The sequence below is a fragment of the Methylobacterium sp. SyP6R genome, from assembly GCF_019216885.1.
Classification (GTDB): Bacteria; Pseudomonadota; Alphaproteobacteria; order Rhizobiales; family Beijerinckiaceae; genus Methylobacterium.
Map to the genome: position 1 here is coordinate 3940001 of NZ_JAAQRC020000001.1, position 57143 is coordinate 3997143.

The window sequence follows — 57143 nt, forward strand, 5'->3', positions numbered from 1 at the left end:
GCCGAGCCGCCTCCCGCTTCAATATCCTTGCCGCAACACGAGACAGGAGGAGCCCCCATGTGCCGGATCTTCGCCGAGCAGACGCCGGAGCGCTACGCCTACGAGACGCGCTCGCTGCGGATCGGCGGGCACTGCACCTCCCTGCGCCTCGAGACCGCGTTCTGGACCATCCTGGAGGAGATCGCCCGCCAGGAGGGCCTCAGCGTCGCGAAATTCGCCACCAAGCTCCACGACGAGGTGCTGGAACGGCATGGCGAGGTGCGCAACTTCGCCTCGCTCCTGCGCTGCTCCTGCCTGATCTACCTGTCCGAGGGGAGCCGTGCCCCCACGCTGATGGCGGCGGAATAGACTATCTCACCTCTTCCAGGATCATCGCCGCTCCCTTCTCGGCCAGCATGATCGTCGGCGAGTTGGTGTTGCCCGAGGTGATGCGCGGCATCGCCGAGGCGTCGGCGACCCGTAAGCCCCGGATCCCGCGCACCCGCAGGCGCGCATCGAGCACCGCGCCGGCATCGTGGTCGGCCCCCATCCGGGCGGTGCCGACGGGATGGAAGATCGTGGTGCCGAGGTCGCCCGCGGCCTTGAGCAGGTCGGCGTCGCTGGTGAGGCCCGGCCCCGGCAGGTGCTCCTCCGGCCGGTAGCGGGCGAGCGGCGCCTGGGCGACGATGCGGCGGGTCAGCTTCAGGGAATCGACCGCGACGCGCCGGTCCTCCTCGGTCGAGAGGTAGTTCGGGCGGATCTCCGGGGGGCTGAGCGGGTCGGGGCTCGCGGCGTGCACGCTGCCGCGGCTCGACGGACGCAGGTTGCACACGCTCGCCGTGAAGGCACCGAACGGGTGCAAGCCCTCGCCCCACTTGTCGAGGGAGAGCGGCTGGAAATGGTATTCGAGGTTGGCGGTGGCGTAATCGGGCGATGAGCGGGTGAACACCCCGACCTGGCTCGGCGCCATGGTCAGCGGCCCGGTGCGGAACAGCGCGTATTCGACGCCCATCCAGCCGCGCTTCACCAGATTGGCATAGGTGAGGTTGAGGGTGGGCACGCCCGTCACCTTGTAGACCGGCCGGATCTGCAGGTGATCCTGCAGATTCTCGCCGACGCCCGGTGCGTGATGGGCGACGTCGATGCCGAGGCCCCGGAGCCGCGCCCCGTCGCCGATGCCGGAGAGTTCGAGAAGTTTCGGCGTCGCGACGGCGCCGGCCGAGAGTACCACCTCGCCGTTCGCCCGGGCGAGGTAGCGCTGCCCGCTGCGCTCGAACACCACGCCGACGGCGCGGCCGTCCTCGATCAGCACCCGCTCGACATGCACGCCGGTCTCGAGCCGCAGGTTCGGGCGGGTCAGGGCCGGCTTCAGGAAGCCGCGGGCCGCGCTCCAGCGCCGGCCGCGGCGCTGGTTGACCTGGAAGTAGGACGAGCCCTCGTTGTCGCCGGTATTGAAGTCCGGGATCTTCGGGATGCCGGCGGCCGCCGCGGCGTCCCGGATCGCGTCGAGGATCGCCCAGCGGATCCGCGGCGGCTCGACCCGCCACTCGCCGCCGGAGCGGTGGAAGCCGTTCGGCGGCGCGATGTGGTCCTCGTGCTTGAGGAAGTACGGCAGCACGTCGTCCCAGCCCCAGCCGTCGAGGCCGAGCTGGCGCCAGCCGTCGTAATCGGCGGCCTGGCCGCGCATGTAGATCATCGCGTTGATGGCCGAGGAACCGCCGATGACCTTGCCGCGGGGATAGGCGAGGGCGCGCCCGTTCAGGCCGGCCTCGGCCTGGGTGGTGAACAGCCAGTCCGCCCGCTTGTTGCCGATGGCGAAGAGGTAGCCGGCCGGGATGTGGAACCAGATCCAGTTGTCGCGCCCGCCCGCCTCCAGCACCAGCACGCGCCGGTGCGAATCGGCCGAGAGGCGGTTGGCGAGCACGCAGCCCGCCGAGCCCGCCCCGACCACGATGAAGTCGTAGGTGCCGAAATCCTCGAAAGCCCCGCCGGCCGTGCTGCCCGCCATCGCGTTTCCTGCCCTGATCTCTCGTTCCGGCCGGTTTAGCGCATTCCGCTGGCGACGGCGCAAGGGGTTGCGGTTAAGCTCTCCGAAAAGCCGGGGAGGGGACGATGGGGCGCAAGGTGGGGATCGCGGTCGGGGTGGCGGTCGGCCTGTTGTCGGCACCGGCCCTCGCCGGGGAATGCGGCGCGCTCGCCAACCTCAGGATCGAGGCGGTGAACCTCCACTCGGCCGCCGAGGTGCCGGCCGCCGGGGACCTGCCGGCCTATTGCCGGGTGCTCGGCACGGTGCGGCCGGCGATCAGCTTCGAGGTGCGGCTGCCGCTGCAGAACTGGAACGGCAAGTATTACGGCACCGGCTGCGGCGGCTTCTGCGGCACCCTGCTGTCGGATGCGCCGGGCTTCACCAACGCGATGAATTACGGCCTGCGCCGGGGCTACGCCGCCTCGACGATGGATGGGGGCCATTGGGGCACCGGCTCGGCCGACGGGCGCTGGGCCGCCGGCGACCTCGTCGCCCGGATGGATTGGGGCCAGCGCGCGGTGACCGAGACCGCCCGGGTCAGCAAGGTGCTGGTGCGGGCCTTCTACGACCGGCCGCAGGCGAAGTCGTACTTCGCCGGCTGCTCCACCGGCGGCCGCATGGCCGCGATGGAGGCGCTGAAATACCCGAAGGATTTCGATGGGATCATCAGCGGGGCGCCGGCCCTCGACTATACCGGTCTCGTCGCCACCAGCTTCGCCTTTGTGACGAAGGCGAATACCGGCGCCGACGGCAAGCCGATCCTGACCACGCCGCGGGCCAGGCTGGTGGCGGAGGCGGTGGCGGCCGCCTGCGGGGCGAAGGAGGCCGGGGGCCTCGTCGCCGATCCGCGGCAATGCAGCTTCGAGCCGGCGTCCCTGCGGTGCACCGGCAAAACAACGGACAAGTGCCTGAACGAGGCCGAACTCGGGGTCTTGGAGAAATGGTATGCCGGCCCGACGGATGCGGCCGGCCGGCAACTCTATCCGGGCGGCATCCCGCTGGGTTCCGAGGCGCATTGGCCGCGCTGGCTCACGGGCTTGGGCAACGCGCCGGCGATCCTGCCGCTCTTCTCCGCCGATTTCCTGCGCTACATGGCGTTCTGGCCCTCGCCCGGGCCGGCCTATCGCGTGACGGATTTCGATTTCTCCGCCGATCCGGCCCGGATGGCGCCGCAGGCGCAGGTCTACAACGCCGCCACCTACGATCCCGCCGCCGGGGCCGTCCGGCCGGTCTCCGACCTGTCGGCGTTCCGCGACGCGGGCGGCAAGCTCCTGATCTATCACGGCTGGGGCGATCCGCTGGTCACGCCGTTCATGAGCGTCGCCTTCTACGAGGCCTTGGCCCAAGGGTTCGATGGAAAGGGGGCGGGCGGCCTCGACCGGCTGAGGGACACCGCGCGCCTGTTCATGGTGCCGGGCATGGACCATTGCGGCATCGGCACCGAGGGGCCGGGCATCTCCGACACCGGCATCGATCCGCTGACGGCGCTGGAGCGCTGGGTCGAGGCCGGCGAGGCGCCGCGCGAGCTCGTCGCCACGAAGCGCGATGCCGGCGGCGCGGTGTTCTGGTCGCGGCCGGTCTGCGCCTATCCGCAGGTCCCCCGCGCCGAGGGAGCCGGCCTCACCTGCCCGGCGCCCTGAGGAGGCAGGCGACGGCCCCGGGTGGCCTCGGTTCGGTACCGACCGGCCTCGGCCGGTCGGCCTAGGGCGATTGTGTCTGCACGGCGGATAGAATTCCTCTAGAGTGTAACGTGTTAGCAGTTATCCAGGGCCGCTTTCGTGGCATCTGTGCCGCAGGAGTGGCAGGCATGACCGACGACGCACGACCCCGGGTCCTCTCGATCACCAGTGTCACCGCCGTCAGCACGATCGACGGCGGCGACACCCTGGCGGCCGAGGTGAGCGGGCCGGATGGCGGCACGGTCTTCCTGCTGATTCCCCTCGGCGCGGCCGGCGCCCTCATCACCCAGCTCACCGATGCAGCCGAGCGCGGGGCGCAGGAGCGCCGCCTCCACAGCCGGGGGCGCCATCCGGGCCAGGACACACAGGATCTCTCGTAGGATCCCCGGGCAGGATCTCCGCCGTCGGTCGGCACGATCGTTCGAATGCGAGCGATCGGCTGAACCGTTCGTTTCGTCAGACGGGCGAGAACGGGCCCCCGGGTCGCGGAGGTCCATCGTGTCGTTCAGGAATCGCCTCCGCTTCGAGCACCAGCTCGCCGCGCTGGTCGGCTTGCTCTGCCTCGCCCTGGTCGGGGCGACGGTGGGCGGGGCGATCTGGCTCGAGCGGCGGAGCGCCCTCCGGCTGGCCGAGGACCGTCTCGCCCGCCTCGCCGCCGGCATGGCGGAGAACCTCGACACCACCTTGCGCGAGCGCTTCCGCGAGATCCAGGTCGTCGCCGGCCTCGCGCCCTTGCGCGAGCGCTGGGCCACCGACCCCGCGGCCACCCGCGGCGTTCTCACCGCCATGCGGACCACCGCCCCGGATTACGCCTGGCTCGGCTTCGTCGCGCCGGATGGCCGCGTGCGGGCCGGTACGGAGGGGATGCTCGAAGGGATGGCGATGACCGGGCGGACCTGGTTCGAGACCGGGCTGACCCGGCCCAATGTCGGCGACGTGCACGAGGCCGTGCTGCTGAGCCGGCTCCTGACACGCACCGAGCCCGAGCCCCTGCGCCTCGTCGACCTGGCCGCTCCGGTGCGCGATGCCGGCGGTGCCGTCATCGGAGTGCTCGGCGGTCACCTGAGCTGGGACTGGGCGATCCGGGTCCGCCGCCGGCTCCTCGACGAGGGACTGCCCGGCACCGACCTGTGGGTGCTCGACCGGAACGGGCGCGTGATCCTGGGGCCGCGCCTCGGCGTGATGCCGTTCGGGCCGAAGCGGCTCGGCGTCATGGCCGAAGAAGAGAGGGGCACCTTCGCGGCGGAGATCGCCGGGGAGACGCGGCTGGCGGGCTTCGCCTCGGCGGCGACGGGAGCGCGGAGCGGGATCGCCGGCGGCGATCCCGGCCTCGGCTGGATCGTGGTGGCGACCAGAGCCGAGGCGGAGGCCGTCGCGCCGGTGCAACGTTCCGTCCAGGCGCTGCTCGGCCTCGGCGCCGCCGTCGCCGTGCTGGGCATCGCGCTCGCCTGGTCGCTCGGGCGCCGCGCCGCGGCCCCGCTCCGGCAGTTGACCGCGGCTTTGGACCGGGTCGGCCGCGACGCCGACGCCACGACCCTGCCGCGCCTCGACGGGGCGCGGGAATTCGCCGCCCTCTCGGCGGCCCTGCGCTCGCTGCTGCGGCGGATCGGCACCGTCGAGCGCGAGCTCAGCGACGTGACGCTCCGCTCGACCCGCGTCGCCGCCTTCTACCGGCGCCAGATCGAGGATCTGCGCCAGGTCGCCGGCACCGACATTCTGACCGGGCTCCTCAACCGGCGCGGCTTCGCCAAGCCGGCGGAGATGGCCTTCGCGCAGGCCAGGGACGGCTACGGGGTCGCCGTGCTGGTCGTCGACGTCGACCACTTCAAGGGCGTCAACGACCGGCACGGCCACGATGCCGGCGACGCGGTGATCCGCCGTGTCGGCGCCCTGCTGGTGGAGGCGTTGCGCATCTCCGATACCGTGGCCCGCTTCGGCGGCGAGGAATTCGTGGTGCTGCTCGTCGGCCTCGGCGGCGCCGAGGCGGAGCACATCGCCGAACGCCTCTGCGGCGCGGTGCGCCACGCCGAGATCGCCCATGGCGGCCGCACCATCGCGGTCACGGTCAGCATCGGGGTGGCGACGGTGTCGATACGCGACCCCGACATCCAGGCGACGATCGCCCGGGCGGACGCGGCGCTCTACGACGCCAAGGCGCATGGGCGCGATCGGGTCAGCGTCGCGGTGGCGCGCGAGGAGGCCGGGCGGGCGGCGTGAGCCGTGCTCACCCCCGTTCCAGGCCCACTGACCGGCGGACGAAGCCGAAAGCGGAGGTCAGGCCGCTCGCCGCCGCCTCGGCAGTGGCCTGCACCGCGTCGCTCGCCGCTTGCAGGGTTCCGCCGGCCGGCATGGCCGAGGCGGGGAGGGCCGCGACGCGGCTCGCCGCCCGCGCGAAGCCGACCTGTAGCACCTCGCGATCATGCGTTACCAAGGCGGCCAGCCGTGCGTCCGCCAGGGCGACGATGAAGCCGCCGTCAGTGAATGCGATCTCGACCAGGGCCTTGGGCCGACTCTCGTCGGCCTCGACCGCCGCCAGGGCCGAGGCCGCCAGACCGGTCGCCCCGGTCAGGTCGAGGTTGGAGGCCAGGCCGAGGCCGCCCTTGAGGCCGGTCAGAACCTGCTCGCCCCAGTTGCGCTCTCCGGCTATGCCGCCGTGCGACTCGATGGTCACGACCGCATCGACGCCGCGCTCGGCTCCGTCCGGCGTCGTGAAGACGCCCGCCTCGTACTGGCCGCGTCCCTTGCCGCAACTGCCTGCAACGACTTTGATCTCGGCCATGAGGACGCCCCATCCGCCGGCAGTGGTTCCCGGTTGCGATCCCGATGCCACCATCCTCGACGGTCCGGCGAGCTTAATGGTGCGGTTGTAGCCCTGTCGAGAGGCACAGGCGGCCTGCGGCCTCGGCCGCGACGCTGGTTTGGCCCTCGCGGACCCCCACGTTTCGGGTGGAACCCGATCACGCCAAGCTCCGTTGTTACTGCATGTGAGTATCCGTGCAGTCATGGAGGCGGCAATGATGAAAGGTGGATTGCTCTGGTTGATCGGAATTCCGATTCCGATCATCCTGATCCTGTTCTTCTTGGGCTATCTGCACTGACGGAACTGGAAGGCGCAGGCCGGACGCGGCGCGGGATCGGTGTGAAAGCCGGGCTTGCGCCGCTTCCATGCGTTCGACGGGCCCGCGAGGGCCTGTTCGACTTGAGAGGCGGAGGCGGGACACCCCGCCGTGGCGAGCCACCCTCCACCGATCGGGCGGCTGCCGGGATCCGATCGTCCGACCCCGCTCTTGCGCGGCGCCGTCGTCGCTTGGCAGACAGGCGCGGCGGACGGCTCACCCGAATCCGGGGAAGGAGCCGCCGCACGGGAGGACACGAAACCATGGCACAGGATCTGGCCGGGAAGATCGCCTGGGTGACGGGCGCGGGCAGCGGCATCGGCGAGGCGGCGGCCCTGGCCCTCGCGGGGGCGGGGGCCCGGGTGGTGCTCACCGGGCGCCGGGAGGAGCCGCTGCAGGCCCTCGCCGAGCGCATCGCCGCGTCGGGCGGCGAGACGGTGGTGGAGCCCGGCGACGTCACGGATGCGGCCCGCATCACGGCGATCGTCGACAGCATCGCGGCGCGGTTCGGCCGGCTCGACGTGCTGGTGAGCAATGCCGGCAGCAACGTGCGCGAGCGGCGCTGGGACGCCCTGTCGCCGGAGGGCGCGCAAGCGGTGATCGAGGCCAACCTGTCGAGCGCCTTCTACGCCTCGCTGGCGGTGCTGCCGCTGATGCGGGCCCAAGGCGACGGCGTCCTGATACACACCGCCTCCTGGGCCGGGCGCTTCGTCAGCCCGGTGAGCGGGCCGGCCTACACGGCGGCCAAGCACGCAGTGGTGGCGATGAGCCACAGCATCAACATGGAGGAATGCGTCAACGGCATCCGCTCGACGGTCCTGTGCCCGGCCGAGGTCGCGACCCCGATCCTCGACAAGCGCCCGGTGCCGGTGACGCCCGAGGACCGGGCCCGCATGCTCCAGCCCGACGACATGGCGGCGCTGATCCTGTTCGTGGCGACGCGCCCCCGCCACGTCTGCCTCAACGAGGTGGTGATCAGCCCGACCTGGAACCGCGGCTACGTGCCGGATGCACGACTGGGCTCGCGCCTGGGCGCGTAAAGCATTCGACGGCGCGCGTATCGATCGCCTCGGGAGATCGTGTGGCGATCACCCGAAGCCATGGGAGCCGGGACCGGAGGCCGGTTCATGCGCCCTGCGCGCCGGCGGCGCCGGTCTTCTCGGCCTCGGCCTGCAACTGCAGCTCGCTCCGGTGGAGCCGGCTGAGCAGCATGAGCATGCGGCCCGGCAGGGCCGTATCCTCGGCGGTGAGCGGCGCCGCGCGGCGCCAGATCGCGGTGTCCCGCGACGAAGTGGTGGTGTCCCGCGAGGCGGGAGGTTCCCGCACGGGAGTCTGAGCCGGATCGGCACCGGATCCATCCGGCCGAACCTGCTCGCGAACTCGGGCACGCATTGGTCGATCCTTCAACGGCCGGCTTCTGGCGACCGGCGCCGCTATGAACGCCGACCGGCTGCGCCGGTTCCGCAGGGATCGGCAAGGTTTCCCTCACGGCACCTCGCTGATGCGCCGATGCCACACCGGACCGACCGGTGCGACTCGTGCAGCGAACGAGGCGTGGCGCGGCGAGAGAGATGCCGCGCCGGCGTGACGGGGCGGTGACGGCGGGCGGCGCGGATGCTATTGGCGCGACATGCTCGAAGGCCTGCCGCCCCACCGCCCGACCCACGTGCTGCGACTCGACACGAACGAGCGCGCGGCCCGCGCCATGACCGACCTGATCGGCGAGGTTTTCGACCCGACCGAGACCGCGGTCGCGGCCTTCGAGGCCGAGGACGGCAAGACATGGCACCTCGAGGCCTATTTCTCCGAGGAGCCGGACGAGGAGGCGGTGCGCGAGCTGATCCGCCCGATCCTCGGCGATGCCGCCGACGAGGCCACCTTCGCGGCGATCGACCAGCAGGACTGGGTCCGCGCCTCCCTCGAAGGGCTGAAGCCCGTGCGGGCCGGGCGCATCCTGGTCCACGGCGCACACGACCGCGGCCGGGTGCAGCCGAACGACCTGCCGATCGAGATCGAGGCGGCGCTCGCCTTCGGCACCGGTCACCACGGCACCACGCTCGGCTGCCTGCTCGCCCTCGTCGACGAGGTGAAGCGCCGCCGGCCCCACCGCGTCCTCGATGTCGGCACCGGCACCGGCATCCTGGGGCTCGCCGCCGCGCGCCTGCTGCACACCAAGGTCATCGCCGGCGACCTCGACCCGGAGGCGGTGGCGACCGCCCGCACCAATGCGAGCTTCAACGGGCTCGCCAACCTGATGGCCTTCTACGAGGCGCCGGGCCTGCGCCACCCGCTCGCCCGCGTCGCCCGCGGCTACGACCTCGTCTTCGCCAACATCCTGGCCCGGCCGCTGCGGGGCCTCGCCCCCAGCCTCGCCCGCGCGGTGGCGACGGACGGCACCCTCGTCCTCTCCGGCCTCATCCCCCGCGACGTGCCGGGCGTGCTCTCGGCCTATGCGGCGCAGGGGTTCCGCCTGCGCCGGCGCCGGCTGATCGAGGGCTGGGTCACCCTGGAACTGCGCCGCGGCGGTGCGGCGCCCAGGCCGCGCTGAAGGCGCGAGCCCGCATTGTCGAGCCGCGCTGAAGGCGCGAGCCCGCATTGTCGAGCCGCGCTGAAGGCGCGAGCCCGCATTGTCGAGCCGCGCTGAAGGCGCGAGCCCCGCTCACAAAGGTCGCGTGAGGTTTCAAGGAACAGCCGCAACGTTGATCGGTTGTCCGGGCATCGCCGCTTACCGGTAGGGGGTATTAGTACCTGAGCCGGGGCGGCCCGTGCGCGCGGACCGCCAATCCCGGCGCTTCCGCGGCACACGCCTCGGAGACGATCAGCGATGAAAGCCCTCGTCTGGCACGGCACCGCGGATATCCGCTGCGACACGGTTCCCGATCCGACGATCGAGGACGGGCGCGACGCGATCATCAAGGTGACCTCCTGCGCCATCTGCGGCTCCGACCTGCACCTCTACGACCACTTCATGCCGGGCATGAAGTCGGGCGACATCATGGGCCACGAGACCATGGGCGAGGTGGTCGAGGTCGGCCGGGACAACAAGACTCTCAAGGTCGGCGACCGGATCGTGGTGCCGTTCACCATCATCTGCGGCCAGTGCGAGCAGTGCAGGCGCGGCAACTTCTCGGTCTGCGAGCGCACGAACCGTAACGCCAAGCTCGCCGAGGCCGCCTTCGGCCACACCACCGCGGGTCTGTTCGGCTACACCCACCTCACCGGCGGCTATGCCGGCGGCCAGGCCGAGTACCTGCGGGTGCCCTTCGCCGACGCGACCCACATCAAGGTGCCGGGCGGCATCCCGGACGAGAAGCTGCTCTTCCTCTCCGACATCTTCCCGACCGGCTGGCAGGCGGCGGTGCAGTGCGACATCCAGCCGGAGGACACGGTCGCGATCTGGGGCTGCGGCCCGGTCGGCCAGATGGCGATCCGCTCGGCGATCCTGCTCGGTGCCAAGCGCGTCATCGCCATCGACCGGGTACCGGAGCGCCTGACCATGGCCCGTGCCGGCGGCGCCGAGACGATCGACCTCGATGGGGAATCGAACGTCGTCGCCAGGCTCAACGACATGACGAACGACAAGGGGCCGGAGAAGTGCATCGACTCGGTCGGGATGGAGGCCCACGCCACGAGCTCGCTCGACGCGATCTACGACCGTGCCAAGCAGGCGGTGATGCTGGAGAGCGACCGGCCGCACGTGCTGCGCCAGATGATCATGGCCTGCCGCCCGGCCGGCGTGCTGTCGATTCCGGGCGTCTATGGCGGCCTGATCGACAAGGTGCCGTTCGGCGCGGCGATGAACAAGGGCCTGACCTTCCGGATGGGCCAGACCCACGTCAACCGCTGGAGCGACGACCTCCTGCGGCGGATCGAGGAGGGGCAGATCGACCCGTCCTTCGTCATCACCCACACGGTGGGGCTGGAGCAGGGGCCGGAGATGTACCGGACGTTCCGGGACAAGCAGGACGGCTGCATCAAGGTGATGATCCGGCCATGACCTACCCAAGCACCCGCGAGACAGCCACGGATCGTTCGCGCATGAACCGCACCGTCGATCCCCGCTCCCGCTCGGCCCACGATGCCCTGGCCCGCGGCCTCGGCTGGTTCTCGATCGGGCTCGGGCTCGCCGAGATCCTGGCGCCCCGGGCCCTGTGCCGGGCGCTGGGTCTCGATGGCCGCGAGGCCTTGATCCAGGCCTACGGCGCCCGCGAGGTCGCGACCGGGGCGGCGATCCTGATGAGCCACGATCCGACGCCATGGATCTGGGGCCGGGTCGCGGGCGATGCCCTCGATCTGGCCACCCTGGCGACCGGCTTCGAGGGCGACAATCCCCGCGCCGGCACCCTGGCGCTCGCCACCGCGGCAGTGGCGGGGGTGACGCTCGCCGACATCGTCTGCGTCCAGGGCCTGACCGCCGACAAGCGCCTGCCGCCGCCTGGGACCTACGAGTACCATAACCGCAGCGGCTATCCCGGGGGCCTCGCCGCCGCCCACGGCGCCGCCCGCGATTTCGCGGTGCCGCGGGATTTCCGCATCCCCGACGCTTTGCGCCCTTGGCGCGACGGGCGGCCGGCTCGGCCAGCTTGATCGGTTGACTCGACAATGCTCGACGTCATCCCGGGGCTTGTCGAAGACGAGAACCCGGGATGACGTCGAGGGTGTCGCCACTGCCAGGGTCAAAGAAAAGGGCCCCCTCTCGGCGGCCCTCCTGCTCCGGTCGGTCCCGAAGCCTACTCCTTGTCGCCGCGGTGGATGCCCTTGTCGCGGTTTTCCTTCAGGCGGCCGTCATCCGAATGCTGCACGGTGCCCTGGTTCGGCGCGTCCGGGTTCTTGTGGTTATGGCGACCGTTGTCGTCAGTATTGTGTGACTGAGACTGCTGCTTCTTGTCGGTCATATCCGTATCTGCCATGATCTGCGGTGTGAAGCGGTGAGTGATGCGATAACATATGATCGGGGTGCAGGTTCCTGACCGAATCGCGTGACTGTGCGCGGCGGAGCGCGACATTCGGTCGGACGGTTTTTCGTGTCGCAGGGGGCTGGGCGGATCTCTAGTTTTGACCAGAACCTGCCGCCCGGCATCGCGCAGGGGCGGGGCTCCGGTGTCGCGCGGTACCTCCATTCCCGATCCCTCCGAAACCGTTGACGATCGGAATGGCCGTGCCTATTTATTATAGCAATAGCTATAATGATGAGCCGTTGCGATGCGCCATGCCCATTCCCCGTTTTCCTCCCGCACGGCCGGGTTCGTCCTGGCCTGCCTGGCGATCGGGCAGGGAGATTCGCCCGCCGTGGCCCAGTCCCTCCCGACCGCCGCCGAGAACCTGACCCCCAGCGACCTCGACAGCGAGCACCTGTTCGGCTTCACCGAGGGCAGCGACCTCGGCGTGCCCGGAGAGGTGGAACTGGAGTGGGAGACGAACGGGCGGCTCGGCAAGCGCCTCGGCCGCTTTCTCGCCGTCGACAGCGGCCTCGCCCTGAAGATGCCGCTGACCGGCGACTTCCGTCTCGCGCCGGGCGTCACCTTCAACGCCTACGACATCGGCGCCCGGACCACCGGCGGCGTCAACGGCGGCTTCCTCGAAACCCGCCTGCGCCTGCTCGACCGCCGCGCCGCCCCGTTCGGCCTGACGCTGAGCATCGTGCCGGCCTACGGCACCGTCGATGGCAGTTCGGGCGCGCCGGCGCGCAGTTTCGGGACAGATGTCGCGCTGCTGGCCGACCGCGAGCTGATCCCCGGAAAGCTGGTCGCGGCGGTCAATCTCGGCTTCGCCTTCTCGACCACGCGCCCGACCGCCCCGGACCAGCGCGCGCTCGGATCGGGCATCGAGGCCGCCGCCGCCCTGGCCTATCAGGTCCGGCCGGGCCTCTTCGTCGGGGCCGAGACGCGCTATGCCCGGACCTATGACGGCTTGGCCCTCGACCGGCTCGCCGGGCAGGCGCTCTATCTCGGGCCCACGCTCTACACGACCCTGTCGCCGCAGGCCTGGGCCTCGTTCACCTGGAACGTCCAGGTCGCCGGGCGGGCGTCCGGCGAGCCGGGACCGCTCGACCTGTCGGGATTCGACCGTCACCAGATGCGGCTGCGCGTCGGCTACAATTTCTGAGCCTCGCCCCGGGCGCGCCGTCACTTTCCGATTGCCCTCGGGAGAGGCTGCCCCTAGCGTCGTCGCATGAGCATGCTCCGCCCGACGATGACCGTCCGAGGCCGACGCCGCGTTCGACGCGGTCGGCGGGACGGGGGCGCGTAGCTCCTCGCCAGCTTGAGCAGCCTTCGCGCCGCTCGCTTGCACCCACACCGGATCGCGTCCTCCCGAGCCTCGCGGCCGTGAGCGCGGCGGGGCGTCACCTGCCCCGTGCGGTGGAGCCCGATCGCTCGGGGCCGGGGCGCAAGCAGGGCACCCTACCGTGAAGACCATCGACCCGCCGACCGTCTGGACCGTGCCGGAGCCGTTCCGCACGATCTACATCCATGCCTGCGAGGTGCCGGCCGGCCGCCTCCTCTTCGTCTCCGGCCAGTTCGGCGTCGCCCCGGACGGGCGGATCCGCGAGGACTTCGCCGGGCAGCTCGGGCAGGCGATGGACAACGTCGAGGCGCTGCTCGCCGCGGCCAGTTTGGGATTGCCGCACGTCGCTAAGGCGACGTTCTTCCTGACCCGCGCCGCCGACCTCGCCGAACTCGGGCAGATGCGCCGGGCGCGCTGGGCCTCCGACAGGCCAGCCGCCGTCACCGTCCTCGTCGTTGCGGGCCTTGCGCGGCCGGATGCGCTGGTAGAGGTCGAGGTGACGGCCATCGTGGAATGCAGGGACCCAGGGCCGGACGTCCCGATATCGGGGCCTTTCGTCCCGCGACGAAGGCGGATGTCCCAGCGATCCAGGCCCTGGTGCGGGCGGCCTACGCGAAATGGGTGCCGGTGATCGGCCGGGAGCCCGTACCGATGACGGCCGATTACGCGCAGGCGGTTCGCGTGAACCGCTTCGACCTGCTGGAGCGGAACGGCGTGCTCGTCGCCCTGGTCGAGACGATCCCGCGGGCCGACCATCTCTCGGTCGAGAATCTGGCGGTCTCCCCGGAGCATCACGGCCAGGGGCTCGGCCGGGCGATGTTGCGGCGGGCCGAGGCCGTCGCGCGCGACCTCGGCCACACGGCGATCAAGCTTGGAACGAACCAGGCCTTCGCCGGCAACATCGATTTCTACCGGCGGGCGGGCTTCGCCATCGAGCGCGAGGAGCCGTTCCGGGGCGGGATCGGGGTGTACTTCACCAAGACGCTCTGAACGGAGGGAGGCCCGGCGAGAATCGGGCCTACCCCACCCCCGTCGGTCCATCCAGCGTCAGCCGCACCCGGCGCGCCAGCTCCATCCGGCGATAGGGCTTGTTGAGGATCTCGAACTCGCTGCCGCCGGCATCCGTGCGCTCGATCGAGGCCTCGGCATAGCCGGTGGTGAGCAGCACCTTGATCCGCGGCTGGCGCTCGCGGGCGGCACGGGCGAGCAGCACGCCGTTCATGCCGCCGGGCATGATCAGGTCGGAGAACAGCAGGTCGACCTTGCCGGCGGAATCGAGCAGGTCCAGAGCCTCCTGCGCACCGTGGGCGACCAGCACCGTGTAGCCGAAATCGTCGAGGATCACCCGGGCGGTCTCGGCGACGTCCGGGCGGTCGTCGACCACCAGGATCGTCTCGGTGCCGCTCCGGTCGGTGGCCCGCGGCGCGGGGCGGCGCTCGGCGGCGACGGCCTGGTCGGTGGCCGGGAAGAGCAGGCGCACGATGGTACCCTGGCCGACCTCCGAGGTGATCCGCACCGTGCCGCCGGATTGCCTGGCGAAGCCGTACACCATGGCGAGGCCTAAGCCCGTGCCGCGCCCCTCCTCCTTGGTGGTGAAGAACGGCTCCATCACCCGCGCCAAAATCTCCGGCGGCATCCCCAGCCCGGTATCCCGCACCTGCACCACCGCGTAGGCGCCCGGCCGCACCATCAGCAGCAGGGCCATCTCGTCGTCGATGGTCAGGTTCTCGGTCTTGATCGTCACGGTGCCGCCGCCCGGCATCGCGTCGCGGGCGTTGAGCAGCACGTTGAGCAGCGCCACCTCGGTCTGGGTCGGGTCGATGCGGCAGTTCCACAGGTCCGGCGCCAGATCGGTCTGCATCACGACGTGGTCGCCGAGCGTGCGCCCGGTGATCTCGTTCATGCCGCGCACGAGGGTGTTGAGGTTGAGCGCGCGTCCGTCGAGGCGCTGCTTGCGGGCGAAGGCGAGGAGCTGGTGGGTGAGCCGCGCCGCCCGGTCGGTCGCGGCGCGGATCGCCTGGCCGGCGCCGAGCAGCCGGGTCGCGTCGATCCGCGGATGCTCGGCGAGCGCCAGTACCACGTCGGTATAGCCGCCGATGACCTGGAGCAGGTTGTTGAAATCGTGGGCGATGCCGCCGGTGAGTTGCCCTAAGGCCTCCATCTTCTGGGCCTGGTGGAGGGCGAGCTCGGCGTCGCGGCGCCTCGACACGTCGAGCTGAGAGCCGAAGAAATAGACCAGCTCGCCCTTCTTGTCGTAGACCGGCGAGATGAACAGCGCGTTCCAGAAGGTCGAGCCGTCCTTGCGGTAGTTCAGGATCTCGGTCGCCAGTTCCTTGCGCTCGGCGATGGCACGGCGCACCTCCGCTACCGTTTCGCGGTCGGTCTCGGGTCCTTGCAGGAAGCGGCAATTGGTGCCGACCAGTTCCTCCGGCGTGTAGCCGGTCATGCGCAGGAACGCCTGGTTGGCGAAGACGATCGGGTTGTCCGGCTGGTGCGGATCGGTGACGATCATCGGCATCCGCGTCGTCTCGACGGCGGCGAAGAAGATGTCCGAGTGGGTGTCGGTGACGGCGCGCGGACCGCGGGACGTGACGGCGGGCCCGAGGCCGCCGAGATCCGGCTTCTCCGATATGTCCGCCATCAGAAGGCCCCCTTGCCGCCGGCTGAGCCACGCGACACGCGGTCAGGCCTCCATCATCGACGATGAGATAGGCGTCACCGGCGGATATCAATCGGCGCCAAAGGATAGTGCACGATTTTCAGGAGTGCGACTTTGTCGCGGCGGCCTCATGGAACGATCGACGTTCTGGAGACGCGATCGACGCGCGGGGCCCGCATTGATGCCGATCTGGTCCGATGCTCCTCTCGTCTTGTCGCAAGTCATCACGGCACCGCAGCGTAGAGATGGACCCGCCCGGCCCGGAGGACCAATTTTTGCCGTGACGGCCGGCCTGCCCCGGGGCTAATTTCGCGGTGCCCGTTTCGCTTGCCCGCGATTCTCGATGCCTGCGAGGTTCCGATGCAGCCCGCTACCGTCCCGGACGTGACCTTCCACACCCGCATCCGGAACGACGCCCTCGGCGGCCCCAATCCGTTCGAGTGGAAGGATCTCACCTCGGCCGACGTGTTCGGCGGCCGCAACATCGTGCTGTTCGCGCTGCCCGGTGCCTTCACGCCGGCCTGCTCGGACGACCACCTGCCCGGCTACGAGCAGCATGCCGACGATTTCGCCGCACTCGGCATCGACCAGGTGATCTGCCTGTCGGTCAACGACGCCTTCGTGATGTTCCAGTGGGCGAAGTTCAAGGGCATCGAGAAGGTGTTCATGCTGCCCGACGGCAATGCCGACTTTACGCGCCAGATGGGGATGCTGGTCAAGCGCGGCCGCCAGGGTATGGGGATGCGCAGCTGGCGATACTCCATGCATGTCGAGGCCGGCACGATCCGGAAGATGTTCATCGAGCCCGGCTTTCGCGACGATCCGCCGGGCGTCGGCCTCACGGTCTCGGATGCCGGGACGATGCTTGAGTATCTCAGGAGCCGCTGAGAGAGCGTCTGCCTGCGGCCGTCAGCACGATCCGGGCGGCGCTGCGGCTCGGGTCGTCGCCGTCGGGCAGCCGCATCGTGGCGTCGAGGCGGGCGAGCGCGGCCTCCTGCGCCGCCCGGGCCGGGCCGTCGGGCAGGAGCGGGCCGAGGGCCGCCGCCAGGCGATCCGGCGTGCAATCCGACTGGATCAGTTCGGGGATCGCGTTCTCGCCCAGGATCAGGTTCGGCAGCACGATCGTCGGCACCTGGATCAGGCGGCGGACGATCACCTCCTCGATCTTCGGCACCTGGTAGGCCACCACCATCGGCACGCCGGACAAGGCGAGTTCGAGGGTCACGGTGCCCGACGCCGCGAGTGCCGCCCGGGCGTGGCGGAAGGTCGTGAGCTTGGCGGCCTCGCCGTCGATCAGGCGCGGGGTCACCGGCCAGGCGGCGGCAAGGCGCTCGATCAGGGCGCGGTGGCGGGCGACGGCCGGCAGCTCGACCGTGACGGCGTGGCCCTGCGCCCGGAGCTTGGCCAGGGTCGCGCCGAAGATCGGCATCAGCCGCTCGATCTCGGTGCGGCGCGAGCCCGGCAGCACCGCGAGGACCGGGGAGGGGCCCTGCCGGGCCGCCTGCTCGGCGGGGCCCGGGCGCAATTCCTCTAAGCGCTCGATCAGCGGGTGGCCGACATAGGTGCAGGCCGGACCATCGAGGCGGCGATGGGCGTCGGGCTCGAACGGCAGCAGGGCGAGCACATGGTCGATGTAGCCGCGCATGGTCTTCGCCCGCCACGGGCGCCAGGCCCAGACGCTCGGGCTGACGTAATCGACCACGGGGAGATCCGGCAGCTGCCGGCGCACCCGGCTCGCCACCGCATGGGTGAAGCCCGGGCTGTCGATGATCACGAGCACGTCGGGACGGGCCGCCACGCAGGCCCGCACGGTCTGGCGGATGCGCCGCATCAGGAGGCGGATGCGGGCGGCGACCGCGAGGTAGCCGATCACCGCCACGTCCTCGAGCGGGAACAGCGATTCCATCCCCTCCGCCGCCATCGCGTCGCCGCCGACGCCCGCGAGGGTGAACGGCCGGTCCGAGAGGCCGCGCAGCGAGCGGATCAGCTTGGCACCGAGCTGGTCGCCGGATTCCTCGCCCGCCACCAGCCAGATCGTGAGAGGACGCTCGCTCAACGGGAGGGCTCCGGGTCGGGCGGCCAGGAAGCGGGAGGCAAGAAATCGGGAGGCGAGGAAGCAGGAGGCAAGCCGAGGAGGAAGAGGCCGAGGCGGTCGGCGAGCGCCACCGTCTCCGCCCGGTCGAGCACCAGAGTGTCGCCGGCCCCGACCGCGATGCCGAGGCAGCCCGCTTCCGCTGCGCGGCGCACGGTGCGCGGGCCGATCGCCGGCAGGTCGACCCGGAGGTCCTGGCCGTCCTTCGCGCGCTTCACCAGCACCATCCCGGCGGGCGGACGCCCGAGGCCGAGGGGACGGCGGGCGAGCCCGCGCGCGCGCGCAAGCATCCGGTCGGTGCCCTCCGGTCCCTCGACCGCCAGCACCCGCCGGCTCGCCACCACGGCGGCTTGTCCCACATCGTGCGGCGACAGGCTGGCGAGCAAGGCCCGCCCGGCCTCGACCGAGGCCTCCGATGCCGCGTCGGGCCCGAGGGTGCCGAAGCGGCCCCGCGGCGCCATCAGCCCCGGCGCGAGGTCGCGCACGCCGAGCACCTGCAATCCGTGTTCTTCGAGGAGCGCCAGCACGCCGCGCAGCAGGTGGTCGTCGCCGCCCGAGGCCAGCGAGCGAAGCGCCTCGCGGTTGCGATAGGCGGCGAGCGTGTTGAGCAGGGCGGCCGGGCTCGGCCGCGCCACGGCCCCGGCGAGGGTCACCCCGGCGGGCGCCCAGGCGCACAGGGTATCGAGGGCGCCGCGCACGTCGAGGAGATCGACCGTGGCGTCGGCCCGCCGACGCGTCGCCGGATCGGCGAAGCCCCGGATCGCCAGCACCCGGCAGGAGCGCCCGGCCCCCTCGAGCGCGGCCGCGATGAGGAGCGGCAGCCTGCCGGCCCCGGCCACGATCGCGACCGGGCGCGCCGGCCGCGCGGCCGGTACGGCCTTCGCCGCCGCGGCGGCCATCACGCGGCGCTCCTCACGCGGCGCCCATCAAGCAGGACCCGGGGCCTCGCGCGGGGTGCAGACCGAGCGCTTGCCGCCCTCGCGGATGAAGGCCAGGATCTCCTGCACGATCGGGTGCTGGTCGAACTCCGCCGCCACGTCCTCGACCCGCTCCATCAGGGTGCCTTCGAGGGCGAACAGCAGGCGATAGGCCTTACGCAGCGCGTGGATCTCCTCGCGGGAGAAGCCGCGGCGCTGCAGCCCGATGATGTTGAGCCCCGAGAGATGGGCGCGGTTGCCCACCGCCATGCCGTAGGGGATCAGGTCGTTCTCCAGCCCCGACAGGCCGCCGACGAAGGAATGCGCGCCGACCCGGGCGAACTGGATCACCGCCGCCCCGCCGCCGAGGATCGCGTAGTCGCCGACCTGGCAATGGCCGGCCAGCATCACGTTGTTGGAGAACACGACGTGGTTGCCGACCCGGCAATCGTGGCCGACATGGCTGTTGGCGAGGAAGGCGCAGCCATCGCCCACCACGGTGGCGAGGCCACCGCCGGCGGTGCCGGGATTCATCGTCACGCCCTCGCGGATCTGGCAATCGGCGCCGATCGTCAGGGTCGAGTCCTCGCCGCGGAACTTCAGGTCCTGCGGCGGATGGCCGATCGAGGCGAACGGGTAGATCCGGGTGCGCGGGCCGATCGTGGTGCGGCCGGCCACGACGACGTGGCTCACGAGCTTCACGCCGTCGCCGAGCCGGGCCTGCGGCCCGACATGGCAGAACGGGCCGATCTCGACGCCGGCGCCGATCGCCGCGCCGTCCTCGACCACCGCGCTCGGGTGGATGCGGGTCTCGGATGCCTCGCTCATTCGGTCACCAGCATCGCGCCGATCTCGGCCTCGGCCACCAGCACGCCGTTCACCTTGGCCTCGCCCTTGAACCACCACATGAAGCGGCGGTTGCTGGTCTTGCGCATGTGGTACTCGACCACGTCGCCCGGCATGACCGGCTTGCGGAACTTCGCCTTGTCGATGGTCATGAAGAAGACCTTGCTCGGCTTGGCGTCGCCCTTGAGCTTGTGGGCGCAGCAGATCGCGCCGGCGGTCTGGGCCATGCCCTCGATCAGCAGCACGCCCGGGAAGACCGGGGCGGCCGGGAAGTGGCCGGTGAAGTGCGGCTCGTTGATCGTGACGTTCTTGATGCCGATGCAGCTCTCGTCGCGGTCGATCTGCACGATCTTGTCGATCATCAGGAACGGGTAGCGGTGGGGCAGGAGCTCCATCACCCGCAGGATGTCGGCCGTACCCAGCTCGGCAGGCATCTCGGTCATGGTGTCAGGCTCCCTCATGGCTGCCCCGGATACGCTCCGGACGTCCGGTGCGCCGTCTTTGGCGAGAAGCGCCGCGGATGCAAGCGATTTGCGGCGGGAGCGGGGCGACGGTATCTCCGCCGATGGATGCCCCGCCCCCGGGGCCTCAGCCCTCGCCCGCCTCGTCGCGGCTGCGCGCCGCCAGGTTCTTGAGCGTCGTCATCTCGCGGAACCACTCGCGCACGGGCTTGGCCGGCGTGCCGCCCCAGCGGGAGCCCGCCGGCACGTCCTTGTTGACGTTGCTCGACCCGGCGATCTGCGCGCCCATGCCGATGCGCAGGTGGCCGACCACCCCGACCTGGCCGCCGAGCACGACGTAATCCTCGAGCGTCGTCGAGCCCGAGATGCCGACCTGGGCGACGATCACGCAGTGGCGGCCGATGACGACGTTGTGGGCGATCTGCACCAGATTGTCGATCTTGGTGCCCTCGCCCACCACCGTGTCGCGGCTGGCGCCCCGGTCGATGGTGGTGTTGGCGCCGATCTCGACGTCGTCCTGGATGATGACGCGGCCGACCTGCGGCACCTTGAGGTGGCCGCCCGGCCCCATGGCGAAGCCGAACCCGTCCTGACCGATGCGGGCGCCGCCATGCACGATCACCCGATTCCCTAAGAAGGCATGCAGCACCGAGGCGTTGGGGCCGATGGCGCAAGACCGACCGATCCGCACGTTCGGCCCGACGACGCAGCCCGCCGCCAGCACCGTCTCGGCACCGATCTCGGCCTGGGGCCCGATCACCACGCCGGGATCGACCACCACGCCGGGTTCGAGCCGGGCGGTCGGATGGACGAAGGAGCCGGGCGACACGCCGGTGGCCCCGAACAGCGAGGTCGGACGCGCCGCGCTCGGGAACAGGCGGGCGAGCACCGTGGCGAAGCTCCGATAGGCCTGCGGCGTCACCAGCGCCACCGTGCCCTCGGGCACCCGGGCGGCGAAGCGCGGGGTGACGAGGCAGGCGCGGGCCCGCGTCGCCGCCAGGGCCCCGGCGTATTTGGCGTTGTCCATGTAGGCGAGGTCGTCGGGGCCGGCGCTCTCGAGGGGGCTCGCCGCGCGGATCACCGCCTCGCCGTCGGCACCCGGCGGCAGGGGCGCGCCGGAGAGCGCCGCGATCTCGTGCAGCGAGACGGGCCCCGCGAGGGGGAAGAAGACCGGTTCCGACATCGCCTGCATCCGCCAAGAGCATTTTCCGACGAAGTGGATACCGGTTCGTCGAAGAAAATGTGTCAAAATCAAAGACTTGGAGCACCATCCGATCGTCGCGATCGGATGGTGCTCCAAGGCCCCGCGGGCCGGATCGCGCCGGGCCGCTAGATCCTCCCGTCGAGGGGAGGGCGCCCGGACTACCCGGTCGCGACGGAGGGCACAAACGAAAACAGCCGCGGAGCGATCTGCTCCGCGGCCGTCGATCGAGACGCGGGCGCCGTCGGCGCCCGCCGGATGGGAGTTAGAAGCGCGAGCCGCCCGAGAAGCGGAACGCCTGCGTCTGGTCCTTGCCGACCCGGCCGTAATAGGTGCCGTCGGCGCCGAAGACCTTCTGGCCCTCGTCCTTCGAGAGGGCATAGGCGTAGTCGAAGCGGATCGGGCCGAGGGGCGAGTTCCACAGGATCGACGCACCGACCGACGAGCGGATCGTCTGCTTGTCGCGGACGTTCACGCATTCCGGTTCGACGCCGATATTGAGCGCGTTGAAGTTGCAGCCGCCGGTCGGGCTGAAGCCGTTGATGAAGCCGTCGCCGTTGACGTCGAAGGTGCGGCGGCCCTTGTAGCCGAACAGCGTACCGGCATCGGCGAAGAGCGCGCCCTTCAGGCCGAGATCGCGGGGCAGGCCCCAGATCGGGAACTGCACCTCGACCGAGGCGCCGACATAGGTCGTGCCGCCGATCGCATTCGAGCGGGCATCGGCCGAGCCGACGTCGCGCGGGCCGATGCCGTTCGGCGCGAAGCCGCGCACCAGCGACGGGCCGAGGAAGAACTGGTCGGTGACGCGGAGCGCGTTGCCCTCGGTCGGCAGGACGTGACCGCCCTGGAACTTCACGAAGCCGACGACGTCCTCGTACAGCTCCTTGTAGTACCGGGCCTCGCCGGTGACGCGGAAGAACTTCGAGTCGCCGCCGATGCCGGCATATTCGGGCTTCACCTCGCCGTAGAAGCCGTTGCGCGGCAGCTGCAGGTTATCGAGGGTCGAGTAGGCGAGGGTCACGCCGGCGAGCGAGGTCAGCGTCGAGCCGACCGCCTCCTTCAGCGCGATCGAGGCCTCGCCGTCATAGGCGCAGTTCGGGTACCTCGCCAGCCCGCCGACATTCTGGCCGTTGAGGATCGTGCCCGGGTCGTAGGTGGCGGTGTAGCCCGGGATCGGCACCGAGCAGTCGTTGTACGGCCGCTTCAGGGTGTTCGGGATCTTCAGGTCGGTGTTGTAGATCGAGTAGCGCAGCGTGATGCCGAACTCCTCGGTGATCGGCAGGCCGAGGCGGAGCTGGCCGCCGACCACGTCGGTCACGTAGCGCGAGTAGCGGGTCTGGTCGCTGTACTTGTTGAAGACGTCGAAGCCGGCCGCCAGGCGGTAGCCGAGGAAGTACGGCTCGGTGAACGAGAAGTCGACGCCGCGGGTGTACTGGCCGGCGGTGCCGGCGAGGCGGACATACTGGCCGCGGCCGAGGAAGTTCGACTCCGAGACCGAGACCTCGCCGATGATCCCGTCCGCCGTCGAGTAGCCGCCGGCGACCGAGAACGAACCGGTCGGTTGATCCTCGACATCGATGTTCACGACGACGCGGTCGGGCGCCGAGCCCGGCTCGTTGGAGAACCGCACCTTCTTGAAGAAGCCGAGGCCGTTCAGGCGCCGCTCGGCGCGGTCGATCAGCACGCGGTTGTAGGCGTCGCCCTCGGTGAGGTCGAGCTCGCGCCGCACGACGTAGTCACGGGTGCGGGTGTTGCCGCGGACGTTGATGCGCTCGATGTAGACCTTCGGGCCGTCCTCGACGATGTAGCCGAGGGCGACGGTGCCGGTGGCGCGGTCGCGCTCGCCGGTCGGGCGGACCTGGGCGAAGGGATGGCCGTTGCGCGCCACCGTGGTGGTGACGCCGGTCAGGGTCTTCTCGACGTCCTCGGCGTTGTAGACGTCGCCCACGCCGGTGCGCAGCTCGTCGCGCAGGACGGTGCCGTCGACGCCCGGGATGCGCGAATCGACCGAGACCGCGCCGACGCGGTACTGCTGGCCTTCCTCGACCGTGATCGTGATGATCCAGCCGCCGGCGGCGTCGTCGAAGCGCGAATCGGCCGAGGCGATCCGGAAGTCGGCGTAGCCGTTCTTCAGGTAGTAGCGCCGGATCAGGTCGAGGTCGTTGGCGAGCCGGTCCGGATCGTAGACGTCGGAAGTCTTGACGAAGCTGAGGAGGTTCATCTCCGACAGCGTCATCAGGTCTTTCAACCGGCCGTCCGAATAGACGTGGTTGCCGACGAAGTTGATCGCCTTGACGCCGGTCTTGTCGCCCTCGTCGATGGTGTAGACCACGTCGACGCGGCCGTTCGGCAGATCGACGGTGCGGACCGACACCTTGGCGAGGCCGCGGCCGGCCCGGCGGTAGACTTCGCGGATCCGGTCGAGATCGGAGTTGACCTGCGCCTGGCTGTAGGGCCCGCGCGCCTTCGACTCGACGATGCTCTCGAGCGTCCCCTTCTCGACCTTCTTGTTGCCCTCGAAGAAGACGCGGTTGATCGTGTTGTTCTCGCGCACCGACACGACGATGCGGCCACCGCTATGCGACACGCGCACGTCGGAGAACATTCCGCTGGCGATCAGGTTGCGCCGGCCCTCCTCGGGCGACACGCCGACCACGTAGGAGCGGACCGTCTCCGGGTCGATCCGGGAATTGCCCTGAACGACAATCTGCTGCGCGAAGGCGCTGCCGCTGGCGGCGATGGTGGCGGCCATGACAATGGCGCCCTTCGCCGACGCACGCCGGCGCTTACCCGTCATCGACATCATAAATGGCCCGTCTCATTTTTTGTCGGCGCGGATTTACACCCGCAGACGATCACCCTCTCACAAAGGCGAAGGCCCCTGGTCCTAGCCCCGCTTCTATCGGGAATCCCCGGCGAAGCAAACGCCACGCTCCCGACCTACAGGGATTTTGCCCAGACGTTGCCTTCCTGTCACGGGCGACGGCCACGCTTTCGGCCGCCAGAGTCAGCGCGCGATGAACGCACCGCGGGCGTCAAAGCCCCGGAATGGCACGCATTTTATGAAAATTGGAACGATCTCCGGGAGAACGATCCCCACGAAAAAGGGCCGCCCGCGCGAGCGGGCGGCCCTCTTTGCCGGAACAGGGTTTTCCCGCGCGTCAGGTGCCGCGGTTGAAGGCGGCGCCGATATGCAGGATGTCGTTCCAGGTCGCGAACAGCATCAGCATCAGCACGAGGGCGAGGCCGATGCGGAAGCCGATCTCCTGCGCCCGCTCGCTCAGGGGGCGGCCGCGCACGATCTCGACGGCGTAGAACATCAGGTGGCCGCCATCGAGCATCGGCACCGGGAAGAGGTTGATGAGGCCGATCGACACCGACAGGACCGCGATCAGCCCGACCAGCGCCCCGATGCCGCCGACCTTGGCGGCCTGCCCCGAGACCCGGGCGATGCCCATCGGGCCCGAGAGCTGGTCGGCCGATTCGCGGCCGGTGATCAGCTTGCCGATGTAGTTGAAGGTGCGGTCGACGACGAAGTAGGTCTCGGTGACGCCGATCTTCAGCGAATCGAGCGCGCCGTAGCGCACGAGCTTGACGTCGGCGGCGTCGCGCGGCCCCTGGATGCCGAGCCGGCCGATGCGCTGGGTGCCGAACGGGGTCTTGTCCTCGTAGACGTCCGGGGTTGCTGTGAGCGGCGTCGTGACGCCGCCGCGCTCCACCGTGAAGTCGAGCGGGTCGCCGGCGGCGCCCGAGACGGTGCGCTGCATGTCGGCGAAGTTGTGCACGACGCTGCCGTTGATCGTCAGCACCACGTCGCCGGGCTGGAAGCCGGCGCGCTCGGCCGCGCTGCCCGCCTGCACCGCCGAGACCCGGGGCGCCACCTCGTAGCGGCCGGTGGCGTAGACGGCGCCGGCGAAGACCGCGATGGCGAGGAGGAAGTTCGCGATCGGCCCCGCCGCCACGATGGCGACCCGCTTCCAGACGTTCTGGGCGTGGAAGCTGATCGCGTGATCGGCCGGGTTCATCCGCGCCATCGCGTCCGGATCCGGCACGCTGGCACCGTTCATGTCGCCGACGAACTTGACGTAGCCGCCGAGCGGGATCGCCGAGATCTTCCAGCGGGTGCCGCGACGGTCGTTGAAGCCGACGAGCTCGGGCCCGAAGCCGATCGAGAAGCTGGTCACCCCGACGCCGCACCACCGCCCGACCAGGAAATGGCCCATCTCGTGGATGAACACCACGACGGTGAGGACGAACAGGAACGGCACGATGTAGCCGAGCAGGTTCGTCGTCGCACCGCCGACGACGTTGAGCAGATCCATGGTCACCTCGATGCGGCGCGGCGGGCCCTCCCTGGCCCGCTTCGCGGCCGCCTTGCCGATCCCGCACCATACAGAGTCCGGTGGCACGGGAACAGAGCACGAAACGATCGTGCGTTACCTTGACGGAAGGCCTGTGAATGGATTGCCTTGGTGGCGCTCACGCGGCGAGGGCCGCCTCGCTCCAAAGCCGCACCTCGGCGTCGATGGCGAGCGCCTCCTCGACATCGGCGGGCGCCGACGGAAAGCGCGATGCGAAATGCTCGCAGGCCCGCTCGACCAGGGCGGCGATGTCGTAGAAGCGGATTTTTTCCGCGATGAAGGCCGCGACCGCGATCTCGTTCGCCGCGTTCATCACCGTCGGCTGGGCGCCGCCCGCGGCGAGCGCGGCCTTGGCGATGCGCAGGCAGGGGAAGCGCTCCTCGTCCGGGCGCTCGAAGGTCAGGCTGCCGACCGCCGCGAGGTCGAGGGGCTTGCCGCGGGCGATCGACAGGCGGTCGCCCAGGCCCAGGCAATGCGAGATCGGGACCCGCATGTCGGGGACGTAGAGCCCGGCCGTCACCGCGCCGTCGCGCCAGGTCACGAGGGCGTGGACGATCGATTGCGGATGCACCACCGCGTCGAGCCGCTCGGCCTCGATGCCGAACAGGTGATGGGCCTCGATCAGCTCCAGCCCCTTGTTCATCAGGGTGGCCGAGTCGATGTTGATCTTCATGCCCATCGACCAGGTCGGGTGGGCGGCGGCATCCGCCGCGCTCGCAGCCGCGATCCGCTCGCGGGTCGCGGTCCGGAACGGTCCCCCTGAGGCGGTGATGGTCATCCGGGTGATGTCGTCGATCCGGCCGGTGCCGATCGACTGCTCAAGCGCGTTGTGCTCGGAATCCATCGGCAGGAGGCGGGCGCCGTATGTCTTGGCGTCGCGCATGAAGGCGTCGCCGGCGCAGACCAGGCTCTCCTTGTTGGCGAGCGCCACGGTGCGGCCCTGGCGGATCGCCGCGCAGGTGGGCGCGAGGCCCGCCGCCCCGCTCACCGCCGCCACCACGAGGTCGGCCTCGCGCGTTGCCGCCTCGATCACCGCCGAGGGGCCGGCGCCGCAGGCGATGCCGGAGCCGCCGAGCGCGTCGCGCAGGGCCGGCAAGCCGTCGGGATCGGCGATCGCGGCGAATTCGGCGTTCAGCTCGCGGGCGACGCGGGCCAGCGCCTGCGCGTCGCGGCCGCCCGCCACGGCGCCGACCCGGAACCGGTCGCGGTGCTGGTCGAGCAGGTCGGCGGTGGAGCGCCCGATCGAGCCGGTGGCCCCCAGGACGGAAACGGTGAGGGTCATGGCTGTCCCGTGAGAGTGAGGCCGACGAGCAGGAGGCCGGCGAGGAGGGCCACGGCGAAGAAGCCGTCGAGGCGGTCCATCACGCCGCCATGGCCCGGGATCAGGCGGCCGGAATCCTTGGCGCCGTAGGCGCGCTTGAGGGCCGATTCGGCGAGGTCGCCGCCCTGGCTCATCACCGAGGCGAGTGCCGACAACGCGCAGGCCAGCGGCAGCGACAGGGCCTCGGTGGCGCCGAGATGGCGCGCGCCGGCCGCCACCGCGCCGCCGACGATCGTCGCGCCGACGAGCCCGCCGCAGAAGCCCGACCAGGTCTTCTTCGGGCTCACCGCGGGCCACAGCTTCGGCCCGCCGAGCGACCGGCCGGTGAAGTAGGCGGCGATGTCGGTCGTCCAGACCACGCCGAACAGCCAGAGCGGGCCGGCGAGCCCGATGCGGGGATCGTCGCGCAAGAGCACCGGCACCAGGGCGACGACGAGGGCGCAGGCGAGGCTCGCGGGTGCCCAGATCCGCCCCGAGGCCGGCCGGGCGAGGAGCGCGAGGAGAACGAGGCCGAGAACGGTCGCAGCCGCGAGCCAGGCCGTGGATACCGGAAGCCGTGACCCCGCCACCACGCCGAGAAGCACGAGCCCGGCGATGGCGAGCAGCGGCCGGTGCGGCGCGGTGCGGGTGATGGCGAGCCACTCGCCCACCACCGCGAGACCGGCGAGGAACCAGACCACCGCGAAGATCCAGCCGCCGTTCAGCGTCGCGCCGAGGACCAGGAGACCGAGGACGATACCGGAGACCGTGCGGGCGCCGAGTTCCGTCGCGGGCCAGGCCGGGCGGCCCGTCCCGGGGGCTTTCAGACGATCGTCCGCCATCACCCCGCCCGGGCGCTGAGGCCGCCGAAGCGGCGGTCGCGGCTCTGGAATTCGCCGATCGCGGCGAGGAAGGTGGCGTGGTCGAAGTCCGGCCAGAAATCCGGCACGAACACGAATTCCGAGTAGGCGGTCTGCCAGGTCAGGAAGTTCGAGACCCGCTGTTCGCCGGAGGTGCGGATGACGAGGTCGGGATCGGGGATGCCATCGGTGTCGAGGGCGCCCGTCAGCGCCGCGGCGTCGATCGCGTCGGGTGAGAGGCGTCCCTCGGCGACCGCCCGGGCAAGCGTCTGCACGGCGCGCAGGATCTCCTGGCGCCCGCCATAGTTGAACGCCACCACCAGGGTCAGCTTGGTGTTGCGGGCGGTGCGCTCCTCGGCCTCGCGCAGGAGGCCGGCGATGTCGCCCGGCAGGCCGTCGCGCTCGCCGATGATCCGCACCCGCACGCCGTTGGCGTGCAGGTCGGCGAGGTCGCGGCGCACGAACAACTTGAGCAGGCCCATCAGGTCCGCCACCTCGGCGGCGGGCCTTCGCCAGTTCTCCGAGGAGAAGCTGTAGATCGTGAGGTAGGGAATCCGCAGGTCGATCGCCGAGCGCACGGCGCGGCGCACCGCCTCGACCCCGCGGCGGTGGCCCTCGACCCGCGGCAGCCCGCGGCGCGCGGCCCAGCGGCCGTTGCCGTCCATGATGATGGCGACGTGGCGCGGCATCGCCCCGGGCGGGGCGATGCCGCCGGCCGGAGTGGGGCAGGGCGCCGAACGGCCCTGGTCCAAGGAATCCTGGCCCTGGCCTGCCCCCAGCAGGGTCACCGTCTCGCTGTCGCCTGCCATGCTGGCCCCGACCCCGGCGGAGCCGCCCTGCGGCTCCGCGCTCCCCACGCGCTCTTGTCCGTCATGCCGGCCTGGATCTCAGACCTGCATGATCTCCTTCTCCTTGGAGGCCAGGGTCTGGTCGACCTCGGCGATGTGCTGGTCGGTCGCCTTCTGCACCTGGTCGGCCTGGCGCTTCTCGTCGTCCTGGCTGATCGCGCCGTCCTTCTCGAGCTTCTTCAGGAGATCGAGGCCGTCGCGGCGGACGTGGCGGACCGCCACGCGGGCCTCCTCGGCGTATTTGTGCGCGACCTTGACCATCTCCTTGCGGCGCTGCTCGTTCATCTCGGGGATGCGCAGGCGGATGGTCTGGCCTTCGGTCATCGGGTTGAGGCCGAGGTCGGATTCGCGGATCGCCTTCTCGACCGCCGCCACCATGCCGCGGTCCCAGACCGAGACGCTGAGGAGGCGCGGCTCCGGCACGCTGATGGTGGCGACCTGCGCCATCGACATCGCGGCGCCGTAGGCGTCGACCTGGATCGGGTCGAGGAGCGAGGGCGTGGCGCGGCCGGTGCGCAGCGAGCCGAGATCGTGCTTCAGGGAATTGATCGCGCCCTGCATGCGCCGCTTGATGTCGTTGAGGTCGAAGGAGGGTGTGGCCATTCCTGCGCGTCCCGAGGCGTCTGGAGGAGAATGGGAGTGAGGGCGCGCCCGTGCCGGGGCCGCCCTGATCCGGCTTCAATGAACCAAAACCCGACCTGCCGCAAATCGTTACGAGCGGCGATCGTCCGGGTTCGGCGCCTTGCGGCGCCACCGTTACTGGGATCGGCGCCTTACGGTGCCACCAGAGTGGAGCGTGCCGCACCGGTGAGGATCGCCGTCACCGAGCTCGGCGCGTGGACCGAGCCGACGATCAGCGGCAGGCCGCCGTCGCGGGCGAGCGCGAAGGCGGCGGTGTCCATCACCTTGAGATCGCGGGCGATCGCCTCGTCGTGGCTCAGGCGCTCGTAGCGCACGGCGTCCGGGTTGGTCTTCGGATCGGCGGAATAGACCCCGTCGACCTGCGTCGCCTTCAGCACCGCGTCGCATTTCAGCTCGGCGGCGCGCAGCACCGCGGCGGTGTCGGTGGTGAAGTACGGGTTGCCGGTACCGCCGGCCAGCACCACGACCTGGCCCTTGTCGAGGTGGTGCAGGGCGGGCTGGCGGGCATAGGTCTCGCAGATCGTCGGCATCGACACCGCCGACATGGTGCGGGCGGTGACGCCGGCGGCGTTCAGCGCCGTTTCCAGCGCCAGCGAGTTCATCACCGTCGCCATCATGCCGAGCGAGTCGCCGGTGGCCCGGTCGATCCAGCCCGCCGCCGAGACCCGGGCGCCGCGGATCACGTTGCCGCCGCCGACCACGAGCGCGATCTGGAAGCCCTTCTCCACCGCCTGGACAATATCGTCGGCGAGCGAGGCGAGGGTCGGCGGGTGCAGCCAGTAGCCGTCGGGCGCGGCCAGCGCCTCGCCGGAGAGCTTCACCAGCACGCGGCGGAAGCGGGTCGAGCCTTGCTCGGGCAGAGGCTGGTCCGACGACGGAAGTTCGGGCATGGGCGCTCCTCTGGCCGCCCGCGGGGACGGCTGTCGGCGTCAGGTGTCGTTACGAGTCGGCCGGGTTCTAGCCTGTCGTTCCCGGCCCGTCGAGGCGCCGGCCCGCCGGAATCGGCAGGGGCCGGGCGCTGGGACGCGGGCACGAAAAAGGGGGACCCGCCGGGCGGGTCCCCCTCTCTCGACCTTCACGTTACGCGCGAGTCGGGCGATCCGCCCTTGAGGCGATCAGCCCTTGGCGGCCGCCGCGACCTCGGCGGCGAAGTCCGGGGCCTCTTCCTTCTCGATGCCCTCGCCGAGCGCATAGCGGACGAAGCCGGTGAGCTTCACCGGGCCGCCGGCCTTGCCCTCGGACTCCTTGAGCACCTGCGAGACGGTCTTCGACGAGTCGTGGACGAAGGGCTGATCGAGGAGGGTGACCTCCTTGTAGTAGCTCTTCAGGCCGCTCTCGACGATCTTGGCCAGCACGTGGTCCGGCTTGCCGGCGTTCTTCTCGCGCAGGATGTTGCTCTCGCGCTCGACCGTGGCGGCATCGACGCCCGAGGCGTCGAGCGCGACCGGGTTGGTCGCCGCGACGTGCATGGCGATCTGGCGGCCGAGCTGGCTGAGGACGGTCACGTCGCCGGCCGATTCGAGGGCCACGAGCACGCCGATCTTGCCGAGACCCTCGGAGACCTGGCCGTGGACGTAGGACGCGATCACGCCCTTCTCGACCGAGAGCTTGGCGACGCGGCGAAGCGTCATGTTCTCGCCGATGGTGGCGATCAGCTCCTGCAGCTTGTCCTTCACCGTGGTCTCGGCGCCCGGGAACTTGGCGGCCTCGAGGGTCTCGATGTTGTCGCCGGCGGTGAGCGCCAGCTTGGCGGCCTCGCGGACGAAGGCCTGGAAGCCGTCGTTGCGGGCAACGAAGTCGGTCTCGGAGTTCACCTCGAGCACCGCGGCGTGGTGGCCGGCGGACTCGACCGCGACCAGGCCCTCGGCGGCGACGCGGCCGGCCTTCTTGGCCGCCTTGGCGAGGCCCTTCTTGCGCAGCCAGTCCACGGCCGCCTCGAGGTCGCCGGCGGTCTCGTTGAGGGCCGACTTGCAGTCCATCATGCCCGCGCCGGTCTTCTCGCGCAGCTCCTTGACCATCGCTGCCGTGATGTTGGCCATCGTGGGATCCTCTCGATTGGCGCCCCGGCGCCACTCATCGGCGGCGCCGGTCGGCGGATAAAGGGAACCCGGCGCCGTGGCGGCGCCGGGCTTTGAAATGTCAGGTCCGCGGGACAACGCGCCCCGCATGCGATCCGTGCCGGCGTTAGGCGGCCGCGGCGGCCTCGACGAAGCCACGGGCCTGGTTCACCCAGCCGTCGCGCTCGAAGCGGCCGTTGAGCTTCAGCTCGCCGTCGACCTTGGCGATGTCGTCGGCGGACATCGCGGCGATCTGCCAGTAGTGGTAGATGCCGGCGTCGTTGAGCTTCTGCACCAGCTGCGGGCCGACGCCCGTGAGCTTGGTCAGGTCGTCCGGCGCGCCGCGGGGGGCGGCCAGCAGCTCGAAGGGCTCGCCGACATACGGCTCGGTGACGTCGACCGGGACCACCTCGGGCTCGTTGGCGAGCGCCGGCAGCTCCTCGGCCATCGGCTCCTCGGACTCGCCGAGGTCGATGCCGAGCGCGCCCTGGCCGCGCGAGATGCCGTCGATCGCCGCGCGGGCGACGAGGTCGCAGTAGAGCGCGATGGCGCGGCCGGCATCGTCGTTGGCCGGGACCACGTAGGTGATGCCGTCCGGGTTGCAGTTGGTGTCGACGATGGCCGCCACCGGGATCTTGAGGCGGTTCGCCTCCTTGATCGCCAGCTGCTCCTTGTTGGTGTCGATCACGAACAGCAGGTCGGGCACGCCGCCCATGTCCTTGATGCCGCCGAGCGCCTTCTCGAGCTTGTCCTTCTCGCGGGACAGCATCAGGCGCTCCTTCTTGGTGAGGCCCTGGCCGCCGCCGGAGAGGGTCTCGTCGACCTTGCGCAGGCGCTGGATCGAGCCCGAGATGGTCTTCCAGTTGGTCAGCGTGCCGCCGAGCCAGCGCGAGTTCACGTAGTACTGGGCCGAGCGCTTGGCCGCGTCCGCGATGGTGTCGGCCGCCTGGCGCTTGGTGCCGACGAACAGCACCCGGCCGCCCTTGGCGACGGTGTCGCTCACCGCCTGCAGCGCCTGGGCGAGCGCCGGCACGGTCTGGGCGAGGTCGATGATGTGGATGTTGTTGCGGGTGCCGAAGATGTACGACTGCATCTTCGGGTTCCAGCGGTGCGCCTGGTGGCCGAAGTGCGAGCCGGCCTCGAGCAGCTGGCGCATGGTGAAGTCGGGAAGGGCCATGGTCTTTGTTCTCTCCGGTTGTCACCGCCGCGGAGGAAGCGACCGGCGCCAGAGGCTGACGTGCCAAAGGGCCGGCCACCGGAAACGCCTCATTCAGGCATGAGGCCGGCTCCGCGTGTGGGATGGGCGGGCCTTTATCCGATCGGGGGTGGGATGGCAAGGTGAAGCGGGGCGACGGCGGCCGGTGCAGATTGCAGCCCTATCCCCGGCAGGCTACTCTCGCGATGGTGGCATTCTGGAGAGTGTCGGCCCCGTGCGGCCGTCCGTCGGCGCCGGGGTTTTGCAATTCGTCATTGTTCGCGCGAGCGCGTCTGGGCTATTCGGTCGCCGCACGGCTGCTCGCGCGCGGACCGAGATCCGGCCACAGCCGGGCGTGAGCATCGAGCATCTTACGAGGCGAGGCAGGCGGCTTTCATGACGTTTCAGTTCTGGCGCGATGCAGAGGCAGCCCGTCACGACAGGGCCGCGCTCGCCGAGGTGGCGCGCCGGGTCCTCTACACCAACTTCGCCTCTGCCGACGAGATCGCGGCCGCCCGGGTCGTGCAGATCGGGATCCTGGCGCGCGACGCCGGCCTGCGTGCGGAGGCGCTGGCGCTCTTCGACCGCATGGCCACCATCGCTCCGTCCGACATCGCGTCCAGATACGAGAAGGCCGTGCTCTTCCTGCACGAGGGCAGCCACATCGAATGTGCGCAGGTGCTGCGGCAGATCCTGGCCCATCATCCGCACGAGGATCGAACCAACCTCATGGCGGCGCGGGTCCTCCATGCCCTCGGGGCGCATGGCGAGGCATCGGCGTGCCTCGACCGCATCCCGCTCCAGGGAAGGCCTGACCGCGCGGAGTGGGAACGGCAGATCCGCATCGTTCACGATTTCGGGCGCTACGTCGCCGCCTTTCCCAGGATACAGGCCCTCGGGATGGCCGAGCGGATCGAGCGCTCGCCGACCCATATTTCGGTCGGGACGCTGGCGGAGCGGATCACGGCGGCCCTCGAGAGCCGGTCGGGCTTCAGCCTCGTCCGCGCCGGTGACGGCGAAGGGGCGTTCGCGTTCCTCGGCAACGAGGACGAGGCCGAGTACGCGCATCTCTATGTGCAGAATCGGCTCGACCGTGCCCGGGTGTGGTTCGCCGACACGGTCGATCCCACGCAACATCCCTTCCTCGGCGAAGCCTTCAGGATCACGGACGTCATCCGCGACGCCGACGTCGCCGGCATGCCCTACCCGAACTGGATACGCCACGAATATACGATCCTGAGCGTGACCGGCATCTCGTCGCTGACCAACCTGCTTCGGATCGAGCGCCGCCCCGACGCCGCGACCTGCACGCAGATGATCCATGTCGAGCTGCACAACACGAAGCTGCTCTACAAGATCATGCAGTCCCAGAAGGAAATCGGCCTGATCTCCTGTCATCCGGGCCTGCCGGAGCGGTTGAAGTCCGTCCTGGGTTACAAGGCCGTCGACTATCACCACGTGCCCGGCGAGAAGGGCCACAGCCATCTCCTCAGCGAGGAAGCCGTGGCGGGAAGCCACTGGCCGGAGCGCTACCCGCAGATCATGGATGCGCTGTCCCGACCCCTGGACGGGAGGCTCTACATCGTGGCGGCAGGCCTGCTCGGGAAGTTCTACTGCGACCGGATCAAGAAATCGGGAGGAGTCGCGCTCGATGTCGGGTCGATCGCCGATGGGTGGATGGGATCTCGGACGCGGCCCGGGCTGGAACAGCTGAGCATCGGCTGAGGATATGCCGACCGCGGCATGGTGGTGAGGCTGGATCGCTCATCGCAAAGATCGGGTGGCCTGGATCGGGTCATCGATCCAAAGCGATCGAGAGAGTGACGCGCGGATCCGGCCGTGGCGCCTCAACGAACCGAGACGAGACGGAAAATCCCCTATGAAGGCGCTGATCGTCGGAACGTCGAATTGCTTGTTGGAGGGAGGGTTCAAGAACGCCATCAACGAGTTCTTCGGACCCGAGAACGTCACCAATCTATCGCTCGGCGCCTCGTCCGGAACTTTTTTGGCATTGTTCAGATTGATGGAAGGAGTTGATTTTCAGAGCTACGATTATGTATTCTTCGACTCCCTCGTCAACGAGCAGTGGCAATTCGCCAGCGGACGCTGTCCGAGCTACCTGTGGCAGGTTGCCAGGATGTTCTATGGATCTTTGCCCGCCGGCGTTACCTACGTCTACGTTGGCTTCTGCGCCCAACCGTTCTTCACGACGGGGAATCCGATCGAGCTCCTGCATCGGTCGCTCTGTGGAGAATTCGGAATCAACTTCGTCTCGTTCCGTGATGTGCTGAATGAGTTCATCGTGTCGAACGCTCTGACGAGCGACAGCATCTATATCGCATCCGATCCATCGCACTTCATTCTGCCGATCGTTCGACGCTTGACAGGTGAGATGTTGCAGAGACTGGACCTGCTGAGCGCAAAGACACAGCGCGGTCGCGATATCAAAAAATACCTGTTTATTGATAATGTTGTCGATCAGGCTCCGAATCGAAAGGTTTATCAAACCTCTCTACGGAGCATGGAGTATGGTATCTTCGAGAATGGATCTCGGATCAAGCTTCGGTCCGGTACATTGCTCGGCTTCGATCACTGCGAGTTGGACACCGAAGCGTACCTGTGGGTGTATGGCCGGCATTTCTTGCAGAAGGCCCTGCATTTCCGCGTCGACAAGCCTTGGATGAAGATGGCCTCGTTCAACCGGGAGGTTCCCTGTCTCGACGAATCGTATGCCGTCGTCAGTGCCGAACCCTATGCCGGTATCCCCGTCGAGCACACCGACGGCACGGTGCCGCTGGAGGCTCCGATGAGCGGACAGGCGAAGATATCGAATATGTTTTATTCGAAATTGCAAATTTCCGATATTCTGACTCTCGTCGAGCTCGACCGGGCTTCTCGCATCGAATTTTATCGGGATAATATGTGCAGGTCGCTCGTCGATCATATGAGAGAGCATCGCGACGAATTTAAGAGCCTCGCCCGAAGCACGAACTGACGTCGTTCGTCGTTCCACGGCCGATGATTGTGCCGGGTGGCGCTGTATCCTTCTCGATGCAGCGCCTGCTGCCACGGCCATGAGAGGCACACCTCGCCGGTTGCCGGGAGCGTCAACCGGCATCCCGGGAGAGTCTATGGAGTGGGGGCCCGGGACGGGCGGTTACAGCGCGCCGCTGCCCTGACGTGGATCGGGCTTCCTGATGTGGAAGGTCATATGAGCGGAAAACATAAGACGAAACAGGTTGGCGTCTCGGACCGAAAGCCCCATTCGATCTGAGAAATCTTTGAACAGGCGGTCGATATTATTGTCTCTTCTGAGCGTTTCGGATAGTGAATTTTCATCGCTGCCGCTCGTCACGACGAGGAGTCGTCTCGCCATCCAGGTAAAAACGTCGTAACTTGGATAGATCTTCTCGAGCCGCAACCCGGCGCGCTGGCAGGCCAATTTCAGCCCGTACGGAGTGAAATTGAACATCGAATAATCATGGATCTGCTCAAGGTAGCTGACGGCACCGACCAAGGCTCCGCCCGGCTTCAAAACCCTTTCGATCTCTCCGAAAGTTTTTCCAATGTCCTGGATATGCTCGAAGACTTGAAATGAGTAGACAACATCGAATGATTCTCTCTCGTAGGGCAGAGTGAGGCCGTCATAAAAATCAATGCGCCCATCGGATAGGGCTTGGTCTCTGACCTGATCGGCCATGCCCTCCAGATAATTTACGCCGCGCCACAGATATCCAAGATTTTCGATCCAGCGTCTGGATCCGCCGGTGCCGCAGCCGAAATCGAGTATCAAGTTTCTGTCCGGCGCAACAATGGCGCGTAAAATGTCTTCAGGCGCTTTTATGAGAGTGCTATCTTGGTCGACAACGTCGCCGAGCTGAGCTGTGAAAGATCCATCCGTGGCGTAGCCGGTGCCGCTTTGAAGAATGCCCGCAATGAGCGTCTCCAAAACAAGTGCTGCAGAAATTTCACTGCGCATCGTATGTCCCCGTTTGAGAGTATAAATAACTCTCTTGTATTGTTTTTTTTAATATTGGGATCGTTTCTGATTTTTATTGAATTCGAAGGGCGCTGTCAACGTAAAGGGCCAATCGCGGAATGTGGCGTAAAAAAGTCATCGCGCGTTGGCGAGAGAGAACGAATAATAAATTCTGTGATATAAAACGAAAGACAGATGTCTATATACATGTTTATAAATTTTAACTATAATTAAATAAAATATAAAATAAAAAAATGCTTGCCGGGATGTGGGCTATGCTCGGATACATGCCTTCCGCGCGCTATCGCCATCCCGGCAGAGCGTCGATCATTCTTCTTTGAAACCGTATTCGGCCACGCCTTCCTCGTTGCCGTAATACTTGTAGGGTAGGAATTTTCCCGACATCTGCAACTTGACTCGGTCGCCCTTGTTGTTGGACTCGCGCTCCATCGTCATGTTGAAGTCGATGGCCGACATGATGCCGTCGCCGAATTCCTCCTGGATCAGCTCCTTCCAGGTGGTGCCGTAGACCATCACCAATTCGTAGAAGCGGTAGATCAGCGGGTCGGTCGGCGGCATCTGGGGAATCGAGCCGCGATAGGGGGCCTCGTTCAGCATCCGCTCCTCGGCCGCCGAGAGGCCGAACAGCGCAGCGGCCTTGGCGGCCTGCGCTTTGGGCAGCTTCATCTGGCCGAGGCAGGCGGCGGTGATCAGGATCGGCGAGATCCCGCCGATCTCGTCCTGGATGTGCTTCCAGGTCCAGCCCTTCTCGCGCTTGATGTCGAGCAGCTTTTCCGTAAGATCTTCGCGCTTCATGGGCTCTCCCCCTGGTGACCGAACCCGGACGACGATCGCCGACCGGATCTCGGTAGCGATGGGGCAAGGGGCGTGCCAGCGGGGCGGAGGCGACCGAATGCCCTAGCGCCGCTGCTCGCACAACGTCTTCACGTAGGTCCCGGCCTCGGTGCCGCGGCCCGATCCAGCCGCCATGGCGGGGCCGAGCAGCATGCATTCCTGCGGCGAATGAGCCGGCTGAGTGATCACGTCCTGGGCTGTGGCGCGGGTGCAGTCCTTCGCCGCCAGGGAGGAGGCGCAGATCAGCGTGACGACGAGGATGGTGGGCAAGGCGGCCTCCCGGCGGGGAAGGCGGTGAGATAATGCCGGACACGCCCGCGCCAACCATCGCTCCCGGCGATATCTTGCCTCAGGGAGAGGGCGCGAGGGCAGCGAGACGCGCGACGAGGCGGCGCGCCACCTCGTCCTTGGCCAGGACCGGCCAGGTCTCGAGGCCGCCGTCGCGGCCGATCAGGTGGACGCTGTTGCGGTCGCCCCCCATCACGCCGGTCGCGGCCGAGACGTCGTTGGCGACGATGAGGTCGCAGCCCTTGCGGGCGATCTTGGCCCGGGCATGGGCGATCACGTCGGTGGTCTCGGCGGCGAATCCCACCACCAGGGGCGGGCGCCCCTCGCGCCGCTGCGCGATGGTCGCCAGGATGTCGGGATTCTCGGTGAGCGCGAGGGGAGGGGGCCCGTCCGGTCCCTTCTTGATCTTCTCGTCCCCGAAGGCGGCCGGGCGCCAATCGGCGACGGCGGCGGCGAAGACCGCGATGTCGGCGGGCAACGCCGCCTCCACCGCCGCCAGCATCTCGCGGGCGGTCTCGATCCGCACGACCGTGACGCCCGGGGGATCGGGCAGGGTCACGGGACCCGAGACCAGGGTCACCCGGGCGCCGGCTTCGGCGGCGGCGGCGGCGATGGCATGGCCCTGCTTGCCCGAGGAGCGGTTGGCGAGGTAGCGCACCGGATCGATCGGCTCGTGGGTCGGCCCGGAGGTGACGAGGAGGTGGCGGCCCGAAAGGGGGGTCGACTTCTGAGGCCTGGCCTCCTGCGGCCCCGCCAGCAGGGCTGCCACCGCGTCGGCGATCTCGTCCGGCTCGGCCATCCGGCCGGGACCGGTCTCGGCCTCGGCCATCCGCCCCGTATTGGGCCCCACTATCCGGACGCCGTCGCCCTCGAGCAGGGCGAGGTTGCGCTGCGTCGCCGGGTGCAGCCACATCCGCACGTTCATCGCCGGTGCGATCAGGATCGGCAGGGTCGTGGCGAGCAGCACCGTCGAGGCGAGGTCCGGCGCGTGCCCGCCGGCCATGCGGGCCAGCGTGTTGGCGGTGGCGGGTGCCACCACCACCGCGTCTGCGTCGCGGGCGAGCTTGATGTGACCGATATCGGCCTCGTCGGCCCGGTCGAACAGGTCGGTATGGGCGCGCTGGCCGGACAGGGACGCGGCGGCGAGCGGCGTGACGAATTCCTGCGCGCCCTTGGTGAGCACGCAGCGCACCGCCGCGCCGCGCTCGCGAAGGCGCCGGATCAGGTCCAGCGACTTGTAGGCCGCGATGCCGCCCCCGATGACGAGGAGGATCCGTTTGCCGTCGAGCGCGCCCATGCCCGGCTACACCGTCACCTGGGTTCCGACCTCGACCACGCGCCCGGTCGGGATCTGGAAGAAGTCCGTCGCGTCGTTGGCGTTGCGGGCGAGCGTGATGAACACCCGGTCCTGCCACAGCGGCATGCCGGACTGCGCCGCCGGGCGGATCGAGCGCCGCGACAGGAAGAACGACGTCGCCATGATGTCGAACTTGAAGCCCTGCTTGCGCAGGAGCGCCAAGCCCTTCGGGATGTTCGGCGATTCCATGTAGCCGAACTTCATCACGACCTTCCAGAAATGCGGGCCCATCGGCTCGATCCGGACCCGGTCGGCGTCGTTGAGGCGCGGCAGGTCGATGGTCTTGACGGTGAGCACGACGTTCTTCTCGTGCAGCACCTTGTTGTGCTTCAGGTTGTGCAGGAGGGCCGCCGGCGCGGTCTCGGGATCGCTGGTGAGGAACACCGCCGTGCCGCGGACGTGGTGCGGCGGGCTCTTCTCCAGCATCGCGACGAGCTCGGTCAGCGGCACGTCGGTCTTGCGGGTCTTGTTGAAAAGGATGGTGACACCGCGCACCCAGGTCCACATCAGCAGCACGAGGCAGCCGGCGAGCAGCAGGGGCATGTAGCCGCCCTCGAACACCTTGAGCAGGTTCGAGGCCAGGAACAGCAATTCGACGGCGATGAACGGCACCATCACGGCGCCGGCAGCCAGCGGCGACCATTTCCACACCCGCCACAGCACCAGGAAGGCGAGGCCGGCCGTGATCAGCATCGTGCCGGTGACGGCGATGCCGTAGGCCGAGGCGAGCGCCGAGGAGGAGCGGAACAGCACCACCAGGATCACCACGCCGATCATCAGCAGGGTGTTGATCTGCGGCAGGTAGATCTGGCCCGAATGCGACTCGGAGGTGTGGCGGATCTCGAGCCGCGGCAGCAGCCCCAGCTGCACCGCCTGGCGCGAGAGCGAGAAGGCACCGGTGATCACCGCCTGGCTGGCGATGACGGTGGCGGCGGTGGCGAGCAGCACCATTGGCAGCAGGCCCCATTCGGGGACGAGCTGGTAGAACGGATCGGTCGTGTCGGGGTTGGCCAGCACCAGGGCGGCCTGGCCGAGATAGTTGACCGCGAGCGCCGGCCCGACGAGGACGATCCAGGCGGTCTGGATCGGCCGGCGGCCGAAATGGCCGAGATCGGCGAACAGGGCCTCGGCCCCGGTCACCGCCAGGAACACCGCGCCGAGCGCCACCAGCGCGCCGGTGCCGTGGCCGAGCAGGTAATGCACCGCGTGCCAGGGATTGAGCGCCCACAGCACCTGCGGCGTGCGGGCGATGTGCGGCAGCGCTGCCAGCATCAGCACCGAGAACCACACCAGCATGATCGGGCCGAAGAACGTCGCCATCCGGGCGGTGCCCCGGCTCTGTACCAGGAACAGCGGCAGGATGATCGCGATGGTGATCGGCAGCACGTAATGGTCGAGGGCGGGGGTGACGAGCTTCAGGCCCTCCACCGCCGACAGGACCGAGATCGCCGGGGTGATGATCGCGTCGCCGTAGAACAGGGCGGCGCCGAACAGGCCCAGCATGAACACGATGTGCGAGCCGCCCAGCGCCTTGCGGGCGAGCGCCATCAGCGAGAGGATGCCGCCCTCGCCCTTGTTGTCCATCTGCAGGAGCAGCAGGACGTACTTGATGGTGACGATGAGGACGAGCGCCCAGAGCAGCAGCGAGACGGTGCCGAGGACCTCCTCGCCGGTGAGCACGCCGTCGGCCCGGCCGGGCGTGAGCGCCTCGCGGAACGCGTAGAGCGGGCTCGTGCCGATATCGCCGTAGACGACGCCGACCGAGCCGAGAAACAGGGTCCAGAAGCTCGCCTTGGCGTGGCCGTGGCCCTCGGCCTCGTCGACGCTGCCGGCCTTGGTCGGCGGGCCGCCGCTCTGCGGGGTGAGGCTGTCGGGCGGCGCGGCGGGGCCGTCCGTGGGTGCGGCTGACTGTGTCATGTCTGATCGGGGATGCGCCCGCGGGCGGCCGGGATTGCCGCCAAGCGCGCTGATGAGCAGGGTGGCGGGCTCGAATCCTAAACCGGCCCGGCGCGTCCGCCGGGCCCGAATGTGGCAAGATTGTAGCACGGGCCCGGAGGGGCGCAAGGCGCCGCGCCTGCCCCTTCGTCAGCGGGCCCGGGCGGTCGATCGCCTCACTCGGCGGCGCTGCGGCGACCCAATCCTTCCCTGGTACCTTGGCCGAAGCGCCGCTCGATGTAGTCGATCACGATGCCCTCGAAATCCTTGGCCAGCGTCGCGCCGCGCAGGGTCATCGCCTTCTTGCCGTCGATGAAGACCGGGGCGGTCGGGGTCTCGCCGGTGCCGGGCAGCGAGATGCCGATATCGGCATGCTTCGACTCGCCCGGGCCGTTGACGATGCAGCCCATCACGGCGACGTTCAGCCCCTCGACCCCCGGATAGGTCTTGCGCCACTCGGGCATCGAGGTGGTGATCCAGTTCTGGATGTCGCGAGCGAGCTCCTGGAACACCGTCGAGGTGGTGCGGCCGCAGCCCGGGCAGGCGGCGACCAGCGGCACGAAGGTGCGGAAGCCCATCGTCTGGAGCAGTTCCTGCGCCACCTTCACCTCGACGGTGCGGTCGCCGCCGGGCTCCGGGGTGAGCGAGTAGCGGATCGTGTCGCCGATGCCCTCCTGGAGCAGCACGCCGATCGCCGCGGAGGCCGCCACGATGCCCTTCGTGCCCATGCCGGCCTCGGTCAGGCCGAGATGGATGGCGTAGTCGGAGCGGCGCGCCACCTCGCGGTAGACCGCGATCAGGTCCTGCACCGCCGAGACCTTGGCCGAGAGCACGATGCGCTCCTTCGGCAGGCCGATCTCCACCGCCCGGTCGGCGGAGAGCAGGGCGGATTGCACCATCGCCTCGCGCATCACCGCGCGGGCGTCGCGGGGACGCGCCGAATTGGCGTTCTCGTCCATCATGTGGGTGAGGAGCGCCTCGTCGAGGGAGCCCCAGTTGGCGCCGATCCGCACCGCCTTGCCGTAACGGGCCGCCTGCTCGACGATGGTGCCGAACTGGAGGTCCTTCTTCTCCTTGAAGCCGACATTGCCCGGGTTGATCCGGTACTTGGCCAGCGCCTCGGCGCAGGCCGGATGGTCGGTCAGGAGCTTGTGGCCGATATAGTGGAAGTCGCCGACCAGCGGCACGGGGACGCCGATGCGGTCCAGGCGCTCGCGGATCTTCGGCACGGCGGAGGCCGCCTCGTCGCGGTCGACGGTGATGCGCACGACCTCGGAGCCGGCTCGGGCCAGGGCGGCCACCTGCGCCACCGTGGCGTCGATGTCGGCGGTGTCGGTGTTGGTCATCGACTGCACGACGATGGGGGCGCCGCCGCCCATCACCACCGCGCCCTCGCCCTCGCCGATCCGGACGCCGACGGTGCGGTGCCGGGGGCTCGGGCCGGCGATCTCGGGAGCGGCGTCCGCCGGGGCGGTCGCGGCGAGGGCTTCCATGGCTTCCATCGGATACCTTCGGGGGTCGTTCGCTAGAGTCTCGGGGGCGCTTCAGTCGCGGCGTGACAACCGTCTAGAGCATTTCCGGGCGCGGTGGAAATCGCTTCGTTCACGCCCGGAAACGCGGGTCCGACCAACGGCCTCGGGCCGGCCGGTCGCGGGATGCGGCTCGGAATGCCGCGACATCCTTGCCAAACCGCTTCCCGGGAACCCCCACCCGACGCCGTTGTCTTAGCTGATGGTGACGCGTGCCGGCGTCAAGCGCATGACGCTGTGCCGGCCGGCGCGACGTTGCGGCGCACCATTTGCTTTTGCAGTGCAGCACACCACATCCCCGGCATGACCGACATGATCCTACCCCAGCAAGCTGAGTCCGGCGGGGCGACGATCCCCGACGCGTCTCCCGAGATCCTTGGCCACGCGGCCCCCGGCCCGCATGCCTCCTCCGGTCCTCTCGGCCGCGGCCTTGCCGGCCCCCGGGCCGAGAAGGCCATCGCCCTGGCGCTCCAGGGCGGCGGTGCCCACGGCGCCTTCACCTGGGGCGTGCTCGACGCCCTGATCGAGGATGGCCGCCTCGCCTTCGAGGCGATGACCGGAGCGAGCGCCGGCGCGATGAACGCCGTCGTGATGGTCGATGGCTGGCTGCGCGGCGGCCCCGACGGCGCGCGCGAGCGCCTGGAGGCGTTCTGGCGCGAGGTCAGCCTCGATGCCGACCTGCCGCAGGCGCAGCAGACCTTCGTCGACGGGGTGCTGAGCTTCTGGAAGGCGACCCCGGTCGGGGCGTTCTGGAACGCCGTCGCCAGCCCCTACACGTCGAACCCCCTCAACATCAATCCGCTGAAGCGGGCGCTCGCCGACACGGTCGATTTCGAGGCGTTACGCCGCGACGGACCGGCCGACCTGTACATCTCCGCCACCAATGTCTGGACCGGCAAGATGGCGGTGTTCGAGCGGCCGGACCTCACGATCGACCACCTGATGGCCTCGGCCTGCCTGCCGACGGTCTTCCAGGCCGTCGAGATCGACGGCGTGCCGCACTGGGACGGCGGCTATCTCGGCAACCCGCCGCTCTACCCCCTCTATCAGGGCTCTCGATCCCCCGACATCCTGCTCGTCCAGATCAACCCGGTCGAGCGCCGCGAGACCCCCCGCAGCCCGGCCGAGATCCGCGACCGCCTCAACGAGATCACCTTCAACGGCAACCTGATGCGGGAATTGCGGGCGATCGACTTCATCGACGGGTTGATCGAGGACGGCGTCCTCGGGCGCTCGAACGCCTACAAGCCGGTGCTTCTCCACCGCATCGACGGCAGCGGCGGCGCCCTCGACGACGCCTCGGCCTCCTCGCGGCTGCGCGCGCAATGGCCGTTCCTGCTCCATCTGCGCGATGCCGGCCGCGAGGCCGCCAAGGCGTGGCTCGAACAGAATTACGATGCCATCGGGCGGGAGAGCACCCTGGACCTGAAGGCGATGTATACCTGAGGGGATGTGCCCGGCCCGTGGAGTGAGTGTTCTTGTGAAAAGGGATGGCGCGGGTTCCCCCTCTCCCCGCGGGCGGGGAGAGGCCTGAGCTCCGAAGGGGCTCAGGGAGCAGCGAACCGCAGGTTCGCCGCGAGGGTGAGGGGGTGTCAACGGATGTGGCTCCTTCGGAAACACCCCCTCACCCTCGCTCCGGCTTTCGCCTCCGCTCGCTGTGTTCCCTGAACGGGAACACAGCCCTCTCCCCGCCCGCGGGGAGAGGGGAACCCCGCGCTCGTCACCGCCGCGGGGTTTCGCACTGCCCGCCACCGCGGCAGAGGCGCCCCCTCGCACCCCCACCTTTCTCAACCACACCGCGCGCTCCCGCATCGACGCCGCCCCGCACCCCTGACATACAGGGCGCGACTCGGCCGGTCCGGGCCGCGAACAAGCTCTGACAAAAATACCCTGGGAGGTCCCCTCGATGTCGTTCCGCTCAACGGTCGCCGGCGCCGCCGGCCTCGCCCTGTCGCTGGCCTTGAGTGCCCCCGCGCTCGCGCAGGACACCAAGGCGCCGATCAAGATCGGGGTGCTCAGCGACATGAGCGGGCCCTTCGCCGACCAGGCGGGCACCGGCTCGGTGATCGCGGCCCAGCTCGCCGTCGAGGATTTCGCCAAGGAGGCCGGCGAGCTGAAGGTCGAGGTCGTCTCGGCCGACCACCAGAACAAGCCCGATATCGGGCTCGCCACCGCCCGGCGCTGGCTCGACCAGGAGGGCGTCTCGACCATCGTCGACCTTCCGAACTCGGCGGTCGCGCTGGCGGTCTCCAACCTGATGCGCGAGCGTCACCGGGTCGCCCTGGCCTCGAGCGCACTCACCTCCGACCTCACCGGCAAGGCCTGCGCGCCGACGACCGTGCAGTGGGTCTCGGATACCTGGGCTCAAGGCTCGGCCACCGCCCGCGCCATCGCCGGCCGCGGCCTGAAATCCTGGTATTTCGTCACCGTCGATTACGCGCTCGGCCACGCGCTCGAGCGTGACGCCACCGTGGCCCTGAAGGCCGCCGGCGGCACCGTGAAGGGATCGAGCAAGCACCCGCTCAATGCCGGCGACTTCGCCTCGCCGCTGCTCTCGGCGCAAGGGTCGGGCGCGCAGGTCCTGGCGCTCGCCGATACGGGCGCCGACATGATCAACGCCGTCAAGCAGGCGGCGGAGTTCGGGGTGATGCCCGAGATGCGGCTCGCCGCCCTGTTCGTGCAGCTCTCCGACGTCCATGCGCTCGGCCTCAAGGCGGCGCAGGGGCTCCAGCTCGCCAGCGCCTTCTACTGGGACCGCACCGACGGCACCCGCGCCTTCGCCAAGCGCTTCGGGGAGCGGATGAACGGCCGCATGCCGACCGAGAACCATGCCGGCGTCTATTCCTCGACGCTGGCCTACCTGCGGGCGGTGCGCGACACCGGCACCATCGAGGGCGAGAAGGTGGTGGCGGCGATGCGCGAGAAGCCGATCGACGATCCGCTCTTCGGCGCCGTGACGGTCCGCCAGGACGGCCGCGCCGTGCACGACCTGTTCCTGTTCGAAGTGAAGGCACCGGCCGACAGCAAGGGCCCGTACGATTACTACAAGCTGATCTCCACCGTGCCGGGTGACCAGGCCTTCCGGCCGATGGCCGAGGGCGGCTGCCCGCTGGTGAAGTAGCCGGGAGCCTCGTCAAACGAAGCGCAGGCCGGTTCGTCGGACGAGAAATCAGTGACCTGGAACGCCATCCGATGGCAACGCGATCGGATGGCGCTTTCGACCGCTCGACATCGGCGGGGCCCGACCCAGATCAGGGGTTCGCTGTCCTGTCAGGCCCTGCCGAAAGCCCCCGCCCATGTCCGACGCCGTCCTGACCCTCAATGACGGGAAGCGCATCCCCCAGCTCGGCTTCGGGGTGTGGCGGCTCTCCGACGAGGAGGCCCCGGCGATCGTCGGCGCCGCCTTCGAGGCGGGCTACCGCTCGATCGACACCGCGGCGATGTACGGCAACGAGGCCGGGATCGGCCGCGCCATCGCCGCCTCCGGCCTGAAGCGGGACGAGATCTTCGTCGCCACCAAGGTCTGGAACGACCGCCATGGTTTCGACGAGACCCTGCGCGCCTGCGACGAATCCTTGGGCCGCCTCGGCCTCGACCATGTCGACCTCTACCTCGTCCACTGGCCGGTGCCGCAGCGCGGCGCGTACGTCGACACCTGGCGCGCCCTGATGCGCCTGCGCGAGGATGGCCGCGCCCGCTCGATCGGGGTCTGCAACTTCACGGTCGAGCACCTCACGCGCGTGATCGACGCCACTGGCTCGACGCCCTCGGTCAACCAGGTCGAGCTGCATCCGCGCTTCCAGCAATCGGCGTTGCGCGCCTTCCACGCCGAGGCCGGCATCGTCACCGAGGCCTGGGCGCCGCTCGGCCGCGGCGGCGTGCTCGACGATCCCGCCATCCGGGCCATCGCCGAGAAGCATGGCCGCAGCCCGGCCCAGATCGTCCTGCGCTGGCACCTCCAGAGCGGCACCGTCGCGATCCCGAAATCGGCGACGCCGTCCCGCATCCGCGAGAACCGGGAGATCGGGGATTTTGCCCTCGATGCCGACGATCTCGCCCGCCTCGCTTCCCTCGACGATCCGGCGGGGCGGATGGGGCCCGATCCGGACACCTTCGGGGCATGACGGCTCCTTGCGGGGCATGACGGCTCCTCGCGGGGCGTGACCGCGGCTTGATCGCCGGAGCCGGGCCGGCCTAGGCTCCCGGCCCCGACGATCCTTTCGCGAGACAGACCTTGAGCGGCCGCACGCCCCCCGAGACCCGCGCCGCCTACCGGCGCTTCGTGCCGATCACCACCCGCTGGGCCGACAACGACGTCTACGGCCACGTCAACAACGTGGTCTATTACGCCTTCTTCGACACGGCGGTGAACAGCGTGCTGATCGCCGACGGAGCCCTCGAGATTGCGAAAAGCCCGGTGATCGGCCTCGTGGTCGAAACCGGATGCCGCTACTTCCGGTCGATGGCGTTTCCCGATCGGGTCACCGCCGGGATTCGGGTGGCGCATCGCGGCAATTCGAGCGTGCGCTACGAGGTCGGGCTGTTTCGCAACGACGACGAGGACGCCGCGGCGCAAGGGCACTTCGTCCACGTCTATGTCGACCGGGCGACGCAGCGCCCCGTGCCGCTGCCGGAGGCGTTGCGGCGGGTGCTGGAGCCGCTGGCCGTATGAGGGCTGAGACCGATCTCGGCCGTCTCCTGTCCGGGATGCGGCCGGAGTTGCAGCCCGGGACCTACGTCTTCGCCATGGTCGACGATGCCGGGGTGCCGGCGGGTCTCGCCCCGGTGATGAGTTTTCGCGAGGCGGCGGGCACGACCCTGATCCTGCCCGAGGCGGAGGCCGTGCGGGCGGGCCTGCCCGGCGCCTTCCGGTGCCGCTGGATCACGCTGACGGTCCCGTCCGCCCTCGACGCCGTCGGCTTCCTCGCCGCCGTGACGGCGTGCCTTGCGGAGAGCGGCATCGCCGTCAACGCCGTCTCGGCCTTTCACCACGATCACCTGTTCGTGCCGGTGTCGCGGGCGGAGGAGGCGATGCGGCGGCTGCGGGAGTGTTTCGGGCCGGGATCGTGACGTGATCCCGACGATCGAACGAGACGCGGTCCGGAGGAATCCTCCGGAGCGCGTCCCGGTGTGAGTTCCGCCTCGAACTTGCGGCGTTGCGTGAACCGTCTCACGCCGCCCGGAGCCGGTCCAGGAACCGCGTCACCTCGGTGTTGAGGTGCTCCGCCTCCTGCGAGACCGAGGAGGCGACGCTCAGGACCCGCCCGGCCGCCTGGCCGGCCTCGCCCGCGGCATCGGCCACGCCGGTGATTGTCGCCGTGACTGCGCCGGTGCCGGTCGCCGCCTGGCTGATGGTGCGGACGATCTCCAGGGTCGCGGCGCCCTGCTCCTCAATCGAGGCGGCGATCGCGGTCGAGATGCCGCTGAGATCGCCGATCCGCGACGCGATCCCGCCGATCGCATCGACGGCCTGACGGGTCGCGCCCTGGATGCCGCCGATCTGGCTGGCGATCTCCTCGGTGGCCTTGGCGGTCTGGTTGGCGAGCTCCTTCACCTCGGCGGCGACGACCGCGAAACCCCGTCCCGCCTCGCCGGCCCGCGCCGCCTCGATCGTGGCGTTGAGGGCCAAGAGGTTGGTCTGGCCGGCGATGCCGTTGATCATCGCCACCACGTCGCCCACCCGGGTGGCGGCCTGGCTCAGGGTCTGCACCAGCTCGGCGGTCTTCGAGGCTTCCGTCACGCTCTCCTTTGCGAGGGCGGCCGAATCGGAGACCTGGCGGGCGATCTCGCCGACCGACGCGCTCAGCTCCTCGGCGGCCGCCGCCACGGTGGCGACGTTGGATGACGCATCCTGCGCCGCCTGAGTCACGGTGGCGGAGCGCTGGGCGGTGCCGCCGGCGAGTTGCGACATGTCCTGTGCGGTGGCCCTCAGCTCGGTCGCCGAGGCGGCGACGGTCTGGACGATGCCGCCCACCGCCTCCTCGAATTCCTGCGCGAGGGCCGCCGTCTGCGCCCGGCGGACGACCCGGCGCTCCTCGCTCTCCCGGGCGTGGCGGGCCTCCAGCTCGGCGGCGAGGTTGGTCTTGAAGGCCTCCAGGCTGCGGGCCATGTCGCCGACCTCGTCGCGTCGCGCGGTCCCCGGCACCTCGGCGGCGTAGTCGCCGGCGGCGATCCGGCGCATCGCACCGCCGACCGAGGCGTAGCCGCGCACCAGCGCGCCATAGGCGAACCAGGCCATGGACACGACCGAGGCGATCGTCACGGCGAGCAGGCCGAGGACCAGCGCGAAGGCCAGCGACGCCCGCGACTCGCCGTCATCGACCGCCTGCTTGGTGCGCGCATCCAGCAGACCATAGAAGTCGTCGATCGGCTTCATGATCCTGGCTTTGGCGACGTGGTACTCGTCGGTGTGGACGAGCCGGATCGCCTCGTCCCGCGACCCCGGCTCGCCGCTCTCGGCGAGCTTCATCGCGGCGTTCGCCACCTTGACGAGGTCGTTGGAGTTGCGGACCGACTCGGCCAGCTTCTCCTTCTCCGCCGCCGTCACGCCGAGGCGGTCCATCAGCGTGTCGACCGAGACGGTCTCGCCGTCCGGGCGCGGCTTGGCGTCGCCGGCGGCGACGTAATCCCAGTAGATGCGATGGTAATCGACCGGACGGGCCTTGCGGCCGGCACGGATGTCGATGATGTCCTTGTATTGCTGCTTGTAGGCGGCCTTGCCGGTGGCGATATAGGTCCGCCCCAGCCGCGTCAGGTCGTCGGAGGCCTGTCGCAATTCGTCGGCCAGCAGCATCGAGGCGAGGCGGTTCTCGTTCGCCGTTTTGACCTGACCGTCCGCTTGCCGGTACAGCACGACCGATCCTGCGAGCAATGCGCTCGATACCAGGCTGACGATACACAGACCGACGAACTTGCGGGCCAGGCTCATGATGCTCCCCTCGAAACAGGAGGGCATCCTTCCCTAGGGTCGTTAAAATTTCTTGCTCGATGACCTTCGATGGGACCGGAAGGCCAAACGAATACTCGGTCTGATCTGGTGAGAAAAGATTGGAAAAATGGCGCCTCTGGGGAACCGGGAGCGGCGCTGCGCGTTCTGTGCTCGCGCCTTTGCATCCCGAGGCCGGCCGCCGGGTCGCCCGGCGGCCGGATTTCAAGTCAGCCCGCCCGCGCGGCCGCCGCCACGGCGGTCAGCGCCGTCATGTTGACGATGCCGCGCACGGTGGTGGTGTGGGTGAGGATGTGGACCGGGGCGGCCGCACCCAGCAGGATCGGCCCGACGCTGATGCCCTGACCCGCCACCACCTTCAGGGCGTTGAGGGTGATGTTGGCCGCATCCAGGTTCGGCATCACCAGGAGGTTGGCCTCCCCGGTGAGGCGCGACTCCGGAAACACCCGCTCCATCAGCGGCCGGCTGAGCGCGGCGTCGGCCTGCATCTCGCCCTCGACCTCGAGGTCCGGCGCCCGCTCGGTGATGAGCGCGACGGCGTTCCGCATCTTCTCGGCGGACGGATTGCGGGCGGTGCCGAAGCTCGAATGCGAGACCAGCGCCACCCGCGGGGTCTGGCCGAAGCGGCGCATCTCGGCGGCGGCGAGCAGCGTCATGTCGGCCAGCTCTTCCGCGCCCGGATCGAGATGGATGTAGGGATCGCATATGAAGAGCGTGTGCCGCGGCAGTTGCAGCAGGCTCATGGCGGCGAGCGCCTTCACGCCGGCTGCCATCCCGATCACCTCGCGCACGTGGCGCAGGTGGCTGTGGTAGGAACCGGTACCGCCGCAGAGAAGACCGTCGACCTTGCCGAGGGAGAGCAGCATCGCGCCCACCAGCGTCGGGTTGCGGCGCGCCTCAGCCAGGGCGACCTCGCGCGACAGGCCGTTGCGCTTGCGCTTGGCGTAGTAGCCCTGCGCGGCCTCGGCCTGAAAAACCTCGTCGTCGAGATCCTGCACGTCGACGTCGCGGCCGACCTCGATGCGAAGCCCCAAGGCCTTCATCTTGTCGGCGATGACCTCGCGGCGTCCCACCAGGACCGGCCGGGCCAGCCCCTCGTCGACCACCACTTGCGCCGCGCGCAAGATGCGGTCGTCCTCGCCCTCGGCATAGGCGATGCGGGTCCGGCTCGCCTCGGTGGCCGCGGCGAAGACCGGCTGCATCACCGTGCCGGAGGTGTAGACGAGGCGCTCCAGCGAGCGGCGATAGGCCTCGACGTCGAGCATCGGCTTCGTGGCGACGCCGCTCTCGGTGGCGGCGAGCGCCACGGCGGGCGCCACCTTGGTGATGAGGCGCGGGTCGAACGGGCGCGGGATCAGGTAATCGGGCCCGAATGCGATGTCCTGCGTGCCGTAGGCCGCCGTCACCACGTCGGACTGCTCGGCACGCGCCAGCTCGGCGATGGCCTTCACCGCCGCGAGCTTCATCTCCTCGTTGATCGTGGTCGCACCGACATCGAGCGCGCCGCGGAAGATGAACGGGAAGCACAGGACGTTGTTGACCTGGTTCGGATAATCCGAGCGGCCGGTGGCGATGATCGCGTCGGGGCGCACCGCCTTGGCGGCTTCCGGCCGGATCTCCGGCTCGGGATTGGCGAGCGCGAGGATCAGGGGCTTGTCGGCCATGCCCTTGACCATCTCGGGCGTCAGCGCGCCGGCCGCCGAGAGGCCGAGGAAGATGTCGGCACCCGGCACGGCATCGGCCAGCGTCCGGGCCTCGGTGACTTGCGCGTATTGCGCCTTCTGGGCGTCGAGGTTGTTGCGGCCCTGGTAGATCACGCCGCGGCTGTCGGTGACCAGCACCTTGGCCTTGTCGAGGCCCAGACTCACCAGCAGGTTGAGGCAGGCGATGGCCGCGGCGCCCGCGCCCGAGCAGACGACGCGGACGTCCTCGATGCGCTTGCCGACCACTTCGAGGCCGTTGAGGATTGCCGCGGCGGCGATGATCGCGGTGCCGTGCTGGTCGTCGTGGAAGACCGGGATCTTCATCCGCTCACGCAGGCGGGTCTCGATCTCGAAGCACTCGGGCGCCTTGATGTCCTCGAGGTTGATGCCCCCGAAGGTCGGCTCCAGGCTCGCGATGATGTCGACGAGCTTGTCCGGATCGGTCTCGTCGATCTCGATGTCGAACACGTCGATGCCGGCGAACTTGCGGAACAGGCAGCCCTTGCCCTCCATCACCGGCTTGCCGGCGAGCGCGCCGATATTGCCCAGCCCCAGCACCGCGGTGCCGTTCGAGATCACCGCCACGAGGTTGCCGCGGGAGGTGAGTTCGGCGGCCTGGGCCGGGTCCTTCTCGATGGCGAGGCAGGCGGCGGCGACGCCCGGCGAGTAGGCGAGCGCGAGGTCGCGCTGCGTGCTCATGTCCTTGGTCGGCAGCACCGCGATCTTTCCGGGGGTCGGGAAGCGGTGGTAGTCGAGGGCGGCCTTCTCGAGTTGCTCGTCCATGGGGGTTCCTCCTCGGTATGGGTGGGATGGCGGCGCGCGCGGAGCCGTCTCCCGGCCGGCGCCATTCGGGGGCGCCGATCGGGATGGCAACGCTCAAGGTTGGGGTCTGATCCCGCCGCGCAATGGTGGGAAAGTCCGGGCCGCACGGCTGATGACGTGAACCTAGCCGGTCTGACGCAAACGATGTCGAATGAGGCGCGGGTTATCTCCTCTCCCCGCGGGCGGGGAGAGGACTTCATCGACCTTGTCGTCGATGAAGTGAGCTGCGAACCGCAGGTTCGCTGCGAGGGTGAGGGGGTGTTTCCGGAAGAGTCTCGTTCGTCGAGACCCCCTCACCATCGGCTGCCGCCTCGTCTCGCCCCCGACAAGGGGGGCTCGACCCTCTCCCCGCCCGCGGGGAGAGGGGGACATGCGCATCCTCGGTGAGAAAGCCTGGAAGCGGGGCGAGGCGATCTCCGCCCCGCCCATCCCCTCAATGCGCCTTCTTCTTCGGCATGTAGAGGTCGGTGATCGTGCCCTCGAAGGCCTCGGCCGCCATGCCGACCGTTTCCGATAGGGTCGGGTGCGGGTGGATGGTCATCCCGATATCCTCGGCATCCGCCCCCATCTCGATCGCGAGCGCGGCTTCGGCGATCAGGTCGCCGGCCGAGGGGCCGACGATGCCGCAGCCGACGATGCGGTTCGATTCCTCGTCGAACAGCACCTTGGTCAGGCCCTCGTCGCGCCCGAGCGACAGCGAGCGGCCGCTCGCCGCCCAGGGGAACACGCCCTTGCCGACCTTGATGCCCTTGGCCTTGGCCTCGGTCTCGGACAGGCCGACCCAGGCCACTTCCGGATCGGTATAGGCCACCGACGGGATCACCTTGGCGTCGAAGAACGAGTTCTTGCCGGCGGCGGCTTCCGCCGCGACCTTGCCCTCGTGCACCGCCTTGTGGGCGAGCATCGGCTGGCCGACCACGTCGCCGATGGCGAAGATGTGCGGCGCGGTGGTCCGCATCTGCTTGTCGACCGGGATGAAGCCCCGCTCGTCCACCGCGACGCCGGCGGCCTCGGCGCCGAGCAGCTTGCCGTTGGGACGGCGGCCGACCGAGACCAGGATCTTGTCGAAGGTGTCGGTGGCCGGCGCCGAGCCGCCCTCGAACGTGACCTTGAGACCTTCCGGCAGCGCCTCGACGGCCGTGACCTTGGCCTTGAGGTGGATCGCCTCGTACTGCTTCGAGATCCGCTTGAAGAGCGGGGTGACGATGTCCTTGTCGGCGCCCGGGATGATCTGGTCCATCAGCTCGACGATGGTCACCTTGGAGCCGAGCGCGTGGTACACCGTCGCCATTTCGAGGCCGATGATGCCGCCGCCGATCACCAGGAGCCGCTTCGGCACCCCGTCGAGTTCGAGCGCCCCGGTCGAGTCGATCACCCGCGGGTCGTCATGCGGGATGAACGGCATCTTGATCGGCTCGGAGCCGGCGGCGATCACCGCGTTGTCGAAGCCGATGATCGTCGTCTTGCCCTCGTGCTCGACCGCGATCTGGTGCGGGCTGACGAAGCGGGCGGTGCCGGTCACCACCGTCACCTTGCGCTGCTTGGCCAGACCCCCGAGGCCGCCGGTCAGGCGCTTGACCACGCCTTCCTTCCAGCTGCGCAACTGATCGATGTCGATCTGCGGTGCGGCGAAGCTGATGCCGTGCGAGGCCATCGCCTGGCTCTCGTCGATCACCTTGGCGGCGTGGAGCAGCGCCTTCGAGGGGATGCAGCCGACATTGAGGCAGACCCCGCCGAGGCTCGCCCAGCGCTCGACCAAGATAACCTTCTTGCCGAGATCGGCGGCGCGGAACGCCGCCGTGTAGCCACCGGGACCGGCGCCGAGCACCAGCACCTCGGCCCGCATCGCCTCGCCGGAGACCGGGGCCGCGCCCTTCGGGGCGGGGGCCGCGGAGGCTCCCTGCCCGCCGGCGGTGGCGGGCGAGCCGTAGCCCGCCTGGCCCGTACCCGCCGCGAGCGGCGAGCCGCCGACGGAGGCCGCCGGGGCCGCCTTCTCGGCGACCGCGGGCTTGGCCGGTGCGGCGCCGGCACCGGCGCCCTCCAGCACCAGGAGAAGATCGCCCTGCGTGACCGCGTCACCCGGTTTGATCTTCACCTCCTTGACCGTGCCGGCCACGGAGGAGGGGACGTCCATGGTCGCCTTGTCGGATTCCAGGACGACAATGGTGTCGTCGACCGCGATCGTGTCGCCGGCCTTGACCAGCACCTCGATCACCGGGACGTTCTTGAAGTCGCCGATATCCGGCAGACGGACTTCGTTGCTCATCGGATCACCTCGCTGCGGGGTTCGTCAGACGACGAGGCGCCGGACGTCCTCGAGGACGTGGGCGAGGTGGCGGGTGAAGCGCGCGGCCAGCGCACCGTCGATCACGCGGTGGTCGTAGGAGACCGAGAGCGGCAGCATCAGCCGCGGCTTGAACTCGGAGCCGTTCCACACCGGGGCCATCTTGGAGCGCACCACGCCCAGGATCGCGACCTCGGGGGCGTTGACGAGCGGCGTGAAGCCGGTGCCGCCGATGCCGCCGAGCGACGAGATCGTGAAGGTGGCGCCCTGCATGTCGCCGCTGCCGAGCTTGCCGTCGCGGGCCTTCTTCGACAGCGCGCCGAGTTCCTGGCTGATCTCGACGATGCCCTTGCGGTCGGCATCCTTGACCACCGGGACGACGAGGCCGTCCGGCGTGTCGACGGCGACGCCGATGTTGTAGTACTTCTTGAGGATCAGCGCGTCCTTCTCGGGGTTCAGCGACGAGTTGAACTCCGGGTGCTGGCGCAACGCCGAGACCGCGGCCTTGATCAGGAACGACAGCAGGGTGACGCGGTAGCCCTTGTCCTTGCCGGCGGTGTCGAGTTCCTTGCGGTAGGCGTCGGTCTCGGTGATGTCCGACTCGTCCGAATGGGTGACGAGCGGCACGTTGAGCCAGGCGCGGTGCAGGTGCGGGCCGGAGATCTTCTTGATCCGCGGCAGCGGCTTCACCTCGGTCGGGCCGAACTTCGAGAAGTCGACCGCCGGGATCTCCGGGATGCCCATGCTGCCGGTGGCCACCGCGCCGGCGGGAGCCGCGGCGGGGGCGGCGGAGCGGACCAGCGAGCCCTTCACGTCCTCCTTGGTGATCCGTCCCTTCTCGCCGGAGCCCTTGATGCCATTGAGATCGACGCCGAGCTCACGGGCGAGCCGCCGCACGGCGGGGCTGGCATGGACGTTCGAGAAATCCGGGGCCGAGGAAGCCGGGGCGGCGACCGGGGGAGCGGCGGGCTTGGCCGGATCCGGCTCCTGCTTGGGCATCAGGGCGGCGGTGTCGGCGGACGGGGCCGCGCCGGCGCTCGGGGTCGCGGCAGCGGCGGCGGCCGGCGCCTTCTCCTCGGACTCGCCCTTCAGGAGCAGGACCGGGCTGCCCTCGCTCACCGTGTCGCCGACCTTGACCAGGATCTTCTCGATCACGCCGGCCGACGGGGAGGGCACCTCCATCGTCGCCTTGTCGGATTCGAGCGACACGATCGGGTCCTCGGCCCCGATGGTGTCGCCTTCCTTCACCAGGATCTCGATGATCGGGATGTTCTTGAAATCACCGATATCCGGGATCTTGACTTCGATCGACACTGCGCACTCTCCCGATTGATTTGCTTAATACGTCTTTACGAAGATGGAATTCCCGACGCGCGAGGCAGCCCTCGCCAGGGCATCCGCTATCGCATCTCCACAACTCGGTCTGATTGCTCTCTTCCCCTGGAAGGCGCGCACCTCTCCTCCCCCCTGTGGGGAGGAGTTGGAGGTGGGGGTGGTGCAGGAGGCACCGCATAGCTTTACGCGGAACCACCCCCACCCCTGACCCCTCCCCACAGGGGGGAGGGGAAGGCGCACGAATTTACAGGGGGTTAGCTCTCAGAGGAGACGTGTGAAACCGAACGGACATCCGGGAGAGGGGACCTCGCACGTCTTGACCAATCACACCGTCCAGGGGGCCGGCTTCTCCGGGTTCAGCCCGTACTTGGCGATCGCCTCGGCGACCTTGGCCGCCGGCACGGCGCCCTCCTCGGCCAGGCTCTTGAGCGCCGCGACGACGACCCAGTAGCGGTTGACCTCGAAGAACTCGCGCAGGCGCACCCGGTAATCCGAGCGGCCGAAGCCGTCGGTGCCGAGCACCTTGTAGCGGCCCGGCACGTAGGGGCGGATCTGGTCGGCGAAGAGGCGCATGTAGTCGGTCGCCGCGATGACCGGGCCCTGACGGCTCGACAGGCAGGTCTCGACGTAGCTCGTCTTCTGCGGCTCGGTCGGGTGGAGCATGTTCCAGCGCTCCACCGCCATCGCCTCGCGGCGCAGCTCGGTGAAGCTCGGGCAGGACCAGATGTCGGCGGCGATGCCGAAATCCTGCTCCAGGAGCTCGGCCCCGGCGATGACCTCGCGCAGGATCGTGCCCGAGCCCATCAGCTGCACCCGGTTCGCAGCACCCGCCTTGCCTTCGCGGAACAGGTACATCCCCTTGAGGATCCCGGCCTCGGCCCCTTCGGGCATGCCGGGATGCTCGTAGTTCTCGTTCATCACCGTGATGTAGTAGAACACGTCCTCCTGCTCGGCATACATCCGGCGCAGGCCGTCCTGCACGATCACCGCCACCTCGTAGGAGAAGGTCGGGTCGTAGGAGACGCAGTTCGGGATGGTGGCCGAGATCAGGTGGCTGTGGCCGTCCTCGTGCTGGAGGCCCTCGCCGTTCAGCGTCGTGCGGCCGGCGGTGCCGCCGATCATGAAGCCGCGGGCGCGCATGTCGCCGGCGGCCCAGGCGAGGTCGCCGATGCGCTGGAACCCGAACATCGAGTAGTAGATGTAGAACGGGATCGTCGGCGCGTCGGAATGCGAGTACGAGGTCGCGGCCGCGATCCAGGACGACATCGCGCCGGCCTCATTGATGCCCTCCTGGAGCATCTGGCCCTTCTCGTCCTCGCGGTAGTACATCAGCTGGTTGGCGTCTTCCGGCCGGTAGAGCTGGCCGACCTGGCTGAAGATGCCGAACTGCCGGAACATGCCCTCCATGCCGAAGGTCCGGCTCTCGTCGGGCACGATCGGCACGATGCGGTTGCCGATGTTCTTGTCGCGAAGCAGGGTGTTGAGCACCCGCACGAACGCCATGGTGGTGGAGATCTCGCGGCCCGCGGTCTCCTTCAGCTGGGCCGAGAAGGCCTCCAGCGGCGGGATCTGCAGGGCCTGAGACT

48 protein-coding genes and 1 pseudogene (1 of these 49 cut by a window edge) are annotated in these 57143 nt (G+C 69.3%); 19 read left to right on the forward strand and 30 right to left on the reverse strand.

What is annotated here, in order from left to right; translation table 11 throughout:
* Positions 1-57: 57 nt before the first annotated feature.
* Positions 58-348, forward strand: coding sequence for a ribbon-helix-helix domain-containing protein (locus HBB12_RS18150; protein ID WP_236990624.1), 291 nt, complete (start codon positions 58-60; stop codon positions 346-348).
* Between the two features lies 1 nt (position 349).
* On the opposite strand, the gene HBB12_RS18155 is transcribed toward HBB12_RS18150, so the two are convergent.
* Entirely contained in the window at positions 350-1987 is a 1638-nt protein-coding gene (locus HBB12_RS18155) for a GMC family oxidoreductase (protein ID WP_236990625.1), read from the reverse strand.
* 104 nt (positions 1988-2091) lie between these two features.
* Here HBB12_RS18155 and HBB12_RS18160 point away from each other — a divergent pair, with 104 nt between their 5' ends.
* From HBB12_RS18160 to HBB12_RS18170, 3 genes are all read left to right on the forward strand, one after another.
* Positions 2092-3645, forward strand: coding sequence for a tannase/feruloyl esterase family alpha/beta hydrolase (locus tag HBB12_RS18160; protein WP_236990626.1), 1554 nt, complete (start codon positions 2092-2094; stop codon positions 3643-3645).
* 167 nt (positions 3646-3812) lie between these two features.
* Positions 3813-4064: a hypothetical protein gene (locus HBB12_RS18165; RefSeq protein WP_236990627.1), complete on the forward strand. Its 252-nt coding sequence runs from the start codon at positions 3813-3815 to the stop codon at positions 4062-4064.
* 118 nt (positions 4065-4182) lie between these two features.
* Positions 4183-5901 carry a sensor domain-containing diguanylate cyclase gene (locus HBB12_RS18170; RefSeq protein ID WP_236990628.1) on the forward strand — a complete coding sequence of 573 codons (1719 nt, stop codon included), beginning with the start codon at positions 4183-4185 and terminating at the stop codon, positions 5899-5901.
* Between the two features lie 7 nt (positions 5902-5908).
* On the opposite strand, the gene HBB12_RS18175 is transcribed toward HBB12_RS18170, so the two are convergent.
* The gene (locus tag HBB12_RS18175) at positions 5909-6463 is read right to left on the reverse strand and encodes a hypothetical protein (protein ID WP_236990629.1); all 555 of its coding nucleotides are present in this window, start codon (positions 6461-6463) and stop codon (positions 5909-5911) included.
* A 600-nt stretch (positions 6464-7063) separates the two neighbouring features.
* Between HBB12_RS18175 and HBB12_RS18180 the strand changes: the two genes are divergently transcribed.
* Positions 7064-7840 (forward strand): SDR family oxidoreductase, encoded by a 777-nt coding sequence (locus HBB12_RS18180; protein WP_236990630.1) that lies wholly within the window; start codon positions 7064-7066, stop codon positions 7838-7840.
* Between the two features lie 85 nt (positions 7841-7925).
* Here the strand turns inward: HBB12_RS18180 and HBB12_RS18185 are convergent, their stop codons facing one another.
* Complete coding sequence (locus tag HBB12_RS18185) at positions 7926-8126, reverse strand: hypothetical protein (protein ID WP_236990631.1); 201 nt, start codon at positions 8124-8126, stop codon at positions 7926-7928.
* A 304-nt stretch (positions 8127-8430) separates the two neighbouring features.
* Between HBB12_RS18185 and HBB12_RS18190 the strand changes: the two genes are divergently transcribed.
* The 3 genes from HBB12_RS18190 (at position 8431) to HBB12_RS18200 (ending at position 11387) form a co-directional block, all read left to right on the forward strand.
* Positions 8431-9348: a 50S ribosomal protein L11 methyltransferase gene (locus HBB12_RS18190; protein ID WP_236990632.1), complete on the forward strand. Its 918-nt coding sequence runs from the start codon at positions 8431-8433 to the stop codon at positions 9346-9348.
* 276 nt (positions 9349-9624) lie between these two features.
* Positions 9625-10797: a zinc-dependent alcohol dehydrogenase gene (locus tag HBB12_RS18195; RefSeq protein ID WP_236990633.1), complete on the forward strand. Its 1173-nt coding sequence runs from the start codon at positions 9625-9627 to the stop codon at positions 10795-10797.
* A 41-nt stretch (positions 10798-10838) separates the two neighbouring features.
* Positions 10839-11387: a cyclase dehydrase gene (locus HBB12_RS18200; protein WP_236990634.1), complete on the forward strand. Its 549-nt coding sequence runs from the start codon at positions 10839-10841 to the stop codon at positions 11385-11387.
* A 143-nt stretch (positions 11388-11530) separates the two neighbouring features.
* Here HBB12_RS18200 and HBB12_RS18205 read toward each other — a convergent pair whose 3' ends face one another.
* Positions 11531-11920, reverse strand: coding sequence for a hypothetical protein (locus HBB12_RS18205; protein ID WP_236990635.1), 390 nt, complete (start codon positions 11918-11920; stop codon positions 11531-11533).
* A 169-nt stretch (positions 11921-12089) separates the two neighbouring features.
* Between HBB12_RS18205 and HBB12_RS18210 the strand changes: the two genes are divergently transcribed.
* The 3 genes from HBB12_RS18210 to HBB12_RS18220 all read left to right on the forward strand — a co-directional run bounded on the left by HBB12_RS18210 (position 12090) and on the right by HBB12_RS18220 (position 14075).
* Entirely contained in the window at positions 12090-12905 is an 816-nt protein-coding gene (locus tag HBB12_RS18210) for a DUF6662 family protein (RefSeq protein WP_236990636.1), read from the forward strand.
* Between the two features lie 301 nt (positions 12906-13206).
* The gene (locus HBB12_RS18215; protein ID WP_236990637.1) at positions 13207-13716 is read left to right on the forward strand and encodes a RidA family protein; all 510 of its coding nucleotides are present in this window, start codon (positions 13207-13209) and stop codon (positions 13714-13716) included.
* 20 nt (positions 13717-13736) lie between these two features.
* Positions 13737-14075, forward strand: coding sequence for a GNAT family N-acetyltransferase (locus HBB12_RS18220; protein ID WP_236990638.1), 339 nt, complete (start codon positions 13737-13739; stop codon positions 14073-14075).
* Positions 14076-14103: 28 nt separating this feature from the next.
* On the opposite strand, the gene HBB12_RS18225 is transcribed toward HBB12_RS18220, so the two are convergent.
* On the reverse strand, positions 14104-15726 hold the full coding sequence (locus tag HBB12_RS18225; protein WP_236990639.1) for a hybrid sensor histidine kinase/response regulator: 1623 nt from the start codon (positions 15724-15726) through the stop codon (positions 14104-14106).
* 378 nt (positions 15727-16104) lie between these two features.
* Between HBB12_RS18225 and HBB12_RS18230 the strand changes: the two genes are divergently transcribed.
* Positions 16105-16632, forward strand: a complete 528-nt coding sequence (locus HBB12_RS18230; RefSeq protein ID WP_236990640.1) for a peroxiredoxin — start codon at positions 16105-16107, stop codon at positions 16630-16632.
* On the opposite strand, the gene lpxB is transcribed toward HBB12_RS18230, so the two are convergent.
* From lpxB to HBB12_RS18300, 14 genes are all read right to left on the reverse strand, one after another.
* Entirely contained in the window at positions 16619-17800 is a 1182-nt protein-coding gene (gene lpxB, locus HBB12_RS18235; protein WP_236990641.1) for a lipid-A-disaccharide synthase, read from the reverse strand. The two genes, HBB12_RS18230 and lpxB, sit on opposite strands and share 14 nt — an antisense overlap.
* Complete coding sequence (gene lpxI / locus HBB12_RS18240; protein ID WP_236992825.1) at positions 17797-18735, reverse strand: LpxI family protein; 939 nt, start codon at positions 18733-18735, stop codon at positions 17797-17799. Before lpxI ends, lpxB begins: the two co-directional genes overlap by 4 nt.
* Positions 18736-18762: 27 nt before the next feature.
* Positions 18763-19581: an acyl-ACP--UDP-N-acetylglucosamine O-acyltransferase gene (gene lpxA, locus HBB12_RS18245; RefSeq protein ID WP_236990642.1), complete on the reverse strand. Its 819-nt coding sequence runs from the start codon at positions 19579-19581 to the stop codon at positions 18763-18765.
* On the reverse strand, positions 19578-20033 hold the full coding sequence (gene fabZ / locus HBB12_RS18250) for a 3-hydroxyacyl-ACP dehydratase FabZ (RefSeq protein WP_442919368.1): 456 nt from the start codon (positions 20031-20033) through the stop codon (positions 19578-19580). The genes lpxA and fabZ overlap by 4 nt, the downstream gene beginning before the upstream one ends.
* Before the next feature lie 154 nt (positions 20034-20187).
* Positions 20188-21243, reverse strand: coding sequence for a UDP-3-O-(3-hydroxymyristoyl)glucosamine N-acyltransferase (lpxD, locus tag HBB12_RS18255; RefSeq protein ID WP_236990644.1), 1056 nt, complete (start codon positions 21241-21243; stop codon positions 20188-20190).
* A gap of 283 nt (positions 21244-21526) precedes the next feature.
* Positions 21527-24067 (reverse strand): outer membrane protein assembly factor BamA, encoded by a 2541-nt coding sequence (bamA, locus tag HBB12_RS18260; RefSeq protein ID WP_236990645.1) that lies wholly within the window; start codon positions 24065-24067, stop codon positions 21527-21529.
* A 355-nt stretch (positions 24068-24422) separates the two neighbouring features.
* Positions 24423-25583 carry an RIP metalloprotease RseP gene (gene rseP / locus HBB12_RS18265; RefSeq protein ID WP_236990646.1) on the reverse strand — a complete coding sequence of 387 codons (1161 nt, stop codon included), beginning with the start codon at positions 25581-25583 and terminating at the stop codon, positions 24423-24425.
* A 157-nt stretch (positions 25584-25740) separates the two neighbouring features.
* The gene (gene dxr, locus HBB12_RS18270; protein ID WP_236990647.1) at positions 25741-26904 is read right to left on the reverse strand and encodes a 1-deoxy-D-xylulose-5-phosphate reductoisomerase; all 1164 of its coding nucleotides are present in this window, start codon (positions 26902-26904) and stop codon (positions 25741-25743) included.
* The gene (locus HBB12_RS18275; protein WP_236990648.1) at positions 26901-27764 is read right to left on the reverse strand and encodes a phosphatidate cytidylyltransferase; all 864 of its coding nucleotides are present in this window, start codon (positions 27762-27764) and stop codon (positions 26901-26903) included. Before HBB12_RS18275 ends, dxr begins: the two co-directional genes overlap by 4 nt.
* Positions 27764-28471, reverse strand: coding sequence for an isoprenyl transferase (locus tag HBB12_RS18280; RefSeq protein ID WP_236992826.1), 708 nt, complete (start codon positions 28469-28471; stop codon positions 27764-27766). The genes HBB12_RS18275 and HBB12_RS18280 overlap by 1 nt, the downstream gene beginning before the upstream one ends.
* Positions 28472-28669: 198 nt before the next feature.
* Positions 28670-29233 (reverse strand): ribosome recycling factor, encoded by a 564-nt coding sequence (gene frr / locus HBB12_RS18285; RefSeq protein ID WP_060848115.1) that lies wholly within the window; start codon positions 29231-29233, stop codon positions 28670-28672.
* Positions 29234-29403: 170 nt separating this feature from the next.
* Positions 29404-30162 carry a UMP kinase gene (gene pyrH / locus HBB12_RS18290; RefSeq protein WP_236990649.1) on the reverse strand — a complete coding sequence of 253 codons (759 nt, stop codon included), beginning with the start codon at positions 30160-30162 and terminating at the stop codon, positions 29404-29406.
* Positions 30163-30387: 225 nt separating this feature from the next.
* Entirely contained in the window at positions 30388-31311 is a 924-nt protein-coding gene (gene tsf, locus HBB12_RS18295) for a translation elongation factor Ts (protein WP_236990650.1), read from the reverse strand.
* A gap of 145 nt (positions 31312-31456) precedes the next feature.
* Positions 31457-32506, reverse strand: a complete 1050-nt coding sequence (locus tag HBB12_RS18300) for a 30S ribosomal protein S2 (protein WP_236990651.1) — start codon at positions 32504-32506, stop codon at positions 31457-31459.
* 414 nt (positions 32507-32920) lie between these two features.
* Between HBB12_RS18300 and HBB12_RS18305 the strand changes: the two genes are divergently transcribed.
* Both HBB12_RS18305 and HBB12_RS18310 read left to right on the forward strand, forming a co-directional pair.
* A complete protein-coding gene (locus tag HBB12_RS18305; RefSeq protein WP_236990652.1) occupies positions 32921-34249 on the forward strand; it encodes a tetratricopeptide repeat protein in 1329 nt (442 codons plus the stop codon).
* Positions 34250-34403: 154 nt separating this feature from the next.
* A complete protein-coding gene (locus HBB12_RS18310; protein ID WP_236990653.1) occupies positions 34404-35519 on the forward strand; it encodes a hypothetical protein in 1116 nt (371 codons plus the stop codon).
* Positions 35520-35681: 162 nt separating this feature from the next.
* On the opposite strand, the gene HBB12_RS18315 is transcribed toward HBB12_RS18310, so the two are convergent.
* From HBB12_RS18315 to ispG, 6 genes are all read right to left on the reverse strand, one after another.
* A complete protein-coding gene (locus HBB12_RS18315) occupies positions 35682-36503 on the reverse strand; it encodes a class I SAM-dependent methyltransferase (protein WP_236990654.1) in 822 nt (273 codons plus the stop codon).
* Between the two features lie 327 nt (positions 36504-36830).
* Positions 36831-37319 carry a cyanase gene (gene cynS, locus HBB12_RS18320; protein WP_236990655.1) on the reverse strand — a complete coding sequence of 163 codons (489 nt, stop codon included), beginning with the start codon at positions 37317-37319 and terminating at the stop codon, positions 36831-36833.
* Positions 37320-37421: 102 nt separating this feature from the next.
* Positions 37422-37628, reverse strand: coding sequence for a hypothetical protein (locus tag HBB12_RS18325; RefSeq protein WP_236990656.1), 207 nt, complete (start codon positions 37626-37628; stop codon positions 37422-37424).
* A 79-nt stretch (positions 37629-37707) separates the two neighbouring features.
* Positions 37708-38943, reverse strand: a complete 1236-nt coding sequence (coaBC, locus tag HBB12_RS18330; RefSeq protein WP_236990657.1) for a bifunctional phosphopantothenoylcysteine decarboxylase/phosphopantothenate--cysteine ligase CoaBC — start codon at positions 38941-38943, stop codon at positions 37708-37710.
* A gap of 6 nt (positions 38944-38949) precedes the next feature.
* Complete coding sequence (locus HBB12_RS18335; protein ID WP_236990658.1) at positions 38950-40920, reverse strand: potassium transporter Kup; 1971 nt, start codon at positions 40918-40920, stop codon at positions 38950-38952.
* 194 nt (positions 40921-41114) lie between these two features.
* Positions 41115-42440 carry a flavodoxin-dependent (E)-4-hydroxy-3-methylbut-2-enyl-diphosphate synthase gene (gene ispG / locus HBB12_RS18340; RefSeq protein ID WP_236990659.1) on the reverse strand — a complete coding sequence of 442 codons (1326 nt, stop codon included), beginning with the start codon at positions 42438-42440 and terminating at the stop codon, positions 41115-41117.
* A gap of 330 nt (positions 42441-42770) precedes the next feature.
* On the opposite strand from ispG, the gene HBB12_RS18345 reads away from it, so the two are divergent.
* The 5 genes from HBB12_RS18345 (at position 42771) to HBB12_RS18365 (ending at position 47537) form a co-directional block, all read left to right on the forward strand.
* Entirely contained in the window at positions 42771-43913 is a 1143-nt protein-coding gene (locus HBB12_RS18345) for a patatin-like phospholipase family protein (protein WP_236990660.1), read from the forward strand.
* Between the two features lie 460 nt (positions 43914-44373).
* Positions 44374-45588, forward strand: coding sequence for an ABC transporter substrate-binding protein (locus HBB12_RS18350; RefSeq protein WP_236990661.1), 1215 nt, complete (start codon positions 44374-44376; stop codon positions 45586-45588).
* Positions 45589-45763: 175 nt separating this feature from the next.
* Positions 45764-46591, forward strand: coding sequence for an aldo/keto reductase (locus tag HBB12_RS18355; protein WP_236990662.1), 828 nt, complete (start codon positions 45764-45766; stop codon positions 46589-46591).
* A 110-nt stretch (positions 46592-46701) separates the two neighbouring features.
* Positions 46702-47139 carry an acyl-CoA thioesterase gene (locus HBB12_RS18360; RefSeq protein ID WP_236990663.1) on the forward strand — a complete coding sequence of 146 codons (438 nt, stop codon included), beginning with the start codon at positions 46702-46704 and terminating at the stop codon, positions 47137-47139.
* Positions 47136-47537, forward strand: a complete 402-nt coding sequence (locus tag HBB12_RS18365) for an ACT domain-containing protein (protein WP_236990664.1) — start codon at positions 47136-47138, stop codon at positions 47535-47537. The genes HBB12_RS18360 and HBB12_RS18365 overlap by 4 nt, the downstream gene beginning before the upstream one ends.
* Before the next feature lie 100 nt (positions 47538-47637).
* On the opposite strand, the gene HBB12_RS18370 is transcribed toward HBB12_RS18365, so the two are convergent.
* The 5 genes and pseudogenes from HBB12_RS18370 to aceE form a co-directional block, all read right to left on the reverse strand.
* Positions 47638-49395 carry a methyl-accepting chemotaxis protein gene (locus HBB12_RS18370; RefSeq protein ID WP_236990665.1) on the reverse strand — a complete coding sequence of 586 codons (1758 nt, stop codon included), beginning with the start codon at positions 49393-49395 and terminating at the stop codon, positions 47638-47640.
* A gap of 227 nt (positions 49396-49622) precedes the next feature.
* On the reverse strand, positions 49623-51899 hold the full coding sequence (locus tag HBB12_RS18375; RefSeq protein ID WP_236990666.1) for an NADP-dependent malic enzyme: 2277 nt from the start codon (positions 51897-51899) through the stop codon (positions 49623-49625).
* Between the two features lie 472 nt (positions 51900-52371).
* Positions 52372-54204, reverse strand: a complete 1833-nt coding sequence (gene lpdA, locus HBB12_RS18380; RefSeq protein ID WP_236990667.1) for a dihydrolipoyl dehydrogenase — start codon at positions 54202-54204, stop codon at positions 52372-52374.
* A gap of 24 nt (positions 54205-54228) precedes the next feature.
* A pseudogene (gene aceF / locus HBB12_RS18385) lies at positions 54229-55542 on the reverse strand (dihydrolipoyllysine-residue acetyltransferase); the annotation flags it as partial.
* A gap of 339 nt (positions 55543-55881) precedes the next feature.
* Positions 55882-57143 carry the 3' portion of a pyruvate dehydrogenase (acetyl-transferring), homodimeric type gene (gene aceE / locus HBB12_RS18390; protein WP_236990669.1) on the reverse strand. It continues 1396 nt past the right edge of the window, so the window shows 1262 of its 2658 coding nt (coding positions 1397-2658); its start codon lies beyond the right edge, outside the window; the stop codon is at positions 55882-55884.

Bases quoted from the DNA above. Each gene is read 5' to 3' on its own strand.
- HBB12_RS18150 (WP_236990624.1), top strand. From the start codon at position 58: ATGTGCCGGATCTTCGCCGAGCAGACGCCGGAGCGCTACGCCTACGAG.
- HBB12_RS18155 (WP_236990625.1), bottom strand. From the start codon at position 1,987: ATGGCGGGCAGCACGGCCGGCGGGGCTTTCGAGGATTTCGGCACCTAC.
- HBB12_RS18160 (WP_236990626.1), top strand. From the start codon at position 2,092: ATGGGGCGCAAGGTGGGGATCGCGGTCGGGGTGGCGGTCGGCCTGTTG.
- HBB12_RS18165 (WP_236990627.1), top strand. From the start codon at position 3,813: ATGACCGACGACGCACGACCCCGGGTCCTCTCGATCACCAGTGTCACC.
- HBB12_RS18175 (WP_236990629.1), bottom strand. From the start codon at position 6,463: ATGGCCGAGATCAAAGTCGTTGCAGGCAGTTGCGGCAAGGGACGCGGC.
- HBB12_RS18180 (WP_236990630.1), top strand. From the start codon at position 7,064: ATGGCACAGGATCTGGCCGGGAAGATCGCCTGGGTGACGGGCGCGGGC.
- HBB12_RS18190 (WP_236990632.1), top strand. From the start codon at position 8,431: ATGCTCGAAGGCCTGCCGCCCCACCGCCCGACCCACGTGCTGCGACTC.
- HBB12_RS18195 (WP_236990633.1), top strand. From the start codon at position 9,625: ATGAAAGCCCTCGTCTGGCACGGCACCGCGGATATCCGCTGCGACACG.
- HBB12_RS18200 (WP_236990634.1), top strand. From the start codon at position 10,839: ATGAACCGCACCGTCGATCCCCGCTCCCGCTCGGCCCACGATGCCCTG.
- HBB12_RS18205 (WP_236990635.1), bottom strand. From the start codon at position 11,920: ATGGAGGTACCGCGCGACACCGGAGCCCCGCCCCTGCGCGATGCCGGG.
- HBB12_RS18220 (WP_236990638.1), top strand. From the start codon at position 13,737: ATGACGGCCGATTACGCGCAGGCGGTTCGCGTGAACCGCTTCGACCTG.
- HBB12_RS18225 (WP_236990639.1), bottom strand. From the start codon at position 15,726: ATGGCGGACATATCGGAGAAGCCGGATCTCGGCGGCCTCGGGCCCGCC.
- HBB12_RS18230 (WP_236990640.1), top strand. From the start codon at position 16,105: ATGCAGCCCGCTACCGTCCCGGACGTGACCTTCCACACCCGCATCCGG.
- lpxI (WP_236992825.1), bottom strand. From the start codon at position 18,735: ATGGCCGCCGCGGCGGCGAAGGCCGTACCGGCCGCGCGGCCGGCGCGC.
- lpxA (WP_236990642.1), bottom strand. From the start codon at position 19,581: ATGAGCGAGGCATCCGAGACCCGCATCCACCCGAGCGCGGTGGTCGAG.
- fabZ (WP_442919368.1), bottom strand. From the start codon at position 20,033: ATGCCTGCCGAGCTGGGTACGGCCGACATCCTGCGGGTGATGGAGCTC.
- lpxD (WP_236990644.1), bottom strand. From the start codon at position 21,243: ATGTCGGAACCGGTCTTCTTCCCCCTCGCGGGGCCCGTCTCGCTGCAC.
- bamA (WP_236990645.1), bottom strand. From the start codon at position 24,067: ATGATGTCGATGACGGGTAAGCGCCGGCGTGCGTCGGCGAAGGGCGCC.
- rseP (WP_236990646.1), bottom strand. From the start codon at position 25,583: ATGGATCTGCTCAACGTCGTCGGCGGTGCGACGACGAACCTGCTCGGC.
- dxr (WP_236990647.1), bottom strand. From the start codon at position 26,904: ATGACCCTCACCGTTTCCGTCCTGGGGGCCACCGGCTCGATCGGGCGC.
- HBB12_RS18275 (WP_236990648.1), bottom strand. From the start codon at position 27,764: ATGGCGGACGATCGTCTGAAAGCCCCCGGGACGGGCCGCCCGGCCTGG.
- HBB12_RS18280 (WP_236992826.1), bottom strand. From the start codon at position 28,471: ATGCCGCGCCACGTCGCCATCATCATGGACGGCAACGGCCGCTGGGCC.
- frr (WP_060848115.1), bottom strand. From the start codon at position 29,233: ATGGCCACACCCTCCTTCGACCTCAACGACATCAAGCGGCGCATGCAG.
- pyrH (WP_236990649.1), bottom strand. From the start codon at position 30,162: ATGCCCGAACTTCCGTCGTCGGACCAGCCTCTGCCCGAGCAAGGCTCG.
- tsf (WP_236990650.1), bottom strand. From the start codon at position 31,311: ATGGCCAACATCACGGCAGCGATGGTCAAGGAGCTGCGCGAGAAGACC.
- HBB12_RS18300 (WP_236990651.1), bottom strand. From the start codon at position 32,506: ATGGCCCTTCCCGACTTCACCATGCGCCAGCTGCTCGAGGCCGGCTCG.
- HBB12_RS18305 (WP_236990652.1), top strand. From the start codon at position 32,921: ATGACGTTTCAGTTCTGGCGCGATGCAGAGGCAGCCCGTCACGACAGG.
- HBB12_RS18310 (WP_236990653.1), top strand. From the start codon at position 34,404: ATGAAGGCGCTGATCGTCGGAACGTCGAATTGCTTGTTGGAGGGAGGG.
- HBB12_RS18315 (WP_236990654.1), bottom strand. From the start codon at position 36,503: ATGCGCAGTGAAATTTCTGCAGCACTTGTTTTGGAGACGCTCATTGCG.
- cynS (WP_236990655.1), bottom strand. From the start codon at position 37,319: ATGAAGCGCGAAGATCTTACGGAAAAGCTGCTCGACATCAAGCGCGAG.
- coaBC (WP_236990657.1), bottom strand. From the start codon at position 38,943: ATGGGCGCGCTCGACGGCAAACGGATCCTCCTCGTCATCGGGGGCGGC.
- HBB12_RS18335 (WP_236990658.1), bottom strand. From the start codon at position 40,920: ATGACACAGTCAGCCGCACCCACGGACGGCCCCGCCGCGCCGCCCGAC.
- ispG (WP_236990659.1), bottom strand. From the start codon at position 42,440: ATGGAAGCCATGGAAGCCCTCGCCGCGACCGCCCCGGCGGACGCCGCT.
- HBB12_RS18345 (WP_236990660.1), top strand. From the start codon at position 42,771: ATGACCGACATGATCCTACCCCAGCAAGCTGAGTCCGGCGGGGCGACG.
- HBB12_RS18350 (WP_236990661.1), top strand. From the start codon at position 44,374: ATGTCGTTCCGCTCAACGGTCGCCGGCGCCGCCGGCCTCGCCCTGTCG.
- HBB12_RS18355 (WP_236990662.1), top strand. From the start codon at position 45,764: ATGTCCGACGCCGTCCTGACCCTCAATGACGGGAAGCGCATCCCCCAG.
- HBB12_RS18365 (WP_236990664.1), top strand. From the start codon at position 47,136: ATGAGGGCTGAGACCGATCTCGGCCGTCTCCTGTCCGGGATGCGGCCG.
- HBB12_RS18370 (WP_236990665.1), bottom strand. From the start codon at position 49,395: ATGAGCCTGGCCCGCAAGTTCGTCGGTCTGTGTATCGTCAGCCTGGTA.
- HBB12_RS18375 (WP_236990666.1), bottom strand. From the start codon at position 51,899: ATGGACGAGCAACTCGAGAAGGCCGCCCTCGACTACCACCGCTTCCCG.
- lpdA (WP_236990667.1), bottom strand. From the start codon at position 54,204: ATGAGCAACGAAGTCCGTCTGCCGGATATCGGCGACTTCAAGAACGTC.